Origin of the sequence: Filomicrobium insigne (genome assembly GCF_900104305.1) — a bacterium.
Lineage (GTDB): Bacteria > Pseudomonadota > Alphaproteobacteria > Rhizobiales > Hyphomicrobiaceae > Filomicrobium > Filomicrobium insigne.
This window is the reverse complement of record NZ_FNJC01000003.1, coordinates 631,828-687,874: the sequence shown is the minus strand read 5'-3', so window position 1 is coordinate 687,874 and position 56,047 is coordinate 631,828. Positions and strand designations below refer to the sequence as shown.

Below are 56,047 nucleotides of genomic sequence, written 5' to 3'. Positions count from 1 at the left end.
CAGGCGACTTTGCAGGTCAACATCGCAGTATTGAGATCAGTGAGGGGATCCGTTGCCCTTAACTTGCCATCTAAGCTCAGTAGCAGGTTTAATGTGCTTTTTTTGGCACGCGGGCGTGCCGTCATTTGGGTTCAGATAAGTTTGACGGGGCGGGGTAGGCATGAAGATTGTATTTTGCCAACCATCAATCAGTTATCGCAGGCCAGCGATTGGACTGCCAAAACAAGCGCGTAGCGCCATGGAGATGTTCATGACCATTGCCCGTTTGCGTTCGGGTCACGGTTTCTTACGGACTCGGTTCGGGGTGTTGGTGCTGGCCAGCATCGCAATGGTCAGTTTCGGAATGGGCGCTGCGCGGGCCGAACAGCCAGTTCAGTACATGCAGCGTGTGGCCAATGAGCTTGTCACCGCCGCACGCCAGGGCACGAGCGATGCCTTCATGCAAGTCATGGAACGGCACGCGGACCTGCCCTCTATCGGGCTCTATTCCCTAGGGTCTTATGCCAAAGCTCTGCCGAGCAGCGAGCGCACGTCCTACTATTCAGGGATGATGTCGTTCATCTCACGCTATGCGGCGTCGCAGGCACCTCAATATCCCGTCGTCAAGGCGGTTGCTATCGGTCAGACGGAAGAAACACGGTCTGGCGTTTACGTGGATAGCGTTGTGACAATGCGTGACGGCACCTCATATGAGGTGCGTTGGTGGCTGATCCGCCGTGGTAGCTCCTTTAAGGTTGGCGATGCGGAAGTTATGGGCTTTTGGGCTCGCGAGCAGCTCAAGCGGCTTTTTGAGACTTACATTTCGGAGAATGGCGGAAACCCAAAAACTTTGGTTCTCGCGCTCAACCGTTGACAATCAGCACGGCTTGAAAAATTACGCCGCCCGAAAGGTCTGACCATCGGGCGGCGTTTTCGTTTCTTGCGCTTTGAAGTTCGCGCGATTAGCGCTCGAAGCGCTTGTATTTGATCCGGTGAGGTTCGACTGCGGCGTCGCCAAGGCGACGCTTCTTGTCTTCCTCGTAAGCTTCGAAGTTGCCTTCGAACCATTCCACGTGACTGTCGCCCTCGAAGGCGAGGATGTGCGTAGCGAGACGATCAAGGAAGAAGCGGTCGTGGCTGATGACCACGGCGCAGCCTGGGAAGTCTTCCAAAGCAGCTTCGAGTGCGGAGAGGGTTTCGGTATCAAGGTCGTTGGTCGGCTCGTCGAGGAGGAGCAGGTTGCCGCCCTCTTTCAAAAGCTTGGCAAGGTGGACGCGGTTGCGCTCGCCACCCGAAAGCATATCGACCCTCTTTTGCTGATCGGCCCCCTTGAAGTTAAACCAGCCGCAATAGGCGCGTGAAGGAACTTCCTTCTTGCCGCCGAGCAATATCTGGTCGAGGCCGCCGGAGATTTCTTCCCAAACAGTCTTCTTGGGATCGAGGTGATCGCGCGACTGGTCGACGTAAGACAGCTTCACCGTTTCGCCGAGTTTAAAAGTTCCAGCGTCGGGTGTTTCCTGGCCGGTGATCATCCGGAATAGCGTCGTCTTACCGGCGCCGTTGGGACCGATAACGCCTACAATGCCACCAGGAGGAAGCTTGAAGGACAGGCCGTCGATAAGCAGGCGATCGCCGAAGCCTTTCGTCACGCCGTCGGCTTCGACCACGACGCCGCCAAGGCGTGGACCTTGAGCGATGTGGATGGTGGCGCGGCCAACATCCTCGCGACCAGCTTCCTCGGCCAGCTTTTCATATGCCGTAATACGGGCTTTGGATTTCGCCTGACGTGCCTTGGGGCTTGAACGGATCCATTCCAACTCGCGGCTGAGTGCACGCTGCTTGGCTTCTTCCTGGCCCTTTTCGACTTCGAGGCGCTTCGCTTTCTGTTCCAGCCAGCTCGAATAGTTACCGTGGTAGGGCACGCCCTGGCCACGATCCAATTCGAGGGTCCACTCGGTCAGGTTATCGAGGAAGTAGCGGTCGTGCGTTACGAGAATGACGCAGCCGGCGTATTCCTTGAGGAAGCGTTCGAGCCAGGCGACGCTTTCAGCGTCGAGGTGGTTCGTCGGCTCATCGAGCAGGAGAATGTCGGGCTTCGACAAAAGTAAACGGGTCAACGCGACGCGGCGCTTTTCACCACCTGACAGCTTGGTGACGTCGGCATCGCCCGGCGGGCAGCGCAATGCATCGAGGGCCTGTTCGACCTGTGTGTCCAGATCCCAGAGGTTCTGGGCATCGATCTGGTCCTGGAGAGCCGCCATCTCGTCGGCGGTTTCTTCGGAGTAGTTGGAAGCGATCTCGTTGTAGCGGTCGATGAGTGCCTTCTTTTCGGCGACGCCTTCCATGGCGTTGCCAAGCACATCCTTTTCAGGATCGAGTTCGGGTTCCTGAGGCAGGTAGCCGACCTTGACGCCATCCGCGGCCCAAGCTTCGCCGACGAAGTCGGTCATCTGGCCGGCCATGATCTTCAACAGTGTCGATTTACCGGCGCCGTTGAGACCGACGACGCCGATCTTGGCGCCGGGTAAAAATGATAGGGAAATGTCCTTCAGGACCTGCTTGCCGCCCGGATAGGTCTTGGACAGCTTGTGCATGTGATAGACGTATTGCGGGTTCGCCATTTAATTGGGCGCCTCTCTCGCTGGATTGTTCGGGAGTCTTGATCTGCGCCGGTTCTAGCCGATCGCGCGGCGCGGCGCAAAGGGATGCCTTACTAATCCCATCGAGCGCTTGAACGACTGATGGAGCCGTCAGTCTCGCGGTCAACTGTATCCTGAAAAATCAGGAGCGCTTCGGAAAATCTTCTCACCGCACGCAACGACTGAATTATCACCGAAGCGATAAGTAAGGCCGGCAAATAGAATAGAGCTGTCGCCGCGTAGGTTGCCAATAGCTCCGTTGTTCCGTGGATGCTTTCGCGGCTGGACAAAATACCCCAAGACATCAGTACTACGATCACTGTTGCCTGCAGACGGACTAATTGCGTTCGTCCACTCCTGACCATCAGTGCGAGGGCAAAAGGTACAAGTGAACCAGCGAACAAAAAGCTTCCAATAATCAGCAAATTAAGTGACCAAAATCCGTTTCCAATTGGCATGAGGAAGTCCACGAGGCCGGGTCGGTGGACGCAGGAAATCACTATGGCCGTGCAGGATAAGGCCGCGTGCAGGAGTATAATTGTCAAGGCAGTTGCCCGATCTACCAGGGTGCCCCGAAAAGTTCGATCCGCCCACAGCACCAGCAGGCCAGATAAGAAACCAGAAATTATTGTCTCGGACGACATTGGCGAATTCCGTATTGGTGTGCGTGTGGACTTGCCATTGTTCTCTTTTTGTTCCAGTTGAAATTGGTTAAAATATGGACTCCCGTGTACGAGTGTGAGCGCATAATTGCGCAGCGAGAGGCCTCTCAAAACGCCCATTTGATCATGGAGAAGTTCGAGACGCCGGTGAAGAAGTAGTGGCCGAGGCCGACGGTGAAGACGAGCCAACCCCAAAGGGTGTGTTCCAGCCAGACCGCCCAGAAGGATCGTGTGGCTTCGTAGCGGTAGGCCAGCAAGGTGCCGATGACGGCTGTCCCGGCGATTGCGATCCAATTGCCGAAGAGAAAATGGGCAAAGCCAAAAAGGATGCCGTTGGCGAGAATGAGCGCGCCGCGTTCCTCTCCGAAGAGGGGGCCGTAGCGGTGGAAGAAGAAGGTGCGATAGACGAGTTCCTGCACCGGCACGGACAACATCGGGTACAGGATCATAATCCTTTCCCATGTCTCCGGACGTTGAAGTGGGAAATTGAGGTAACGCGCTGGCATCTCTTGCGCGACATATGCTGCGACCATGCCGCCCGCGATGGCGCAGATCGCGAGCATGGAAAACAGTTCTTTCGGACTCGGCAGACGGATCAGCTCGCGCCGCAGGTAGAACGTCCGGTCCCAAAGCAGAAAAACAATAAAGGCGAGTAGTACGGGCTGCAAAACGACAAACAACGGGACGGATTCGCTGTGTACAGCGTAGTCCAGCGCGATAGGCAGTCCGATGAAGAGCCCCAGCATTTCGATGAGCAGGAGGAGACGTCGCAAAAGCGATGGGACGGCATAGCGCTGTTCGCGCGGCAAAGTTCCGCCGGCGGCGAGGCCGGGCTCTCGGAGCAATAAGCGGTTTGTGCTGGATACTTCCGCCATTCTTCGCCGCACACCTGCCTTGTCAGAGCGGATTTCCGTTAGCTGGCGGCTGTCATCTTTTTGACGGCGGCTGAAAGCGAATGGCGGATCTTGTGCCAGCCCTTGCTGCCTTCGCTGGTCATCCAATTCATTTGCAGCGAGCGCCGCTGGCCTTCGAAGGGATGATGACCATGCCAGGAATTGTCCGAGCGTTTGAAGACTAGGAGAGTGCCGTTGTCCGGAGGAACTTCAGCGACGTAATCGTCCACGTCGGTTCCGTTACGCAGGATGCGCAAGCGCCCGCCGTCCTGGTTCCAGTTCTCATTGAGATAGAGCAGGACCGTGATGATCTTGTCTTTTGAATCCGTATGGATGCGGCCGTCTTTCGCTCGCGTGTAGCCACGCAGGGAGTACATCTTCGGGCGGCCTTCAAGCTCGACTGCAAACTTTTCTTCGATGGCACGCTGGAAGTCAGGGCCGTCCAGCTCCTCGATGACCTCTTTGATGGTCATGTTGGATTCGAGGCTTTCGATCGGGTAGGAGCCACCCTTTTCGATATTCGGATAGGTTTCGGTGATTTGGCGGATACTGTCCGGCGACAGGAACCCAGGTACGATCGTGTGGAGATAAGGCTCGGTCTCGAGGCTGGCGTCCCGGAGAGCGTTAAGGTTCAAGTGCGCCATGCGGATCATCCCTGATGCTTGAAAAAGGGGTTCCTGATCGTCGTCTGTCGTCTTAGCTAGGGCAATGTTCTGCCGGAAATGGGGCCGCGCGCCCAGTTAAAAGACCGCGCGCCTTCTTAACTCATAATACCCGAGAGCATCTGCTTACGCTTTGCGTAGCGGTGATTGATCTCACCGGCAATCCGGGCGGCGGAATCAAGCGGTTCATAAGTCCAGTTTTCGAGGTTTTCAAAGACTGTCGGCAAGGGCCGTGTGGCCCCATGCTCGGCCAATCCCTGGTGAAAGCGCGCGAACTTCGCCGAACCGCCGGACGGCGTGAATATGTAAACGGGCTTTCCAGTGGCGCAGGCTTCACCGCACATGTTTACGCTGTCCGCCGTCACGATAAGAATATCGGCAGCGGCCAGAAAATGTGGATAAGGATTGGCGCCTTCGCCCGTCCAGAGGATGCGAGGGGCATCGCGCGTGGCGTCCTCGGCGGCTGCGATGAGGCGTTGGTGAGTTCGCCGTGATGGCGTGATCAGGAAACTGGCCCCGAGTGCGGATAAGGATCTGAGACTGGCCGCGAAACGTGCGTCATCATCCTCGGTAAATTTGTAGACGCCGTTCTTTCCACCTAGAACAACGGCGACGCGCGGGCTTGGCAGGACTTTGATTTCGTCAGGTAGTTCGTCGGCCAGCTGCTTCAAGCGCGCCGGCGTGAAGCTGTGCGGAGAGGTCAGGGTCGCCAAGACATTGGGGCCGCGGCGCTTATCGTGTTGCGGTACCCAAATCAAATCAGCGGTGCCGGGGCCTGATTTAGGGTCTTGAAGAACGACGGTGTATGTTTGGGGACCCGCAAGTTTCTTGATGGCACGGATATAGGGAATGCTGGCGCGCCCTGTGGCAATGGCGACGGCGGGCCAAGGTGGTGCAAACACGCTGCCGGGCTGCCCCAATTTTGCTGCGGGATCGACTGGTCCCCAAGGCGCCAATATGCGCCAGATCCCCGATGGGTCGACGTCCTTCATCACGTAGTCGAGGCCCAAAGCATCGGCGACGCCCTTGGCCTGGACCACCATGCCAGCTTTGCCATCGGTGATGATCCAGCCCTTTCGTCCAGCCAGAGAACTGGCTGGGGCGGGTGATTGACTGGAAGGTTGTGTCATGTCGGTCATACGGCGGTTTTGACTGTTACTGCGCCTATTGTCGAGTGCGCAAAGGGTCTGAGTGTCTCTTTGCGAGAACTCCCGTTGCCCCATAGGCGGCATACGCTGGTGCGCAATATTATTTCTCTCGTTGATGATAAGGTTGCGCATTATTGCGCCTTGCCCGGCGTTATCCTACCGTCAGGCTGACCGCTGTCCACGCTAGTCCAGGATTGTGATGGGACACACACTCGATACCATTGATTGGAAAATACTGCGGGAGCTCCAGAGCGATGGTCGAATCACGAACGTCACGTTGGCGACCCGCGTTGGACTTTCCGCGCCCGCGTGTTTGCGTCGCGTGCGTGCGCTGGAAGAGTCTGGGTTAATCGCCGGCTACACGGTGCTTCTAGACGAAGTTGCGCTGGGCTTTTCGCTCACGGCTTATGCAATGGTTGGATTACACAATCAGGCCGAAAGCGATCTTCGGGCGTTTGAAAATTTGATCCTGAGCTGGGTATACGTGCGCGACGCTTACATGTTGTCCGGTGAAACGGACTACATGCTGCGCTGCGTCACCCGCGATCTAGCCGAAATGCAGGAGTTCGTTCTCAACGAGCTTACCGCCGCCCCAAACGTAGCGAGCGTGAAGACGTTCTTGACGATCCGTCGCGTCAAACGGGAGCCTGGCATCGCGGTGAAACTGCCGACGGGTTAGCCCTGTCGGCAGCCGCCCAGACTATTTCCAGTCAATGTTGAGAATTTCGAACGAACGGGCCCCTTTAGGCGTCGTCACCTCGGCAGAGTCGCCTTTGGACTTGCCGATGAGTGCACGTGCGATAGGCGAAGAGATCGAGATCTTTCCGTCGCGCAGGTTGGCCTCCAGGTCGCCCACAATCTTGTATGTCACCTCTTCGTCGGTGTCTTCGTCGACGAGTTTGACTGTAGCACCGAACTTCACGGTATCGCCGGACAGCGTCGATACGTCGATGACGTCGGCGCGCGAAAGCTTGTCTTCAAGCTCCGCGACCTTGGCCTCGTTCAAGCCCTGAGCTTCTTTCGCGGCGTGATACTCCGCATTTTCGGAGAGATCGCCGTGCGCCCGCGCTTCCGAGATCGCTTGAATGATGCGCGGGCGTTCTTCCGATTTCAGGCGGTGCAGCTCCTCTTCGAGCCTGCGGAACCCTTCGGTCGTCATGGGCACCCGTTCCATCGCCATAGCTTAACGTCTCCTGCGTGGCCCGGCTGATTGGCCGGGACCAATAGACTTTCTGTCAGTGTACGCGTTTTGAGGTTGCTGCCCAGCATTACGCTCAGGCTGCGAGGGACTAACTTATGCGGCTTGTAAAGCTCTGCAACGGCGCAACTTTGATACCGTCTCCCTTCAGTGCCCTAATTGCGCGGGTGACAGCAACTGCGCCGGCAAGGGTTGTATAGTATGGAATGTGGTGAAGCAAGGCTGTTCGGCGGATATCCTTAGAATCCGCAAGTGCCTTGGCTCCTTCAGTTGTATTGAACACTAGCTGCACCTCGCCATTTTTCATGGCGTCTACGATATGTGGCCGTCCTTCGAGGACTTTATTGACCACTTCGCAAGCAACGCCGTGCTCCTCCAAGTAACGCTTCGTCCCTCTCGTCGCGAGGATTTTGAAGCCCATCGCCGACAATTCTTCCAAGGGCGCAACAATACGAGCCTTGTCGGACTCTTTTACTGAGGCGAAGACTGTTCCGGCGAGGGGTAGCGGTTGGCCGCCACCAATCTGGCTTTTGCAAAAAGCCATGGCAAAGTCCGTGTCAATGCCCATGACCTCACCGGTCGAGCGCATTTCTGGGCCCAGAATTGGGTCAACACCGGGGAAGCGCGCGAATGGGAAGACAGCTTCCTTGACCGCGATGTGATTGAGCTTCGGCGTCTTGAGATTGAAGTCGGCCAGCGGACGACCCGCCATGATCTGTGACGCAATCGCTGCGATGGGGAGACCGATGACCTTCGCGACGAATGGTACCGTGCGCGAAGCCCGCGGATTGACTTCCAGGATGAAGACTTCGCCATCCTTGATTGCGAACTGAATGTTCATCAGGCCGACGACGTTGAGCGCGATTGCCAGGTCCTGCGCCTGACGTTCCATTTCGGCGATGATAGTCGGGTCAAGAGAGTGAGGTGGTAGAGCGCAGGCGGAATCGCCAGAGTGGATCCCGGCTTCCTCAATGTGCTCCATAACACCCGCAATGAACGTGTCCTTGCCATCCGACAGACAATCCACGTCAACCTCGACCGCGTCCGACAGGTAGCGGTCAATGAGTAGCGGGCGGCGGTCGGAGACGATCAGCTCGGAAGGCCGATCCAGGGTAGCGGACAGGCGCGTGATGTACCGATCGATCTCATGGCCGTCATGGACGATTTCCATGGCGCGTCCACCCAACACGTAAGATGGCCGGATGACGACTGGATAGCCGATCCGATCGGCGACGGCGCGTGCTTCGCCGGGTGTTCGTGCAATGCCGCTGGCGGGTTGCTTGAGGCCCAGTTTCTCGATCAGTTCCTTAAAGCGGTCGCGGTCTTCCGCAAGGTCAATGGCATCGGGCGACGTGCCAAGGATCGGGACGCCGGCCTCTTCGAGCGCAGCGGCGAGCTTCAGCGGCGTCTGACCACCGAACTGAACGATGACGCCCTTAAGCTTGCCATTCTTGGATTCGGTACGGACGATTTCAAGCACGTCCTCCGCCGTCAGCGGTTCGAAGTAGAGGCGGTCGGACGTGTCGTAATCGGTTGAAACCGTTTCCGGGTTGCAATTGACCATGATGGTTTCATAGCCCGCATCCGTTAGGGCGAAACAAGCATGGCAGCAGCAGTAGTCGAACTCGATACCCTGGCCGATCCGGTTCGGACCGCCGCCGAGGATAATGATCTTTTCGCGATCGCTGGGCTGGGCTTCGCAAGCGGGTTCATCCACCAAGCCGGACTCGTAAGTGGAGTACATGTAAGCGGTCGGAGATGCGAACTCTGCGGCGCATGTGTCGATGCGCTTGTAAACCGGCGTTACACCGAGCGACACGCGCAGGTTTGTAACGTCAGCTTCTGACATCTTCGCGAGCGTTGCCAACCGTCCGTCTGAGAAACCCATTGCTTTGAGCACCCGCATTTGGCGTGCGGATTTCGGCAGGCCATGGGCTTTGATCCGCGCTTCCATGTCGATGATTTCCTGCAAACGCGCCAGGAACCAAGGATCGATCTTGCAGAACGCGTGGACCTGCTCGTGATCAAGGCCAAGCCGTAGGGCTTGGGCGACCTTCAAGAGGCGGTCAGGTGTTGGTCTGGAGACGGCAGCACGGATGACATTCTTGTCGTCACCCTGGCCAAGTCCCTCAAACTCGATATCGTCGAGTCCCTGCAGGCCTGTCTCCATCGAGCGGAGCGCTTTTTGCAGGCTCTCGGCGAATGTACGACCAATCGCCATGACTTCGCCGACGGACTTCATCGATGTGGTCAGTGTGGAGTCGGCGCCCGCGAATTTTTCGAACGCGAAGCGGGGAATTTTGGTGACGACATAATCGATCGTAGGTTCGAACGAGGCGGGTGTGGCTCCCGCTGTGATGTCGTTTTCCAATTCATCGAGCGTGTATCCAACTGCAAGCTTCGCCGCGATCTTTGCGATCGGGAAGCCTGTTGCTTTGGAAGCCAACGCAGAGGAGCGAGACACGCGTGGGTTCATCTCAATGACGACAAGACGGCCGTCTTGAGGGTTTACGGCGAACTGGACGTTAGACCCGCCGGTTTCAACGCCGATCTCGCGCAGCACCGCGATGGAGGCGTTGCGCATGATCTGATATTCTTTGTCAGTGAGGGTCAGCGCCGGTGCGACCGTAATGGAGTCGCCGGTGTGTACGCCCATCGGGTCGATGTTCTCGATCGAGCAAATGATGATGCAGTTGTCAGCGGTGTCGCGAACAACCTCCATCTCATATTCTTTCCAGCCGAGAACGCTTTCTTCCACGAGCACTTGGCTGGTGGGCGAAGCGTCCAAGCCGCGCTCAATGATCTCGAAGAACTCTTCGCGATTGTATGCTATGCCGCCGCCTGTGCCGCCCAGCGTGAACGAAGGCCGGATAATGGCTGGCAGGCCAACGAATTCCAGTGCGGCTGAGGCTTCGTCGCGATTGTGCGCCAGTTGGGAACGTGGCGTTTCCAAGCCGATTTTCCCCATAGCCTCGCGAAACAGCTGACGGTCCTCGGCCTTGTCTATGGCCTCCGCATTCGCGCCGATCAGCTCAACGTTCAGTGCAGCGAGCCGACCCTGCTTGAAGAGAGTTAGGGCTGTGTTGAGCGCGGTCTGGCCTCCCATTGTCGGGAGGATTGCGTCGGGGCGTTCGATCTCGATGATCTTGGCGACGACATCGGGTGTAATCGGCTCGATGTATGTCGCGTCGGCCAGATCGGGATCGGTCATGATCGTGGCTGGGTTCGAGTTGACCAGGATGATCCGATATCCTTCGGCCTTCAGCGCTTTACAGGCCTGAGTGCCGGAATAGTCGAACTCGCAGGCTTGCCCAATAACAATGGGCCCCGCGCCGATGATGAGGATGGACTTGATGTCTGAGCGTTTCGGCATATCGGGGGCGTCTTCTATTGCAGGGCAAGCTCTTTGGCTATAGGGCGCTTGCGCATGGTTTGTCGCGGTCGGCCGCGAAGCGGGCGATTTTGAGAATGTAGAGTAAAGATTGTGGTCGTCGTTGTTTTCAGGCAGCAACCGGCAGCTGCTGCCTATGTTGTCGTGCGGGAGAGATCCGCGCTCTAATTGCTGGTGGCCGGGGGCTCAATCTTGATCGAGTCCGGATAAGTGTACTTCGCCGTGAAGAATGGGCGCTCGGGTTTGCCGACAGGCGCGACCTCGTTGCGAACCGGGCGACCTGTTTCAGGATCGACGTAAAGCCGGCGTACCGGTAGCCCTTCAGCATGGTTGCCATTCTTCTCAGGTTCGGTGCCTACGTAGAGCTTCATTGGGCGGCCGTCTAGTTCCGCGTCTACACCGCATTTGTAGCTTAGCGGATCCTTAGGCGGCTCAACGACGGTTTGCCTCATTTGCTCGTGGAGTTCCTCTGCAAAATCGTCCGGCATGACCTTCCAGCCTTCTCCGTTATTGGACCAGGCCTGATTGCCGATCAGAATAATTTCGCTCGGCTTTGGGTCCGTGAGCGATTTCGCGGTCTGATGCAGCTTATTGGGCAGAACGTAGTCGACGGTCATTTGCACGAGACCGCGTTCGTTAATCAGGTTCGAAACCATGCGGAACGCGCCAGCTTCGCGTTGTTTGGCAAAAGCCGCATCGACTTCTTCGTTGCATGTGGCGGCATGTGCGGTGGCCAGCGGAAGTGATAGAGCAACAAGCGTGAGGGCGAGCAATCGGCGCATAATATTAACTCCGTTGGGAACCGTCGGGCTGCAATCTTTAAATCCAAGGGCGAGGGAGCAGGCAAGCCTACCGATTTCATCATCCTTTAAACGATCAACTACGGCTTCACATCTGTGGCTCTATTCCGCGCCGGTTCAGATTTCTTTTCAGTTGAAGGGGTTGGAGCACCTTTGCTCATATCTTTTCGCATCTTCTCGCACGGGTCAGGCCTGTCAGTGCGCGGTGTAAAAACGACGTAATCAACCGCAGGTTTCCCTTCAGGCGTACTGTCAACGTATGCTGCGGGGTTCGTTTCGCCAGGGCGGAGCTCCACATGTGCAATACTGACGATTTGCTTCGGGGTGACACCTCGTGCCATGAGGAAAAAAGGAACTCCACGGTCGCGTCGAACATGGCCGTTGCCTGCGATGAGTATGGCTCCCTTGTAGGGGCCGACTGATAGCATGGCGTCCGCCATGGTGGCATCGCGGAAGCGTTGGACGCGGGCCATGGCGGGGAACGCAGCCTCCGGAATCAGCCCACAGTGACTTTTTCCGATTTCCGCTGTGAGTGCATTTTCCAGATCACTTGAGAACGCGATATCGAGGCCCAATCGCTTAATCTCGCCTTGTGAAAGAGCGTTGTCCCAGTCCTTGGAGACCTTGCGGCTCAGCTCCTTCGACGGGCTTGCTGGTACGATCACGAGCTGTTCGTAGAGCGCCTGGGATATAATTGGTTCGTATATCTTGAAATCCGGCCAGCCTGACTTGTCCCATTCAAGAAAACGGGCAAGCGCCTTTGGGGGGCGAGGGCGTGGAACTTCTACATCGCGCCCGTAGAACCTATCGAGAGCCGCATATTGATCGGCACGGATCATTTCCATGGCGATGATGTCGATCTGCGGTTGCCCCTCAACGATGCGGGCGCCGCGCAGTTTAGAGACCGCCCGGATGGCCCAGGCTTGCCACAAATGGTGATCTGGATTGTCGTGAATTTCGCCGAGCAGCACGAAGCGTGCGAGTGCCAGCGCGCGGCCCATATCTTGTGCTGAGACAACGGTGTTCGAGGCTGTCGCGTAGATTTTCCCAACGAGCGGGTGATCACGGTCGAGTGTGGAAACCCAGTCCGTTGGAGGTGAGGGGACATCTCGATTGTCGGCTCGCGGAGCCGATACGTTCACGAGCATCAGTATCAAGATGAGCGCGACGAACGTAGCGACTGGGCGCCGTAGCATCGAGAAAAGTGTCTTCACCGTGCCACCGATCCCGCAGGCATCGAGCGCTTATGCTCCCGGATGAGTTCCATAAACCGCGTGAAAAGGTAGTGGCTATCCTGTGGGCCGGGAGAAGCTTCTGGATGGTATTGTACGGAGAAAACCGGTTTACCTTCCAACGTGATCCCGCAATTGCTGCCGTCGAAGAGCGATCGGTGGGTTTCCTTTACGCCGTCTGGGAGACTCTCGCGATCAACCGTAAACCCATGATTCATGGATGTAATTTCGACTTTTCCCGTCGCGTGGTCCTTGACTGGGTGATTGGCGCCGTGATGCCCCTGGTGCATCTTTCTGGTTTTAGCTCCGAGGGCTAAAGACAGCATCTGATGACCGAGGCAGATGCCGAACATCGGCAACCCCGTATCGATCAACTTCTTGATCTCTGGCACCGCATAAGTGCCTGTGGCGGCCGGATCGCCTGGGCCGTTGGATAGAAAGATGCCGTCGGGCTGGCGTTCAAGAACGTCGGTGGCCGTTGCTGTGGCGGGCAGAACTGTAACACGGCATCCGGCACTGGCCAGGCAACGCAAAATGTTGCGTTTAAGGCCATAATCAATAGCGACCACGTGGAATTCGGGATTCTCCTGCCGCTCGTATCCGACATTCCAGCGCCAGCGCATCTCATCCCACGTATAGGATTGTCCGGTGGTAACGTCCGGCACGAGATCCATGCCATCAAGCCCTGGCCATGCCGCAGCATCGGCGGCCATCTTCTCGATATCGAATTTGCCGGAGGGTTCGTGTGCGATGACGGCATTCGGCATGCCCTGCTTGCGAATGAGCGCGGTCAAAGCCCGGGTATCTATGCCGCCGATCGCAATAATGTTGCGAGCCTTCAACCATTGATCGAGGTGGGCCGTCGCACGGTAGTTGGAGGGATCACTGATTGGTGCGCGCAGTACACAGCCACGGACGGCGGACGTAGCAGCGAGATTGGAGGTTTCGCCGTCTTCGTCATTAACGCCGACGTTGCCAATGTGCGGAAATGTGAATGTGATGATCTGGCCGGCATAGGAGGGATCAGTCAGAATTTCCTGATAGCCGGTCATCGCCGTGTTGAAGCAGACTTCACCGATTGCAGAGCCGGTGGCGCCCAGTCCTTGACCTGAAATGACTGTGCCGTCCGCCAAAACAAGGCGTGCCGTCAAGGGTTCGTCATCCCATGAGGCCGGAGCGTCTTTGAAGGGGGTTGAAGTCAACTCGAACTGTCCCGATGTTGCATTGCCGCGGGCCCGATATAAGGCGTTCGGCGGGCAGATACAGCCCTGCCGCTCGTTCCAGTAACCGGAAATATCATTAAGGTTGTGTGCTTATCGGCTGGTGGCGGGAAGTCAAGAGAGCCTAGCTCAAGTTTCCATACTCCCCGACGTTCTATGCGACTTTTTTCGACAACAGGCTAAATACGTGAAGGGTGCTTGCAGGTATTGGCCTTGCCCTCTAAACCACGCGGGACTTGCCGCCGCGAAAAGCGCGATATCGGCACACAACGGCTCAGGTAGACACTGGCGCCACTTTTGGCCATGGATACAGACAGTTCCGGCACATAGGCGTCCCGCAGCCCAGCTCCCGGCTGTGGAATTTACGTTATGGAGGCGATATGCGCGAACGCATCAACCAAGCGATGAAGGACGCAATGAAATCTGGCGAGAAGGCCAGGGTTTCGACTTTGCGGCTCATAAACGCGGCAATTAAGGACCGCGACATCGCCGCACGTGCCGATGAAAAGGGACAGACGACCGGCAAAGACCGCGCGGACGAGCAAGATATACTCGCATTGCTGCAAAAGATGATTAAGCAGCGCCGCGAAGCGGCCGACACCTACCGTCAGGCAGGCCGGATCGAGTTGGCCGAGAAGGAAGAAGCCGAGATTCCCATCATCGAAGAGTTTCTGCCGCAGCAGATGAACGAGACAGAGATGCGTGCGGCCGTGAAGACCGTTATGGATGAGGTGGGCTGCAGCGGCTTGAAGGACATGGGACGCACCATGGGTGTGCTGAAGGAACGATTTGCCGGTCAAATGGACTTCGGCCGGGCCAGCGCGATGGTCAAAGAGGAACTGAAGTAGCCTCTTTGAACCAAGTTCCTGTGGAAAGCGGGTAGAGAGCATGGCGCTTTGCTTGCTCCAGGCCTACCCCAGGACGAATCGCTCTAATCTCTGTGGATAGCGTCGTTTTTTGTGCGCTCTCATGAAGCGTTCGAGCCTTATCTGCGCGTTGGTGCGGATGACGCGAGCGCTGCAAGCGGGGTTGAAGGCGATGTCGCGCCTCAATCAAGGGGAAAATCGAGATCGCTAAAAAATCTGCAGGCAGGCTCGCCCGGCAGGTTGAGGGCGATACGGTTAGAGAACTGCGATCGAGATACCGCTGATGCGTTTTCCACCTCACATTCTCGATGAGATTCGCTCACGCCTGTCTGTCAGTCAGGTGGTTGGGCGCAAGGTGGCGTTGAAAAAGCAAGGGCGTGAATTCGCAGGCTTGTCCCCCTTTAAGACTGAAAAGACGCCTTCCTTTTTCGTGAATGATCAGAAGGGGTTCTACCATTGCTTCGCTTCGGGTGAGCATGGTGACATCTTCACGTTTCTGATCAAGACGGAAGGTTTGTCGTTTCCTGAGGCCGTCGAGCGTCTGGCGGAAGAAGCGGGTGTTACGCTGCCAAAACCGGCGCCGCGCGATCCCGAATCCCGGGCGCAGGAAGACGAACGGGAACGTCTTTACCGCCTCCTGGAAACGTCGGCGAAGTTCTTCGAAGATCAGTTGCATACGCGCGATGGCCGGGAAGCGAGCGGCTATCTTGTTCGCCGCGGCCTAAGTGAAGCGACGGTCAGCGGGTTTCGCTTGGGATATGCGCCTCATGATCGGACACGGCTGAAAACCTATCTAAGTGCGGCGGGTTTCACCGAACGTGAGATGATCACGTCGGGAATGTTGATCGGCGGGCCGGATATTCCAACCTCGTATGATCGTTTTCGCCATCGCGTGATGTTCCCGATCACCGATCATAAGAGCCGGGTGATCGCATTTGGTGGACGCGCCCTCGATGATGGCCAGCCTGCTAAGTATCTCAATTCGCCCGACACGCCGTTGTTTCATAAGGGTTGGGTTCTTTTCAATCTTGCGGCGGCTAGGCCGGCCGCGCATGAGGCTTCGCGCATCATCGTTGTCGAAGGCTATATGGACGTGATTGCTTTGGCGCAGGCTGGCGTCAAGGAAGCGGTCGCGCCGTTGGGTACCGCATTGACGCAAGAACAGGTGCAGCTGTTGTGGCGGATGGCTCCCGAACCCATCTTATGCTTCGACGGCGACAGCGCTGGGCGCAAAGCGGCGAATCGAGCGCTCGATACTGCTCTTCCGCATCTGAAGCCTGGAGTTAGTTTGTCTTTCGCGTTCATGCCGGATGGGCTCGACCCGGATGATATGTTGCGCCAGTCAGGCCGAGAAGGGTTTGAAGGCGTTATGGTGCGGGCACGGGGCTTTGCCGATGTGCTGTTCTCCCGCGAGTGGGATGCAGGAGATTGGTCAACGCCGGAACGACGGGCGGGCCTGGAGTTGCAGATCCGCAAGTTGACCGCTCAAATTACGGATGACGCGGTGCGTTCTCACTATGAACGCGATATGCGCGATAGGTTGTTTAAGGCCTGGAGGCCGCAACCTGGAGCTGGTGCGCAGCCTGCGCATGCGTCAGGAAGTATGCGGAAACCTGCTTACGGTGCGCCGGCCGCCGCCGGCAAGTGGAGTAGTGGGCCTCCTGGTAAGGCTGCTCGACAAGGAACCCGCGTTGCAGCTAGCAGTAGTTTGAAGCAAAGCCGGCTGGTTGCCGCGGGTGGAGGGTTCCCGCAGAGAGAAGTGCTCCTGATACGGACATTGTTAAATCATCCGTGGCTTGTCGCCGATTACGCCGAGGAAATCGCCGATATTCAGTTCAGTGCAGAAGGATTGGCGAAGATCAGAGATGGGGTTCTATCTGCTCAAGCGACCGAGAAATCACTTGACAGAAACGAGCTTCGTTCTCATTTGACCTGTTTGGGACTTGACAAGTTCGTCGAACTTGTCGAGCGCTCTATTACGCACCGGTGCGATAAGTTTGTCGAACCCGAAGCCGACGCCGCAGAGGTGGAGACTGGCTTTTGCCACTCCCTCGCGCTCCATGAGAGCCAAGTCGGGCTTCAGAGTTCGCTTCGTGCGGCTTGGCACGAAGAAGACAGCAGCGCAGCATTGGCGCAGATCTGCGAGATCAAGCGGCAACCGTCGACGGAGGCGGAGCCTGCTCTTTCCCCAGTCAAGTCGGGGGATAGTGAGGCTTGAGAGTCGTGGGTCAACATTCAGGGCGAAGGGGCCGCCCATGCAAAGACAGGAACCGAACTTGCATGACGAATGATGGCAAGCCTACGAGAAATTCAGGCGGCACTTCGTCAGCGGTACTCGGGGATCGTTTGGCCACTTCCGACCCAAAACGAGGATTCAACACGAGATTCGATCGTACGTGAGCTGGCGGCAACAACGACGAGGCCGGCTGAACGTCGTCGAGGCCCAACACAACTAGGGTAATCGCGACCATGGCGAATGTGAAAGAAGAAGATCAGGCGAACGCGTCGAGTGCAGAGATCGAGCGCGACAGCCCGCTTCTCGATATGTCCGACCAGGCGGTCAAGCGCTTCATCAAAGCGGGTAAGGCACGCGGTTATGTTACATATGAAGAGCTGAATACCGTTCTGCCGTCTGAGGAGGTTTCCTCAGACCAGATCGAAGACCTTTACGCGATGCTCGCGGATATGGGCATCAACGTCGTCGAGTCCGACGATACCGAAGAGCGCGAGGGTGAAGAGCAATCTGAAGGCGAGGACGAAGAGGAAAGCCGCGCGCTGACTACGCAGGCCGTACCGGCGCGGGCTGAGACGAAGTCTGAACCTAGCGAGCGTACAGATGATCCCGTCCGCATGTATCTGCGGGAAATGGGATCGGTCGAACTGCTTTCGCGCGAAGGCGAAATTGCTATCGCGAAACGCATCGAGGCCGGTCGCGAGGCAATGATCGCAGGGCTTTGCGAAAGCCCGCTGACGTTCCAGGCCATCATCATCTGGCATGACGAGTTGAATGACGGGCGCATTCTCCTGCGCGACATCATCGACCTCGAAGCGACGTACGAAGGTCCGGAAGCCAAGGAGGCCGGCGAGGCCGAAAGTGCGAACGGCTCTACCGAAGAAGGTGGAGAAACCGAAGGCGAAGCGAACGCTGAAGGAGCCGAGAGCGAAGAAGACGAGGAGGACTTCGAGAACTCCATGTCTCTCGCGGCGATGGAAGCCGAACTGAAGCCTAAGGTTCTGGAAACCTTCGAGCGTATTGCGTCCAACTACAAAAAGCTTCGTAAACAACAGGATCGGATGCTTGAGCAGCAGGTGGCGGGTGATCAAGCCTCCAGCCAGCAGCAGCGCGCCTACGACAAGCTCCGCGATGAGATCATCACGGACGTCAAAAGCCTTTCGCTCAATAACAACCGTATCGAAAGCCTCGTTGAGCAGCTGTACGCCATCAACAAGCGGCTTGTTGGTTTCGAGGGGCGTCTGATGCGGCTCGCCGATTCCTGCGGTGTTTCACGGCAGGCCTTTATTGGCGAGTACTTCGGTAACGAACTCGACCAGACTTGGCTCGACCGCATGGCGCAGCAGGGCAAGAAGTGGGCGAACTTTATCAATAATGAACGTGCCCAGATCGACGTGATACGCGGTGATATTCACGAGCTGGCGAGTGAAACCGGCCTTGAGATTCCAGAGTTTCGGCGCATCGTAAAGGCGGTGCAGAAGGGCGAACGGGAAGCCCGCCAAGCCAAGAAGGAAATGGTCGAGGCGAACCTCCGGCTCGTGATCTCAATTGCGAAGAAATATACGAACCGTGGCCTGCAGTTCCTCGATCTCATCCAGGAGGGCAACATCGGTTTGATGAAGGCGGTCGATAAGTTTGAATATCGCCGCGGTTACAAATTCTCGACTTACGCGACGTGGTGGATCCGGCAGGCGATCACGCGGTCTATCGCGGACCAAGCTCGTACGATCCGTATTCCGGTGCACATGATCGAGACGATCAACAAGATCGTTCGTACATCGCGTCAGATGTTGCACGAAATCGGTCGGGAACCGACACCGGAAGAGCTGGCTGAGAAGCTCGCGATGCCACTTGAGAAGGTACGTAAGGTTCTCAAGATCGCGAAGGAGCCGATCTCGCTTGAAACGCCAATTGGCGACGAAGAAGATTCGCACCTCGGCGACTTCATCGAAGATCGCAATGCGGTGTTGCCAATCGATGCTGCGATTCAGTCGAACCTACGTGAGACCACAACACGGGTGCTTGCATCACTCACGCCGCGTGAAGAGCGCGTTCTGCGTATGCGCTTTGGTATCGGTATGAACACTGATCACACGCTGGAAGAGGTTGGTCAGCAGTTCTCGGTTACGCGTGAGCGCATTCGGCAGATTGAAGCCAAGGCTCTGCGTAAGCTGAAGCATCCGAGCCGTTCAAGGAAACTGCGTAGCTTCCTCGACAATTGATCGTGCATCACCCAACGATCTCCAAAACAAAAATAGGACCGCGCAATGCGGTCCTATTTCTTTCCGGGGGCAGTGATCTTGGTCGTCAGTATTGAGTAATGGCTTGCTGTTCTGCAGGGCTCAAATCGATGAGCGCGCCGGGCATTTCTTTGTTCAGTTTGAATGTCTGCATCATGCTGCGCTCGGTTGCAGCCTTGACGCCGACTTTCTTTGCCGCCAGAGCCGCCGCGCATTTCGCATAGGCCCCGATACCGTTCGCTGAGGTCGACCGGGGTTTGACGCCCAGACGGCGACGCATCAGGCCATTGGTGTAGTAAACGCCATAGCGGCGCTTGGTCTCCGGCGTGAAGTAATCCGTCGTGATGGAGACGTTGAGCCCTTCGAGATTGTCAACGCGGTGAGGGGCATTGTGCGGCCAGCTCAAGGCGTACCCTGGTTCGAGAACGATACTTTGAGCTGTCTGATCCCATGACTGGTCGTAGGGGATTTCCTCTTCGGTTTCGCGCAACATGATCCCTTCAAGGACTTCGTCGGGAAGGTGCGTCTTGTCGTTGGGGTCGTATAGCCAAACGCGCTTGCGGCCGCGCAAATGCCAGAGGGAAACCATCGGAATATCGGCGTGGTAGAGCACGCGTGCGCCGGGAGACGAGATCAGAAGGCTCGATTTATGTCCGCTGGTCGTGAGACCGGGGTTCATGCTTTCGATCTGGGCGAATGCATCCGCGACGAGGTCATCGTATTCCGGTGCGATCAGGTCGAAGCGACGGAGGCAGAGCCAGAGTCGTCCGTTGCGGATCGCCTCAAGCGCATACTCTCCCGACACCCCGTTGAGGTCGCCGTTGCGCCATTCCGGCTTCTGACTCTGCTGGGTCATCGTGGTTATCATATAGTATTCGCGCGGATAGCGTTCGATCAGGCGCGCGAGACGTTCGTCCGTGAATAGTCCGGACGAAAGGAAGTCATGTTGAAAATGGGACAGTCCCTTGCCGAATTGGGACATGTCGTTGTTCGGAAACGTGACGCTGCGCGGATGCTCGGTGTGTTGAACCACGGTTTTTTGCTCCTGTTGCCGGCCACAGGCGTCATAAAGGGCGCTCGGTGTGCTGAATTGATCTGGTGGCGTTTCAGGAAGCAAAGCTGAGGCCATGATCTGACCATAGGAGGCCTGCCGGGGATCAGATTTCTCCCAGCATTAATAATGTCTTGCGGCGTGTAAAGATACGTGTCGGAAGCGCGAAGCGAGCTATCGGCGTCGCGCGTTCGACGGTGCTGGTTGGAAATGGTTCTGACCGCGAGCTTCTGCGAGATCTATCTGGCGCTGCCGATCCGCTGCGCGATTCAGTCGCTCTGGATCAGCCTCAGTCGCGCACTTTTCACACTCTTTAGTTGCATAACCTCCACCCTGGCCGGTCGGCGACGAAATCGGTTCCCGGCAGACGGAGCACAGTTGGTAGGAGCCAACCTTTAATTCGTGGCGAAGGGAGACGCGTTCGTCGAATACGAAGCACTCACCCTTCCAGAGGCTTTCATCTGCGGGGACATCCTCCAGGTATTTCAGGATGCCGCCTTTGAGATGGTAGACCTCCTCGAAGCCTTGCTGTTTGAGCAAAGCGGTGGCCTTTTCGCAGCGGATCCCGCCGGTGCAAAACATTGCGACCCTGGGCTTTTTACCAGCGTCAAGATTTTCGCGGACCCACTCTGGAAACTCTCGGAATGATTGGGTCATTGGATTGATGGCGCGTGTGAATGTTCCGATCGCGACTTCGTAGTCGTTGCGGGTATCTATCAGGATCGTTTCCGGATCAGATATCAGCTCGTTCCAGTCGGCAGGATCGACATACGTGCCCACCGTCGTGCGTGGGTCGATACCCTCAACGCCCATTGTCACGATCTCGCGCTTGAGGCGCACCTTCATGCGCTTGAAGGGCTGCGTGGCGGCTGGCGACTCTTTCCACTCGACATCGTCGCATCCAGGAACCGCCCGGATCGCAGCAAAGAGGCGGTCTATCGCTTGCCGGGTTCCGGCAACGGTTCCATTGAGGCCTTCCGATGCAAGAAGCAGGGTGCCCCGTATCGCCTCGCGCTCGCACAGGGCGAACAGCTGATCGCGGAGTGCGGAGCAATCTTCGATTGCGGTAAACTTGTATAGGGCGGCGACGGTGATTCCGCTTGCTGGTTGGGCCACGTCGTGATCCCCAGGTTCGATTTCTGTTCTCATGCGTCTGCAGATAGCGCGTGGTGGCACTGTGTGCAAGATCGCCATCTTTACTTCGCCGGATAACTGCGGCGCTTCATGACTTGGCCAGGACGAGCGTGGCTGCTAAGCAGAGTTTCGATTTTCAGCATATCGCATGGGAGAACAATCGCCGATGAGCGACAATGCAGCGCAATCCGCCGCTCGCCAAGAGACGGCTGCTTTGATCCGCCGCTATTATGACGCGTTTAATGCCGGTGATTCTGACACGATGCTTTCGTTCCTGACGGATGACGTCATTCACGACGTTAACCAGGGCGAGCGGCGTCAAGGTAAAGAGAAGTTTGCCGCATTCAACGCGCGTATGGCGCATCACTATCGCGAGCAGCTCGAAGACGTCGCTGTCATGGTCGGACGCGATGGTACCCGGGCCGCGGCTGAATTTAACGTCGTTGGCACCTATCTCAATACTGACCAGGGTCTGCCAGAGGCCAAGGGTCAAACCTACCGGTTGCCGGCGGGGACTTTTTTTGAAGTGCGGGCGGGGAAAATCGCGCGCGTTACGACGTATTACAACCTCACAGATTGGATCGCGCAGGTTGCCGGCTGACGTTCCAGCCAGAGCCTCGCCATCACGGAGCCTGCCTATGCTCGTTACGATGCTGAAATGCAAACTGCATCGCGCCACCGTTACGGAATGCGACCTCAACTACGAAGGATCGATCTCGATCGATCCAGAGTTGATTGCAGCGGCCGGGCTTTTGCTCAACGAGCGCGTGGAGATCTATGACATCGATAACGGCAATCGCTTTGCCACCTACGTCATTGAAGGCGCTCCGGGTTCCGGTGTCATCGGTCTGAACGGTGCGGCCGCGCGCCTCGTTTGTGTGGGCGACAAGCTCATCATCTGTGCTTACGCTCAAATGGAAGAACGTGAAGCCCGCAACTGGCAGCCGACCGTTGTTATATGCGATGCCAACAATAGACCACAGAAGCTGCGGATATGAACCTGACTGTCGATTCTCTGACCGGCGATCAGTTGAAATCAGTACTGCCGGATCTGGCGCGCTTGCGGATCGCCGTATTCCGGGCTTGGCCTTATCTTTACGAGGGCTCAGCGGCCTATGAGGAAGAGTATCTGGCCAAGTTCGCCGCGGGTCGTGGCGCGGTCTGCATTGTTGCCCGTGACGGCGACAAAGTGGTCGGGGCGTCCACGGCCTCGCCCATGGTCGAGACCGATGCTGAGTTCATTGAGCCCTTCGAGTCCGCAGGGTACGATATTTCGAAAGTGTTTTACTGCGGAGAGTCAGTGCTGCTGAAAGAGTACCGCGGGCACGGTCTTGGGCATGCATTTTTCGATGGCCGTGAAGAGCACGCGAGGAAACTTGGTGGCTTCGATATCTCGACGTTTTGCCGTGTCGTGCGTCCCGATAATCATCCGTTGAAAGAGCCTGGGTATGTGCCGCTCGATGCGTTCTGGCGTAAGCGCGGCTATGCCCCGGTAGAAGGGCTCGTAGCGCACTATTCCTGGAAGGATATCGGCGAGGACGAGGAGACCTCAAAGCCGATGCAATTTTGGGTGAAGGCGCTGACATGACATTCCGTAAAACGCTGACCGTCGCCTCGGCGCAATATCCGATTGGCGAGCCCAAGAGCTTGTTCGAATGGCAAGACAAGGTTGCAGAGTGGGTGGCGGATGGCGCCAACAGCGGCGCTGAGTTGTTGTTGTTCCCTGAATATGCGGCGATGGAGCAGGCCGCCATTCACGGGATTGAAGTCGCTAGCGATTTGCGGCGTAGCCTTGCTGCCGTCGCGGAGATGGCCGGCGAGCGAGTTGCCTTCCACGCAGCGCTCGCAAAAGAACATGGCGTTCATATCCTTGTTGGCAGCGGCCCCGTCATAGGCTCAGATGAGCGCTATCTCAATGCCGCTCAGTTGGTGACGCCGGACGGCAATATTGGCGAACAGACGAAGCTCATGATGACGCCGTTCGAACGCGATTGGGGCATCTCTTCGGGTGGTCCCGCTCGTGTGTTTGAGACTTCGTTGGGGCGAGTCGGCATCGTGATTTGTTACGACAGTGAATTTCCGCTCATTGCGCGGTCTATGGCCGCCGCCGGCGCTGAGTTGTTGCTTGTTCCTTCCTGTACGGAATTCGTTTCGGGCTATCATCGGGTCCGTACGGGCGCGCTTGCCCGCGCGTTGGAAAATCAGATTGCCTGTGTGACGAGCCCGACGATTGGTGACGCGCCGTGGTCTCCTGCGGTCGATCGCAACAATGGTGCGGCTGGTATTTTCGTGCCTTCCGAACATGGGGTGTCGGATAGTGGTGCGTTGGCGGAGGGCGGCTTGAATTCTCCGGGTTGGGTGTCTGCGACGATCGACTTTGAAGGTCTTCGCCGGCTACGGTCAGCCGGGGAGATGCGTAATTTCACAGACTGGGCCCTGCAGCCCGGGGTTGAGGACAATGGCAGCTCCGCGGAAGTCATCAGCCTCATTTAAGTTGCGATAGCGATGTCGCGGTCCAATTCAACCCGCAACATCGCTTCGGACCTTCTCAGTTCTTTCAGTCGAGTTCCCACGTCACCGTAACGCGTGCTTCCAGAGTTTCCTGGCCTGGCGCGACAGGAACGGCTGAGGCCATCTTTGCGGCGCGGAACATCGGGCGCGGTCCGCCCTCTTCTGAGGAGACGTCTTCGGAAATGCGGACGACGTCCCCGACTTTGGCTCCGGCGGCCGTGGCATAGAGCTTGGCGCGACGTTGCGCGTTTGCGATAGCCTCGCGACGGGCGTCATCCTTCAACGTCTCTGCGTTGGTGACGATAAAGTTCATCCCCTGCATCTGATTGGCGCCGAGAGAAACCATAAGGTCCAGGATTTCACCGAGCTTAGGCAGGTCACGGACGAGTACGTTGACGGAGTTGTTGACGCTGTAGCCGACAAGTTTGGGAGGCCCACCATCCTTGGGGTTATGCTCGTGACGTGGATGTATGCTGAAGTTGGATGTCTGGATGTCTTTGTCAGTGATGCCAGCAGCCTTCAGCCCGTCAATCAGGTTGCTCATGCTCTTCGTGTTCGTATCGAGCGCCTCCCGGGCGGTGGCAGCTTCGCTGACGACACCGCTCATGATGCTGGCGGCGTCAGGATCGACCTCAACCGAGGCGGAGGCTGAGACAGTGACAGTGCGTTTCATATCGTCGGCCTTGGATGGGGAAATGGCAGTCATGCCGAAGAACAGGACGGCGGCTGCAAAAGTGGCAATTTGGCGCTGTGACAGGGTCATGTTGTCCTCGATTATTGTCGTCGAATGAATAATAACGACGATTGGCACAAAAAGAGGGCTCAAGAGGCATTTAGCGCTACGCGCAAGTCTGCTAAGAACCCGCTTTCGGCGTAATGGAGGGGCCCGTAGCTCAACGGTTAGAGCGGGCGGCTCATAACCGTCTGGTTGCAGGTTCGAATCCTGCCGGGCCCACCACGCGCTGCCTGCCTTTGGGCTTCCCCAACGGCGTTTTCCAAGTCGACCTCGATTGGTGAAGCAAACCGGGGATGCGATGCGCGCGCTCGAAGCCCTGATCTTATCGGATGGCCGGCCGGGCCATTATTCCCTGTCAGAGGGCATCGTGACCGCGATTGCGCAGGTACGCGAGGTCAATCTTCGGCGCATGCAGGTTGAGCGTCCCTGGTGGTTACCTGCGCGTGCGCTCTCCTACCTCGTCAATTATGGCGTATCGCCTGAGCAAATCCTGCGTCGGGTTTATGGCGTTGACGCGCATGCCTTGGGCTCTCCCGACCTTATCGTGTCTGCTGGCGGAGATACATTGGCGGCCAATATCTCCGCTGCACGTGTGACGGGTGCTGCGAATGTTTTCTATGGTTCTCTGCGCCGTTATCGCCCGAGCGACTTCTCGCTCGTGCTTACATCTTACGCGGAGCAGGCGAAGGGCCCCAACCGCCTGATGACTTTGAAGCCCAGTTCGAACAATCCGGACGAAGCGGAAGCAGCAGGGTCAAGGCCCGTTCGAGCGCCAGGGGACTTTCCACGTGTCGCGGGTCTCATCATTGGTGGAGATGCGGGAACGGTGCGCTACACGGATGAAGACTGGCGAGAGCTTCTGGTGTTCATTTCCGAGTGTGCAGAACTCTGGGGGACGCGTTGGATCGTTTCTAATGCGCCGAGAACGCCGGATCTCGTGTCGGGAATGCTTGCCGGGATGACGGGACCGCAAAGGGCGGTGCAGCAGTTCATCGATATCAGGCAGGTGGGACCGGGCACTCTTGGACCCTTGCTGACCGACTCCGAAGTTATCGTCTGTACTGCGGATTCAAGCACGATGCTTTCCGAGTGCGTGTGGATGCGCCGTCCGGTTGTATCGGTCACGCCACGTGGGTGGGCTCTACCGGCAAACGAGGCTTCGTACCGGGAATGGCTTTCAGCCAATGGCTGGGCCAAGCAGCTTCCGATTGCTCAATTGAATCCTGATAGCTTTTTGGACGTCCTTGATGCCATAGAGCCGCTCGACGTCAATCCGCTCGACAAGCTTGCCGAAGAGCTCAAAGAGCGTCTGTCGCTTCTCATTGAGTAGTGGCTTCAGCTATCGGCTTCGATGATCGCAATATGCTCGCCTGCATGTACGCCGCGCAATTGGCGCACGTCGTCCAGAGCCTGGGCCCAGATGTTACATGGGCTAACGAGTCGGATTTCACCCTTACGGGAAATGGGGGTCGGCCCAAAGCCGATTGCGATGGCGACGCCGTCTGGCCAAAAGGCGATCTCACCGGCTTCCACGACGTCCCGTGCGTCAGGCTCGCGGACATTTTCAACTGGGGCTTCAAAGTAGATTTCTTCGCCCCAGGTGCGGGCGTTGGCGTATATCGGCAGGTTTTCCCAGATCCGATTAGCGGTCGGTGTGTCGAGGAGGCGTGCGCGGATCGCCACCTCTCCCGAACGGATGAGAATTTCGCGCATCGAACCCTCCCAAGTACGTCACGCTGATTTCAGCCGTTCGCTGCGGCCTTGATTGTTACCTTCTCACCGGGCGTCACGCTCTGCAATACGGATGTGTCGTCTATGGCCCGCGCCAGAACGTTGCAGGGGGAGGGGAGGCGGATTTCGCCCGAGCGCGAGATGGGGGTTTGGCCGAACGGGATTAGGAGGCGTTCTTCATGGCTCCAGAAGTATATGTAGCCATGTTCTCCGTTTAACCGCGCGTTGCGTTCCCGGCCACTGCGTACGGGAATTTCGAAATGAAGGCTGTCGCCCCAGCGTTCCGCAGTCGAGAATAGCGGCAATGCCGCCCAGATGCGGTCCGCTCCCGGTGTATCGAGCAGTTGGGCGCGGAGTTTGGCTTTACCCGCAGTTATCTCAATGATGCGTGGTGCGCGCGAGGTTGGTTTGGGCTGGGGACGTGGGGGCTTGTCGCGCGAACGCAGGAAGTTCGTCGGCATGACCGGCTATCCCAGAAGTTGTGGCCGAGCAGCTGCCCGGCCACGTTATCTGCGCGTGATCGTCAGGCAGCCGGTGCTGGGCCGAAGACCAGAACCGCGTTCAGGCCGCCGAAGGCGAAGGAGTTCGACATTGTGTATGTGACCTCCATTTCGCGGCCTTTGTTGGGCACGTAATCGAGATCGCAGGCTGGATCTGGATCGGTCAGACCGATCGTCGGCGGGACCCAGTTTTCTTCCATTGCCTTGATGCACGCGACAGCTTCGATGCCACCGCCCGCACCTAGCGGGTGGCCATGCATCGATTTCGTCGACGAGATTGCCAGCTTACGGGCGTGATCGCCGTATACTTGCTTGATGGCGTTCGTCTCGTTTTCGTCGTTGATGGCGGTCGCCGTGCCATGCGCGTTGAGATAGTCGATTTTTTCCGGCTCAAGCTCCGCGTCAAGCAGTGCGAGACGCATGGCTTCGCTCGGGCCTTCGACTCCGGGGTTGACCATATCGCGGGCGTCCGAAGTGCTGCCGTATCCAACGATCTCAGCCAGGATGTTCGCGCCACGCTTGCGGGCGTGCTCCAGCTCTTCAATGACGAGGATACCGGCGCCTTCTCCGAGCACCGTACCGTTGCGCTTCTTGTCGAACGGGAAGCAGCCTTCCGGCGACAGAACGTGAAGGGCCTGCCAGGCTTTCATGGTGCCGTAGTTGATGACGGATTCGGAAGCGCCAGCGATTGCGACGTCGACAACGCCGCGACGGATATATTCAAGCGCCAAGCCGATTGCGTGGGTTGCTGTGGAGCAAGCCGAACACGTCGCAAAGGTCGGGCCCTTGATGCCGTATTCGATACCGACGTGCGCTGCTGCCGACGAACCGATGATCCGCAAAAGTGTCAGTGGATGGGTCGCGCGCTTGTTGTGGATGAAGAGATTTCGATAGGCCTCTTCGTAGGTGGTTAGGCCTCCGGCACCGGAGCCGATGATGCATGCCGTCCGGTACGGGTCAGCGACGGGCATCTCGAGGCCCGATTGCTTGACGGCTTCATCTGCCGCCGCACCCGCGAACCAGGAGTAGCGGTCAGCGTGCATGATGATCTTGTCACGGCTGAAGTGCTTCAGACGGGCCTTATGGTCGAAATTCTTGATCTGGGCCGCGATCAGGATTTTGAGATCTTCTAACGGGAAGCCGCCAAGCTCGCTTACGCCGCACTTGCTTTGCTTCATCGAATCCCAAAACTCTGGGACGGTGGTACCAATCGGAGTCACGACTCCAGTACCGGTCACGACGACGCGGCGCCTGCCGTTCGTTTCAGTCATTGTTTTTCCAATTCTCCGGCGCAGGACCCGTTAAAAAGCGAACCCCGTACAATAGCGCTAACATGGTTTGGCGCGCCGTGGCGCGACGAGTCCGTCAGGGAACTCCGCCTTCACGCGTGAATGCGGAGATCACGGACAGGTCAAGCCTTCGCAGCTGCAGCACCACCGCTGCTGGCTTCGACGAGCGCGCGGACCTTATCGACAACAGAGCCGACTGTCTTAAAGTCTTCGACGTCTTCATTGGCGTTGTAGGGGATCTCAATACCGAAGGTGTCTTCGATATCGAAAACAATCATCGCGAGATCTAATGACTCGATCGACAAGTCCTGAAGTTCTGTCGAGAGTGCGATATCGTCTCTCGGCTCCTTCATATGCTTCTTCAGAATATCGACAATTTTCGATGCGACTTCGTCCATCTCGCTCTCCTCCCCTAAGTCTTTAAACAAGGGGACCCTTAAATTTCGGTTTCTGACAGTTGAAGGCCCAGGACTATGACAGCTGCGGCGTGACATATACGCAATCGCCGAGCAAGTCTAGCCGCGACCGACCTTACCTTCGTGACCGTCATTATGGCGGCCACGATGACGATATCGCAAGATGCGTGCCGGTTCTGTATCGCACGTTACGTCCACGTTCCCGATGCAGGCACGATCAGCTCTGCTGATGGCGTTCGCCGATGGAAACGTATTGTATGAATGCTTAGCTATTCCTTCAGTAGGCCCGTGGCAATATCCTTTACGCCTACTACGGCTTGTTGCAGACCTGAAGGATATTCCGGTCATAGGACTTAGCCGTCTGCGCGGGGAGTGAAAACCAGCAATGACGAGCCATGATGTCGCAGTATCACCTCAATCCAAGGCTGAATGGCCGTGGTTGAAGGGCTATCCAGAGAATGTCGACTGGTACCGAACGTACAAGAGCGCGCCAATTTACGTGCTTTTGGACGAGGCTGCCTCGTCTCATCCTGAGAATATCTGTACCGATTTTTTGGGTCGAAAGCTTACCTACGGTGAAATTAGCAAGCTTGTAGACGAAACCGCGGCGGGCCTGCAGGCTCTTGGCGTCGGGGCTGGGAGCCGAGTTGGTCTCCTGCTTCCGAACTCGCCTACGTATATCGTTTACTATTTTGCCATCCTGAAGGCTGGAGGCGTGGTTGTTAACTATAACCCGCTTTATACGGTCGAAGAGCTCAGTGCGCAGGTGGTCGATAGCGATACCGAGATCATGGTCACCTTGGATCTGCGCATTCTGTTCGACAAAGTCGAGGCGCTGATCAGCAATGGAACACTGAAGCAGGCGGTGGTGGGGTCGTTCCCTGGATTATTGCCTGCGACGAAAGCGGCGCTTTTCAAGCTTTTCAAGTGGCACGATCTGGCCCGTCCAACGGCTTCACCGGTCAGCGATAAGATTCTTCTGGATGCCGACGTCAGGAAACCTGGCGGAAAGCCCGTGCTTCGCGAGATTGATCCCGACAAGGAACTCGCGGTCCTCCAGTACACAGGTGGCACAACCGGCGTACCCAAAGGCGCCATGCTCAGCCATGCCAACATCTACATCAATACACTGCAAGTCAGTGACTGGGGTCCGGTGTTAGCGCACGGTGAGGAACGTTTTCTCGCCGTTTTGCCGTTTTTCCACGTGTTCGCCATGACGGCGGTGATGAACGTGGCGGTGAAGACGGCGGCGTCCATGATCATTATGGCCCGTTTTCGTCTGAACGATACGCTAGCGTTAATTCACTCGAGCAAACCGACGGTCATGCCGGGAGTGCCGACGCTCTTCAATGCTATTATTAACCATCCGAAATTGAGCTCTTACGATCTCAGTTCGCTGAAATATTGCATCTCGGGGGGGGCGGCGTTGCCCTTGGAGGTGCGCACGCGATTTGAAGAGCTGTGCGGTTGTCCTCTCGTTGAGGGCTACGGCTTGTCGGAAACCTCTCCTGTTGTGACGTGCAATCCCATCGATGGGACGGCTCGGAGCAATTCGATTGGGTTACCGGTTCCAGCGACCATTATTTCGCTACGTGATGTCGATGATCCCGAGCGGGAGGTTGCGACAGGCGAGAAGGGCGAGCTGTGCGTCAAGGGCCCCCAAGTCATGATGGGCTATTGGAAGAACCCCGAAGAGACGGAAAAGGTCTTCACCAAGGACGGCTTTCTGAGGACCGGCGATGTTGCGCGAATGGATGAGGATGGCCGCTTTTCCATCGTGGACCGGATGAAAGACCTCATCATCTGCTCGGGTTTCAACGTTTACCCGCGCCGCGTGGAGGATGCGATTTATGCGCATCCCGATGTTGTCGAAGTCACCGTTATCGGCATCGAAGACTCCTATCGGGGTGAAGCGCCTAAGGCCTTCGTCAAACTCAGGGATGCCGCCGAGGTTACCGAAGAAGATCTTATGACGTTCCTTGAGCCCAAGCTCTCAAAGATTGAGATGCCCTCCGTTATCGAGTTCCGCGAGGAATTGCCGAAGACGCTCATCGGTAAACTTTCCAAAAAGGAGCTCAAGGAGGAAGAACGTCAGCGCCGCGCAGCGAACTGAGTAGTCCGAACAGGGGCGTTCTTTATGCCTATCACCGGTAAAGGTCGGCTCGGGTGGGCGGCAGTGCCGGTGGACGCTTCGCCGACTTCGAAGCAAGCGTCTGGTATAATCGCGCCGTTCCCCTGTTAAAGCTGATGGCGCAACCTGCTAAGTACGCGACATAAATACGATATTTCGCTTCGCCGACGATGGCGATCGCCGCGTCTTTTTGGGCGATGAGCCGATCATGCCATAGGGTGCAGGTGCGCGCGTAGTGCAAGCGCCAGGCTTCGACATCTTGAACTTCGAAGCCGGCGCGCTCCATCTGCTGAACAGTGTTGCCGATGTCGTCGAGGGCCCCACCAGGAAAGATGTACTTTGCAAGGGCGCGCTGTTCGGGACGCAAGCGATCCGGCCAAAGGTTGCGGCGTTTCTTTGCGCGCCGGGAGATGGCGTGGTTCAGGAACAATCCGTCTTCGCTTAGCAGTGAACGAATCTTGCGCATGTAAGTCGGAATGTTATCGAGACCGATATGCTCGTACATGCCGACCGATGCGATCTTATCGTACGTGCCAGTCAGATCGATGTAGTCGATGAACTCCAACGTCACCCGGTCCTGAAGCCCGAGGGCGCGTACCTTTTCTTCCGCGTGGCTTAACTGCTCGACGGAAAGCGTAATGCCGTGGGCGGTAACGCCGTAGTTTTTTGCTGCGTGCGCTACGAGCGCGCCCCAGCCGCAGCCGATATCCAGGAACCTGTCGCCGGGCTTTAGACGCAGCTTGCGGCAGATCATGTCCAGCTTGTCATGCTGCGCGGTGGCGAGGTCGTTTGTCCAATCCGTGAAGTACGCGCAGGAATAGACCATCTCCGGATCGAGGAAGAGCTCGTAGAAGGCATTCGTCAGGTCGTAATGGAATTCGATAAATTCCTTGTTTTCGCCAGCAGCGCGGTTTGCTCCGGTGATGTTGCCGCCGAAGGCGCCTTCCTCGGGCGGCGGCTCGCTAGAGGCGAAGAGAAATGGACGCAACTGGGCGATAACCTTGGCGATATCCATGGCCGTTAGTTTGGCTGAGCGATTGCCTTTGTTGAGGTTCGCCCCAAAGTCGATGAGCGAACCGCCCGAATAGTCGATGCCCTTATTGACGTATTGGCGGATGATGGTGTCCAGCGTCGGCCGGCGCAGGATCGAGGTGATCACGCCTGGCGAGGCGATTTTAATTTCGAAATCGCTCGTAACGTTCTGGCCGAGGGGATGGCGTGAACCATCCCACAGTCGCACACTGGCATCCATGTTGAGGCGGTTCGCCAAGCGCTTTACGAGATTGGTCGCCGCGGCGATCTGCTTGGCGTGTTTGTCCTCGCTGCCCGCCATGGTGCCCTCTTCCGTCGTTGTGCTCGTAGATGTCTTCGAGCAGAGGGCTTAGCGCATTATGACGGTCCCGTCTCGCATTGCGGCGTGGCATGCGAAACGGGAGTGTTGAAACGTTATCAGGCTGCTACGTCCATCGTTTTCGCTTTGGGGCTTTCCAGAATCGCCGCCACGCCCATACCTCCGGCTGTGCAAACCGAGATCAATCCGCGGCCGCCATTCTGATCGAGCAGCTTGGCGAGGTTGGCCATGATACGTGCCCCGGTCGCGGCAAAAGGGTGCCCCACGGCGATGGATGAGCCTTTGACGTTGAGCTTGGTGCGATCGATGGACCCTAGAGGCGCATCTTTGCCAAGTACGTTTTTACAATATTCCGGATCTTCCCAGGCTTTGAGTGTGGCGAGAACCTGGGCCGCGAAGGCTTCATGGATCTCGTAGAAGTCGAAGTCCTGAAGCGTGAGGCCGTTACGATCAAGCAGCTTGGACACCGCGATCGTTGGCGCCATGAGAAGACCGTCGCCGGATACGAAGTCATTACCGATGTGTTGCGCGTCGACGAGATAAGCTTGGATTGGCAAGCCGCGTTCAGCCGCCCATTCTTCCGATGCGAGGAGCACAGCTGCTGCTCCATCGGTCAGGGGGGTGGAGTTGGCTGCTGTCAACGTTGCGGTGTCGGATTTGTCGAAAGCGGTTTTCAGAGTCGCGAGCTTATCGAGGCTGATATCTTCTCGAATGTTGTTGTCGCGAAAAACGCCGGCGCAGGGCACGACCAAATCGTCCATATAACCAGACACATAGGCTTCGGCTGCGTGCTTGTGGCTTTCGTAGGCCAGCTCATCCTGCTCGACCCGAGGGATCTCCCACTTCTTGGCCATAAGTTCGCAGTGCTGACCCATTGAAAGGCCCGTCCGTGGCTCGCTGGTTTGCGGCGGCTGCGGTACGAGTTCACCAGGCCGAAAGCCGCTAAACACCTTAAAGCGCTCCATGACCGTCTTCTTGCCGGCCATCTCGGTCATACGGCGCGCAAACTTCTTGCTGAAGACGATAGGCGGATCTGAGGTTGTATCTGATCCCACAGCAATGCCGCTCTCGATCTGACCTGCCGCAATCTTGGCGGCTATCCCCATTGCCGCCTGCAGGCTTGTGCCGCATGCCTGCATCATGGTGATGCCCGGTGTGGATGGCGCGAGGGTCGTGCTCAGCACCGCTTCACGGGCCAGGTTCCAATCCTTGGCATGCGTGACAACGGCCCCGCCGACGACTTCGTCGACATGGGCCCCTTTCAGATTGAATCGATCGACGAGGCCGGAAAGAGCTGCTGTCATCATGTCGAGGTTGGACAGATCAGCGTACAGCGTCCCCGAACGACAGAACGGAATTCTGACGCCGCCGATGATGGCGACTCGGCGTAGCGTTTTGCTCATTGGGGTGGGGCCTCCAAAAGGATCATAACTATGGTCACTCGGCAGCGTCGCGTGCGGCGGCTTCCGCCTGTTCGCTTGCCCTGAAATGTAGCGGGCCGCCTCGGAACGGAGCGAAACCAGTTCCGAAGATCACACCGGCATCGACAAGGTCGGCATTGGCGACGATGTGGTCATCGCGCGCTCGTTCCGCTTCCGCGATCAACGGTTCAACGAGTTCACGGCCGAGCTTCTTGATATCGGCCTTGTCCCAACGTTTGTCGTTGGACTTTTCGGGTTTGCCGTCTTTCCAGACGTAGTAGCCCCGTCCGGTCTTCTTGCCGAGTTTGCCGGATTTGACGAGTTTGGCGGCGCCAGAGACTTCGTCGCCAAGGCCCAGAATTTGGCCAACGCTCGCGCAGACATCGAGCCCGACTGTGTCGGCCAATTCGATGGGGCCCATAGGCATTCCGAAAGCGCGCGCGGCTTCGTCGATTTTTTCCTTATCCTCACCCGCATCGACGCGAGCCATAGCAGCCATCATGTAGGGTGCGAGAACACGGTTGACGAGGAAGCCTGGGACTGACTTCACAACGAGCGGGAACTTGTCGATCGCAGCAACGAAGATCGCACCCTTGTCGACTTCGCCCTGGCGGCTCATTTCACCGCGAACGACTTCGACCAAAGGCATCTGCGCGGCCGGGTTGAAGAAGTGGATACCGACGAGACGGCCCGGGTCGGCCATCGTCGCGGCAATATCCTCGATTTTGAGGGACGATGTATTGGAAGCAAGCAGGGCGTCAGGCTTGACCTTGTCTTCGAGTTCCTTGAACAGCGCTTGTTTGATTTCGAGCTTTTCGATGATGGCTTCGATGATGACATCGGCGCGAGGTACACCGCGCCCGTCGGGATCTGCGATCAAACGAGCCTTTGCAGCGTCTTGCTGCGCTTTGGTCCGGAATTTTCGCTTGAACAGCTTGCTCTGTGCAGCGATGCCCTTTTCGATCTGACTTACCGACAGATCCTGCAGCGTAACCTCCATGCCGCATGCCACGCACCATCCGGCGATATCAGCGCCCATAGTGCCGGCACCGATAACGTGGACGCGCATCGGCCTCCAGGAAGATTGCTTGGGAGCCTGCGCTTTCAATGCTTCGGAAAGAAAGAAGACACGGCGCAAATTGCGCGACGTGTCCGACACCATCAAAGGAGCGAACGCGGGGCTTTCTTCACGCTTCATATCAGCGTAGCTGCCGCCGTAGCGCTCAAACAGATCAATCAATCGGAAGGGAGCAGGGTAGTGGTCTTCCCGAACCTTCTTGGCTGTTTCGGAACGCATTTTGCCAGCTAGGTATCCGCGGGCTGGCCATTTGGCCAACAAGCCGGCGAAGCCTCCTTTGGCCTTCGACTTGCGGTTCTGAAGAACGGCTTTGCGGGCTGCCCAACGCAGAGCTCCGCGACTTTCGACGAGTTGATCGATGAAGCCTTGAGCGCGCGCTGCGCTGGCGCGGATCATCGAGCCCTTCAGCATCGCCTGCATGGCATTGAGCGCGCCGGCTTGTCGGATCGAGCGTGCGGTTCCGTTGAAGCCCGGGAAGATCCCGAGCTTGACCTCGGGGAAGCCTACACGGGTCGCATCGTCGCGCGTGGCGATGCGGTAGTGGCACGCGAGGACCAGCTCCAACCCACCGCCCACACACACACCGTGGATGGCCGCGACGACCGGAACGGACATTGCCTCAATACGATCGAGCAACGTATTGACCGGCTTTAGCGCCTCGATCACCTGCTGTTCGGTTTTGAGGTCGGCGAATTCGCGAATGTCGGCTCCGACAATGAAGCTCTTCTGCTTGCCGGACATGATCACAAGACCGCGGATCGTGCCTTCGCGCGCACCGGATTGGACGCGATCGATGATTTCGCCAAGTTCTTCGAGGGGGCGGCGCCCTAGCGCGTTAGCCGATTCATTCTCGCGGTCGAAGATGGCCCAGGCGATTCCTTCGAAGTCCACTTCGAAGCGCCAGTCCTTAAGTCCAGTCAGATCCGCCGCAGTTGTTTCGGTCGTCATTTGCTGTCGTTCTCCTTGGCCACGCTTACTCGGCCGCTCTGGACGCCAGCCGCGATTCACTGCGGTCAGCTACTTCATAGTTGGGTTTGAGTTCGGCAGGGTCAAAGTGGTCAACCGCAATCGCGCGAGCGACGTGTTGATCCGCATCGCGGAGTTGATCGGCTTCTGCTTGGGTCAGAACGCCTTTGCTGACGGCTTCGGCGTACCAATCCAGTCCGTGATAGCGACGGACCGTTCCGGCGCGGATAGCACGTTCCAGCTTCTTTTCTGCAGGTTCGGCCGCGATGACCTTTGTGAGGGTAACCTCGAGCAATCCGCCTGCATCATCGGCATCATCGCTGACGTAGATGTAGCGCGTCAGGCGATCGCGCGCTTCACCCGGCTCAAGAGCGAGCGGCAGGATGCTTTTCGCGAGACGGTCCGATGCCGGGCGGTAGGGACGGCCGAACGGGAAGACCAGAACGCTCAGAATGAACCGCATCGGCATCATGGGGAAGTTGTCGATCACGCCGATCAAGGCTTCCTGGCAACGGAACAACCCGTTGCGGGCGGCCAGCTCAACGAGAGGTTTGTCGCTCGGCGGGCGGCCATCATCCTCGAAGCGTTTCAGTACGCACGAAACCAAATAAAGTTCAGAGAGCGCATCGGCCATGCGGCCGGTTAGTTTTTGCTGCGTTTTCAACCCGCCGCCGAGAGATATGACCATCATGTCGGCCAACAGGGCGAAGTTTCGGCTCTGGCGGGAGACTTGGCGATACCAGCGTTCGCGCATGCCGACGTTGTCTGGCGTTCCAGCGAACGCGCCGAAGGTGAGGTTGTGGAACAAAGCGCCAGCGATGTTTGAGATCGTGAACGAGATGTGTCCGCAGAAGGCTTTGTCGAAGGCGTTGAGCCCCGCAGCACGATCCGGATTCTGGATCGCCTTGACTTCATCGTAGAGATGCGGGTGCGAGCGCAACGCGCCTTGCGCGAACGTGATCAATGTGCGCGTAAGGATATTAGCCCCCTCAACGGTGATCCCCACGGGGACCATCTGATAGGGTGAGAGCAGATAATTGTGTGGCCCATCGCAGATCGCACGACCACCGTGGATGTCCATCGCATCATTGACGGCGCGACGCATGCGTTCGGTGGTCTGGTATTTCATCAGCGCGGAAATCACGGAGGGTCGTTCACCGCGCGATACCATGGCAGCCGTTACGGCACGTCCGGCTTCGTTGACATAGGCGGACTCGACCAATCGCGCGAGCGGTTCACCGATGCCGTCCATACGGGCTATGGGAACGCCAAACTGTTTGCGAATGCGTGCGTAGGCGCTCGTGAGACGCAACATCGCTTTTGTTCCGGCCGTTGCGGAGGACGGAAGTGAAATAGCGCGGCCCGCGGCAAGGCATTCCATCAACATGCGCCAGCCATTGCCGGCTTGCGCTTGCCCGCCGATTACCCAGGTTATGGGAATGAACACGTCCTTGCCCCAGGTCGGACCGTTGGGGAAAGCCTGACCGCAAGGCAGATGTCGACGGCCGATCTCTACACCTGAGTGTGAGGTAGGGATCAACGCTAGGGTTATGCCGACATCGGTGCCTTTACCGAGCAAGTTGTCTTCGTCGAATAGCCGGAATGCCAGGCCCAGCAGCGTCGCCTTGGGGCCGAGCGTAATGTAGCGCTTGTCCCAGTTGAGCCGGATGCCCAGGACTTCCTGGCCTTTGTAGAGGCCGCGGCAGACGTGGCCGATGTCACGCATCGCGGCCGCATCGGAGCCCGACGTTGGGCCCGTCAGCGCGAAGCAAGGGATCTCCTCACCCTTTGCGAGGCGCGGAAGATAGTGATGTTTCTGTTCGGTGGTCCCGTATTTTTCGATGAGTTCGCCTGGGCCCAGGGAGTTGGGGACCATGACGATTGTGGAGACATCCGGCGAGCGTGATGCGATTTTTCCGAGAATAAGCGACTGGGCCTGGGCGGAGAAGCCAAGCCCGCCATGCTCCTTGGAGATCAGCATCCCGAGGAAGCCGTGTTGGGCTACGAAATCCCAGATTTCCTGGGGAATTTCGCGCTCGGTGAAGCGTATCCGCCAATCATCGATCATCCCACAGAGTTCTTCAGTTGGCCCGTCAAGAAAGGCCTGCTCCTCGTTTGTCAGCACGATTGGAGGAAGGCCACGTAGTTTGTCCCAATCCGGACGGCCGGAGAACAATTCAGCGTCGAAGCCGACGGTGCCGGCTTCAAGCGCCTGCGTTTCTGTGTCCGAGACTTTGGGGAGTGTGCCTTTGAGGAGGCCATAAGCCGGTTTGATCAACACGGCACGGCGCACAGCGGGCAACGTCAGCAGGGCCAGCACGATGGCTGGAATCCAGGCGAGCAGCTGGGTGGCTCCAAACTCCGGTGCGCGGGCAACACCGTCAATCAGGTCGGATTGCGCCAGAAAAGTTGCAATAGCAATTACACCCGCCCAGACCGTCAGAGGGGCGCGTCGGATCGCAAGGACCCACAGCACTGCTACGAGGACGACAACAAACAACATCAGTTGGTTCTCCACCATGCGGAATTATGTGTGCCAGCCGAAGGTGCCTTGTTTTTCAAGCTAAGCGCATATCAGTGGGCCGAATTTCTTGGCCATAATATAGTGCGGCGCGTTAACCTCGGCTTGACAGCCTGGAAAGATATTTTTCGCAGTGAAATTCGACCTTTAGATCGGTCCAATTCCAATACTCATGCTGGCATGGAGGCGACCGTCCGTTTGTGCACGTTATCGCGCTGGACGGTGCATTTGCCACGGGAGCAAGTATAGCCACATATTCACATGGCGTTCGAGTGGCGCCAAAGGCCGCCGTGACCGGCGAACGCGAGCCCCCAATATTAGTTGCAGGTGGCACGGGAGAAGAACGACGTGGTATTGGAAAGTGATGGTTCGGTTGAACCAGAAGCCATGGGAGCCCCGGATGGTGACTTTCTCGATGCGATGCGCGCGGCGGCTTTAGAGGCGGCCAAGCTGCTCAAATCCATCGGTAGCCCGCATCGTTTGATGATTTTGTGCCTGCTTATGGATGGAGAAAAGACTGTCAGCGAGATCTCCGAGGCGATCGGCGCGCAGCAAAGCTTGACGTCTCAACATTTGACGCGGTTGCGTCTGCATGGCCTTGTGGCCGTCGAGCGGCGTGGACAGTTTGCGTATTATTCAATCGCGGACATTGCGGCGCGCGAAATCGTGGAAGTCCTCTATCGTCACTATTGCGCGGGCAAGATGGCCGGCGTCTGAGCTCTGGAAACACCGAGAGGAGTTTTGTCTATGATTGGGCTTACGACCGCCGGGAGTTCTTTATCGTCACTGCGGATGCCAGCTTGGCCAAGCAATTTTTCCAACGCAGACCAGAAGTATTCATTGCCTGGATAACCGATAATCCGGCCAACCTCTTTGCCGTCGCTACGCACCAAAATGAAGGTTGGCGTGTAGACGACGCGTTGGAAGCGCTGCGCGGTTGATGAGTCTATATCAAGCTTGACCAAGGGCGCATACCGGCCCGCGGGTGTCGAGGGATAGTAGCGCCCGACCTCTTTGTCCCAGAGCTTGCAATAGCTGCAGTCGTCCTTTTCGATCATCACCAGACCCAGCTTGCCAGCCTGAGGCGCGGCGAACGTTGCTACGGGATCAATTGCGAGGAGGAAGGCGATCGCCCAAAGCGCGAGAAACGAGGGTGCGCGCGCGCGTTTCACTCTCTTGGCAATTTGCAGCGTAAGACTTTTTGACATAGTTCTGTTCGCCTTGTTCGCTATATGTGAAAGCGGCCTGGGCTTAAGTAATGTGTTTGCCTATATAGAAGCAGATTACTGAAAACCCCTACATCCTCTATTAAATACGTCGTGAGCGGGGGATTATGGCGCCGAACGTGCTTTGAATGAGTGGCTTGGTTTATAGCCGCTGATATCGGGGATGCTCAGACGACGTTGATACATAGTGTTTGCGGGAAGGAGGCCCGGATACATGGTCATGCAATTGCACTTGGAGACGCTCGACCGGCGTCAGTTTGTGGTGGGCGCAGGTGCTGCGGCTGCCATTTTTGCATTGTTCCGCTCAATTCCAGCCTCCGCCGAAAAACCGCAGGATTTCGATGCCACTTTTAAAAGTATTGTTGGCGATGCCGAAACCGGTGATAGCGGCGTAGAAATCACATTGCCTGAAATTGCTGAGAATGGGAATACCGTCCCATTTTCGATCGCGGTTGAGAGCGCAATGTCTAAGGATGATTACGTCAAAGCAGTTCATTTGCTTTCGACCGGAAATCCTCAGCCAATGATCGCAACATTTCATTTCACGCCACTGTCCGGTACCGCGGACGTCTCAGGCCGTATGCGTCTCGCAAAGACCCAGGAGATTGTGGCCGTTGCTGAGCTGAGCAATGGCAAGTTTCTGGTCGGCAAGCAGATGGTCAAGGTGACGATCGGCGGATGCGGCGGTTAGCCGGGAGGAGAACAGAGCAATGTCTAACAATAAACCCCGCGCGAAAATCTCTCCTGCGAACCCGAAGGTCGGTGACGTCATCGAGGTCAAGACGCTGGTCAGCCACGTGATGGAAACCGGGCTGCGCAAGGATAAGAATGGCCAAGTCATTCCGCGCAATATCATCCACTCGTTCAAAGCGACCTTTGAAGGAGAGCCGGTATTCAGCGGTGATCTCTACCCGGGAATCTCGGCAAACCCGTACATCGCCTTCCACATGAAGGTGACCAAGCCTGGGGCGCTCGAACTCACCTGGGTGGACGACGCCGGCGAGACGTTGTCGACGACGGTTTCGGTCACGGTCGGCTGACGGCTATAGTCAGATCGGGATCGAGATCACAAGGCCTGTCCAAACTGGACAGGCCTTTTTTGTGACGTGGGTGGCACTTGGCAATCGTTAGAATAGGATGCCCGTGTCGGTGCGCGGCCTTGTGCTCAATGAGTAGAGCCGCTAATGGCGAAGGCTAGATTTTGAGCACAGGCGGGCCAATGGCCTGACGTCGGGGAGGATGTGACGTGTCGGATGAAAGCGTAGTTGCCCAGAAGGGCCCCTATCAGGTCGAGCTTGTCGGGGGTAAGGCCTACTTTTATTGCCGTTGCGGCCGCTCTCAAAAACAGCCCTTCTGCGATGGCGCACATAGCGCGACCGATATTCAACCGTTACGCTTTGTTCCCGCTGAGTCCGGTACTTACAATTTGTGTGGGTGCAAAACGACGGATGACGAACCCTACTGCGACGGCTCGCACAACTTGCTCTAAGATTGTTACCAACAGTCTATGAAGTCCGACTGCCGCACGGTGTTTGCCGCGTTGAGGTGCATTGTTCTATGGGCTTTCGCCTCACTAGGATGCAACACGCCTGTCCATAATCGCACCTTTGCTCAAAATTGCAGCTTTCCTCTCTATTGCCTAGACACTATGAAAATTAAGGTCGGCGGCGACCGCATAATTTTGCTCAATTCAACCGATGAGACCTTATGGATTATTTCGTTCAACAGCTGCTCAACGGTCTTACTCTCGGGTCGGTCTACGGGCTTATCGCCATCGGATACACGATGGTCTATGGCATCATCGGCATGATCAACTTCGCCCATGGCGATGTGTTCATGGTCTCTGTCTTCATCGGCCTCATTCTATTCCTGCTGATCACATCGCTTTTTGGCGGGCTTGCGATCGCGCTGGCGCTCATTATCGTGCTCGTGGCGGCGATGGCTCTCACGGCTCTATGGAGCTGGACCATCGAACGAGTTGCCTATCGCCCATTGCGCGGTTCGTTTCGACTGGCGCCGCTGATCTCAGCGATTGGCATGTCAATTTTCCTGGTCAATTTTGTGCAGCTCGTGCAAGGGCCTCGCAACAAGTCCATACCTCCCATCATTGATGGAAGCTTTACGTTGCCTATGATCGACGGGAACGTAACCGTGGCCTACAAACAGCTCCTCATCATGGGGACGACGGTCGTATTGCTCACTGCATTTTGGTTCATTGTTCAGAAGACGTCTTTGGGACGCGCTCAGCGGGCGTGTGAGCAGGATCGCAAGATGGCGGCCTTGCTCGGCATCAATGTCGATCGCACTATTTCGCTGACATTTGTCATGGGCGCTGCGCTCGCTGCTGTGGCCGGCGTACTGTATCTTGTTCAATATGGGGTCGTTAGTTTTGCTGATGGCTTCGTGCCAGGCGTGAAGGCCTTTACCGCAGCGGTCCTCGGCGGTATCGGTTCGCTTCCCGGAGCGGTGATCGGGGGCTTGTTGATCGGTTTGATCGAGGTTCTTTGGTCAGCGTATTTCTCGATCGATTACAAAGACGTCGCAGCGTTTTCCATTCTCGCAATCACCTTGATCTTCATGCCTTCGGGTATTCTCGGTAAGCCCGACGTAGAGAAGGTCTGAACCAATGGTGGGGACCGGCAAGCGGCGCGAGCCCGCCGACCTCCAGGCCTCGCCCGGCTTTTTGGGCGCTGTGAAAGACGCCGGCTTTCTGGCTCTGCTTACGTTTGGGCTTTCATTTCCGCTCGTTGCTTTCAACGCTTATCAGCATCTTACAGCCGGGCTCATTCTTGAGCCACGTTGGGGCTTGGTGGCCTGGGCGTGCGGCATCGCGTTTTTTGCGCGGCTCGCATGGAACCTGTTTGGCGGTTACATTTCGCGTGGCGGCAGCGCCGCCATCGGCGCGATGTCGAGCTTGGGGAGCCGCACAGGCCTCAGTGTCAATCATATTCGCTGGATAGGGCTTATCTGGCTGCTTTCCTATCCGTTTCTTGCTGTCGCATTGGCAGGACCGGGTGGCGCGCTCAAGTGGATCGATAACTTCGGTATCCAGATTTTGATCTACGTGATGCTGGGTTGGGGGCTCAACATCGTTGTTGGCCTCGCCGGTCTGCTGGATCTCGGATATGTAGCTTTTTATGCCGTCGGCGCTTACTCGACAGCGCTGCTGTCTACCACCTTCGGTTTTTCATTTTGGCTGTGCTTGCCGCTTGCAGGCATCTTTGCTGCGTTCTGGGGGATCTTGCTCGGATTTCCGGTGCTGCGGCTGCGCGGTGACTATTTGGCGATTGTCACGCTCGCCTTCGGCGAAATCATCCGGCTGGTGTTGATCAACTGGGTGGACGTGACGGGCGGTGCAGCAGGCATTTCCGGTATTCCTCGGCCGACTTTCTTCGGCATTCCCTTCAATGCCTCTGATGAAGGGTTCGCGGCCACGTTCGGGCTGACCTTCACTCCCTTGCACAGGCTCTTCTTTCTTTTCTATTTGATCCTCGCCATGGCTCTGCTGACGAACTGGATCACGGTGCGTCTGCGGAAGTTGCCGATCGGGCGTGCTTGGGAGGCGCTGCGGGAAGACGAGATTGCATGTAGGTCTCTCGGTATCGATACGGTTCTGACGAAGCTTACGGCATTTTCGATCGGCGCAATGTTCGGCGGCTTTGCCGGCGCTTTTTTTGCCGCGCGGCTGGGCTTCATCAGTCCGAAGTCGTTTGAGTTCATGGAAAGCGCGGTAATTCTGTCTATCGTTGTATTGGGTGGGATGGGTAGCCAGATCGGCGTGGCGATCGCGGCCATTGCCATGATTGGCGGCACAGAAATCCTGCGAGAGCTCGGCTTCCTCAAGGCTTTGTTTGGCCCCGCCTTCGACCCTGCTCAGTATCGGATGCTTGTCTTCGGGCTTGCGATGGTCGGCATGATGGTCTGGCGGCCGCGCGGACTTATTTCAAAGCGGGAGCCGTCAATTTTCCTTCGAGAGAAGAAGGCCATTTCCGGGGCCCTGGTGAAGGAGGGGCACGGGTAATGGTGGGCGGTGCTTATGAGCCCTTATTGCTGGTTGAGAATTTGACGATGCGCTTTGGTGGCTTGGTCGCCGTCAAGGATCTATCGTTCACCGTCGGCCGTGGTCAGATCACAGCGCTGATCGGGCCCAATGGCGCAGGTAAGACGACAGTATTCAACTGTCTTACCGGCTTTTATAAACCGACAGGCGGACGTATCGCGCTTGTCGGCGGCGGTGGTGATGTGGATGCCGCTCTAGCCGCCGTTACGGATAGTCCCCGGCGATATCTTCGCTCCCCTGACCGAGAAGTCTATCTGCTCGAGCGGATGGGCGATTCAGAGATCAACGCAAAAGCGAGAGTTGCGCGAACATTCCAGAATATCCGGCTGTTCCAAGGCATGACAGTTCTCGAGAATCTTATTGTCGCGCAACACAACGCACTTAACCGCGCGTCTGGTTATTCCCTTTTGGGGCTTGTGGGAGCGAAGTCATTCCGGGATGCCGAGCGGACTGCGGTTGATCGAGCGGCTTATTGGCTCGACAAAATCGGGCTACTGCATCGCGCGGACGACCCAGCGGGCGATCTTCCCTACGGGGATCAGCGACGTCTCGAGATTATCCGAGCGATGTGCACCGAACCGGCATTGCTCTGTCTCGATGAACCTGCAGCGGGTCTTAATCCGAAAGAAAGCGCTGACCTAAAGGCTTTGATTCTCGAGATTCGGGCTGAGACCGGTACATCTGTGCTCTTGATCGAACATGATATGAGCGTGGTTATGGAGATTTCCGACCACGTCATCGTGCTCGAATACGGGATCAAAATCTCAGATGGCACACCTGCGGAGATCCGCGATGATCCGAAAGTCATCGCGGCGTACTTGGGTGTCGAGGATGAGGAAGTTCTCGCGGTGGAAGCGGAGTTCGAACAATGACGCTTCCTTACGATCCATCATGGGAAAATGCCGGGGATGCCCCAATGCTATGCGTGCGAGGCGTTCGCACCTACTACGGGAGCATTATGGCGCTCCGTGGCGTAGATCTGGATGTCTATGCTGGCGAAATCGTCACAATGATCGGCGCCAACGGGGCTGGCAAATCGACGCTGATGATGACGATTTGCGGAGACCCTGCGGCGCGAACCGGCAGCATTCATTTTGAGGGGCGCGATATCACGCGCATGCCGACGCATGACATTGCGCGCCTTAAGATCGCGCAGTCTCCGGAGGGGCGGCGTATCTTTCCGCGCATGACTGTGCTCGAAAACCTCCAGATGGGCGCAGGGCTCGCGGATCCTCGTCATTTTGACGATGACCTCAACTATGTGACGAGCTTGTTCCCGCGCCTCAGGGAAAGGTTGCATCAGCGCGGCGGCACGCTTTCTGGCGGTGAGCAGCAGATGCTTGCGATCGCGCGTGCCCTGATGAGCCGACCGAAACTCTTGTTGTTGGATGAGCCCTCTCTCGGGCTAGCGCCATTAATTGTGAAGCAGATCTTTGAGGTCATCGCTGAAATCAATCAACGCGATGGCGTCACGATCTTCCTCGTTGAGCAAAATGCTTATCATGCGTTGCGGCTGGCGCATCGCGCCTACGTGATGGTCAACGGCGTGATTACAATGAGCGGCGCAGGGGCAGAATTGCTTCGCAGCCCCGAGGTCCGCGAGGCTTATCTGGAAGGTGGACGGCACTGACGCCCATTGCGGCTCTGCGTCTGCGGTTGCAGCGCTGATCGTGGGAAAAGGGAGGGTTTATGGACACATTTTATCCGGCTGAACCCCACGCGTTCGCCGTATTCCTGTTTGCCACGGTCATACTCGGCGGGGCGGCCTCTTGGGCAACGGGGCGCGCTGTCGCCCTAACCTGGAAGCCGTTATGGCAGCTTGTTTTCTATATGGGTCTCATGACGTTGGCTGTGCGCTTTATCCACTACGCGCTCTTTCATGAGGTCTTTCTCTCTCTTCAGCATGTCGGCGTGGATTTTGTGGTCCTCGCTGCCATTGCGTGGCTCGGATACCGGCAGACACGCTCTACGCAAATGCAGTCCCAGTACCCCTGGCTCTTTAGGCGAACCGGCTTGATAAGCTGGCAACGTCGGAGTTGACCGGATTGGGATGCGTGCGGATTAAAATTGGATGCTGATACCCGACACTTGGTGACAAGCGGGCAAATTTCGGCTCAACATTAGCCATTCACAGCCAAGGGATGATGAGACTTTTCTTTTGGGGCAGCACTTCGTTTGCGGATTTTGTCCGCCATCCAGCAGTTTGAACACATGGAGATCTTGTAAATGCGATTAGGTTGTCTCGTTGGCTTGACCCTTGCCACAGGCCTTGCGCTGGCGGCGTGCGGTGACAGCAACACTCCTGAGGTTGCTAAGGAAGAAGCAATCAAGATCGCGGTCGCCGGACCGCTCACCGGCAAAGACGCGGCTTTTGGTGCCCAGCTCAAGAACGGCGCGGTTCAGGGGGTTGAGGATATCAACGCAGCGGGCGGCATCCTTGGCAAAAAGCTCGAGCTTTCTATCGAAGATGATAACGCCGATCCAAAGCAGGGTGTCTCCATCGCCAACAAGATGGCCGGGGAAGGCGTCAAATTCGTCATCGGCCATTTCAACTCTGGCGTCTCCATTCCGTCTTCGGACGTCTACAACGAGAACGGCATGCTGATGGTGTCGCCGGCATCGACCAACCCGACATTTACGGACCGTGGTTTGTGGAACGTGTTTCGGGTGTGCGGACGTGACGATCAGCAGGGCACAGTCGCCGGGCAGTACATCGCCCACAATTTGGCCGATCAGAAGGTCGCTATCGTTCACGACAAGACGACGTACGGCAAAGGTTTAGCCGATGAAACCAAGAAAGCGCTCAACGAGGCCGGCATCCAAGAAGTTCTCTACGAGGGCATCAATAGTGGTGAGAAGGATTTCTCCGCTCTGATCGCCAAGATGAAGGAAGCTGGCGCGCAGCTCGTGTATTTTGGAGGTGTACACACCGAGGCTGGACTGATCGCACGACAGATGCGCGACCAGGGGCTCAATGCCACGCTGATGTCGGGTGACGGCATCGCCACGGATGAGTTCGCTTCCATCGCCGGCCCGGCTGCCGAAGGGACGTTGATGACGTTTGCCCCCGATCCTCGCAAGCGCGAGGAAGCGGCTGGAGCTCTCAAGAAATTCGAGGAAAAAGGCATCACGCCTGAGGCCTACACGCTTTATTCCTACGCCGTTGCTCAGATCTTCAAGCAGGCTGCGGAAGCTGCCAAGTCCACCGAGCCTAAGAAGGTGGCAGATCAGATGCGATCGGGACAGACGTTCAATACGGTTATTGGTGATATCGCTTTTAACGACAAAGGCGACGTAAACCGGTTGGATTACACGATGTACACTTGGAAGAAGGTGGACGGGGATCGGATCTCGTACGTCGAAAACTGATCTTCGTATTGCTGATAGCTATCGACGCGAGCGCCTCCGAAATTCGGAGGCGCTTTTTTGTTAAGAAACTTTGTGCTGCGCAGCATTTGATACGAGATGGATTGGCCGTGTGATTGGTTTCGCGGGATTTATAGTGTGCTTCTATCTGGCGATAGCGCACACGCGCATGAAGCGCCGGCCCACACTCGGCCGATTTGGGCCGGCCAGGTAAAAGATGTGCTCGTAGATTGTCTGATGGAATAGATAATAGGTTGGGGCATTCGTGAGATAAATCCCACCTAATGGCGCGTTGTTTTTCGCGCGCTTTCTTTAAATCGTTGTTTTTCAAATAGCGGTCATTCGCATTCCGAACCAATGTGTTCGATTTCTGCCATCAGCTATTTTTGAAAATATCTAGCAGAGAACGCGCAGATCGCGTTTCGGCTCTCTTATGTGGGCCAAACCAAATTCTGCGTATTCTTCATCGGCGTGCTCTAAATTAGCGAAACCGATATGTGTATAATTGCTATCTCTATTTCATGTGGCATACCGGCTTAAGAATGAGCACGTAAGCCACCTTGGTGCGTTAGACGGACCTCTCTCGTAAAACACGTCGCTCCCACGCTCTTGGCATAAGTCAGCGCCCTTGCGACTGAGCCAAACAATCTCTCAATAGCGCTGCTTCGAGACGGCGCAGATCGTCAGGGATTGTCTGACCAGCTTCGCGGCGGCGGCGGATGCATTCTTTGACCATCGCATAGCCTTCGCGTGGATCTTCCAACGCGTCGATCCGACCGTTTAAGTCGGCGACTTCTTGTTGAACCTCATTTAGCATTCCATTCTCCCTTAGTTCTGAAATCCTGAACAACTAAAACTCTGGCCTTCTATTGGTTTTTACGTCCAGCGATTCATTTGTTCAGCCTAGTAGACAGATAACGTTTAAAGGCAGCAATTTCAGTTGCTGTCCTTAAAAGTGTTGAGCTCCCGTTGCGATTTGAACACTTCTGGCTCGTCCTCCTGCGAGGTATTTCCCGGCGGCCACGCGATAGGGCCCGAAATTGTGCTCAGATCTTGACCCACTCACAGAAATCAAAGGTTCCTTTCTCAAAGTGTTGCAGGCGTGGCGCAACCATGATTGCGTCAGGCTCCTGCATGTTCGTTTTGCGGCACCCTCGTGCGAAAGCCCCGTCAATTCACATAGGTCCGAATTTTCGGATCACAACTCGAATGAAACAATGAGCGCTCTCCGCAATCACATCTGTGATGTTAGACAAATCCAAGTTGGCTCCGCGCACGATGCGTCAATTTGTTCCGGCGTGACGGTTGTACTTCCGACGCGCCCTTGCATTGCCGCCGTGGATGTCCGTGGGGGCGGGACAGGCACCCGTGAGATCGAGGCCTTGGGATTGGCTGGTACGGTCGATGAGGTGCATGGGATCGTTCTGGCGGGTGGCTCGGCTTTCGGATTGGCGGCGGCTACCGGGGTTCAAGCTTGGTTGGCCGAACGCCGGATCGGCTTGAATGTCGCCGGCGCGCGCGTTCCGATCGTGGCGCAGGCGATCTTGTTCGACCTTCTAAACGGGGGAAACAAAAGCTGGGGGGAACGCAACCCTTATGAGCGTCTGGCGCGGACTGCCTGCGACGAAGCGTCTGGGGAGGCTGCCGAGATCGGGAGCGTTGGCGCCGGCTTCGGTGCAACGACCGCGAACTTGCGCGGTGGATTAGGGAGCGCTTCGGCAGATGTTGGTGATGGTGTGGTGGTGGGTGCGCTGGTGGCCGTCAACGCCGTTGGGTGCGTTACGATGGGTGATAGCCCTCATTTCTGGGCATGGCCGTTCGAACAGGATGAGGAGTTTGGCGGGCGCGGGCCTCCGGTTTCTTATCAAAACAAAGGCGCGCCACCCCTTCTCAAGGGTGGGCCGGGGCAAAATACTACGATAGCGGTGGTCGCGACGAACGCACGGCTCGATAAGCGTCAAACTCACCGGTTGGCCGTAATGGCACAAAGCGGTCTCGCGCGCGCTATCCACCCTGTGCATTCTCCGCTTGATGGAGATCTGGTTTTCGCGATGGCGACAGGCGAAGTCGAACTGAAAGATCCCATCATCGGCTTGACCACCCTCGGCTGCGCTGCAGGCGACGCGCTGGCGCGTGCTGTCGCGCGGGGTGTTTATTTTGCTGCACCTGCGCAAGCCGGTTGGCAGGGGCCCCAGAGCTATCGTCAAAGATTTGGTGCAAGACCAGCAAACAAATAGAGGAAGCGGCCGGGTCCTCAATTGAAGCCGGGTAGCTGCTCTGCTACAGGCTCAGTGGATATTTGGAACCCGTAGAAAGACGCCAATGATCCCTCGTTACTCCCGGCCGGAGATGGCCGCTATCTGGGCCCCTGAGTCCCGTTTTCGTATCTGGTTCGAGATCGAGGCGCATGCTGCCTCTGCGATGGCCGAGATGGGTACGATCCCGAAAGAAGCGGCCGAGACTATTTGGGCTAAGGGACGCAACGCGACATTCGACATCTCTCGGATCGATGAAATCGAAGCGGTCACGAAGCATGACGTGATCGCGTTTCTGACGCATCTGGCGGAAATCGTCGGGCCAGACGCCCGATTCGTTCATCAGGGCATGACGTCCTCCGACGTTCTCGACACCTGCTTCAACGTCCAGTTGGTGCGTGCTGCCGACATTCTCATTGCGGATGTCGATCGATTGCTGACCGCTTTGAAGGCGCGCGCCTTCGAGCACAAGAACACCATCACGATCGGGCGCAGCCACGGTATCCACGCGGAACCCACAACCTTCGGCGTGAAGCTTGCCTACGCGCATGCTGAGTTTGAGCGTGCGCGCGACCGTTTGCTGGCTGCGCGCGATGAGGTCGCGACCTGCGCACTGTCCGGTGCGGTAGGCACATTCGCGAATATCGATCCTCAAGTCGAAATCTACGTGGCGGAAAAGCTCGGGCTTAAGCCGGAACCGGTGTCGACGCAGGTCATTCCGCGCGACCGACATGCGATGTACTTCGCGACCTTGGCGGTTGTTGCCTCGTCGATCGAGCGGCTTAGCGTTGAAGTCCGCCATCTTCAACGGACCGAAGTTCTCGAAGCCGAAGAGTTCTTTTCGCCAGGGCAAAAGGGTTCTTCAGCCATGCCTCACAAGCGTAACCCTGTGTTGACGGAAAACCTCACGGGGCTTGCACGTATGGTTCGCGCCTATGCACTGCCGGCGATGGAAAACGTGGCGTTGTGGCACGAGCGCGATATTTCGCATTCATCTGTCGAGCGGATGATCGGACCAGATGCGACAGTTACACTGGACTTTGCGTTGGGCCGTCTCGCGGGCGTGATCGAGAAGCTTGTGGTTTATCCGGGCACCATGCAGCGTAACCTCGACAAGCTCTCGGGCTTGCATAACTCCCAACGCGTTCTGTTGGCGCTTACGCAAAAAGGCGTCAGCCGGGAAGACGCCTATCGCCTGGTGCAGCGCAATGCCATGAAAACGTGGGAAGAGGGGCGCGATTTCCTCAGTGAACTCAAGGGAGATAGCGAAGTTAGCGCGCATTTGTCGGCTGCAGAACTCGATGCGATGTTCGACAATGCATATCATCTCAAGCACGTGGACACGATTTTTGCGCGGGTCTTCGGAGAAGCCTGACGGACCTGCCATCACATGATTAGGTCATACGAAGCCGTTTTGGAGCGATCAAACCTCTCATGCGCACTTCAGACGTGGAAATTCTGATTGTGCCGGGTTGGTCTGGCTCAGGGCCCGATCATTGGCAATCTCGGTGGGAACGCAGCCTCAAGACGGCACGACGTGTCGAGCAAGAGGACTGGTTGAAGCCGCAGAGCGAGCAGTGGTCGGCTCGGATCGCCAGCGCGGTGGCAGCGTCGGAAAAGCCCGTTGTGCTGGTGGCTCACAGTTTGGGTGTGATTTCGGTGGCCCACGCTGCACCGCGTCTCGATCTGACGAAGGTGGCCGGAGCATATCTGGTCGCACCGGCTGATATTGAAAACGCGAAGGACTGGCCGGTTACCGAAGGGCATTCGTTTGAACAGGATGTGCGGGACTTCGGCACGATGCCCCGCGAACCGCTCCCATTTCCTTCGACGCTCATTGCTTCGCACACCGATCCCTATTGCTGCTTCGAACGGGCGAAGGAGATTGCAGCGATGTGGGGTTCGAAGTTGCTTGAAGCGGGCGACGCAGGCCACGTCAATGTTGCGTCTGGTCATGGCCCCTGGCCGGAGGGGCTTTTGCAGTTCGGCCTGTTCTTGAAGGATTTGCAGGAGCCCGCTGCAGGGACGAAATGACGATCATCCCTGCAGCCTTCTCCAAGGACTGCCGTGCACAAACTTCTCGGACAGCGATCCGTTAGCTCGCGCTGCCTTCGATCTGATTGATCGCTTGCGCGAGCATTTCGACCATCTGCTGCTGGATCTCTTCGTCGCTGACCGAAATTCCCTTCGCCTCGAAGTCTGCGCGAAGCTTTCGGATCACGTCGTCATCGCCCTTTTCCTCAAGGTCCGCACGCCGGACTTCCTTCTGATATTCGGCAACGGCGTCTCCCGTGAGGCCGAGCTTTTCGGCGGCCCAGGCGCCAATCAGATTATTGCGACGTGCTTCCGCTTTGAATTTAAGTTCTTGATCATGCGCGAATTTTTTCTCAAAGCCCTTTTGACGCTCATCGAATGTGGTCATGCTGTTTCTACCTGTGATTGCTGTTAACGAAAACTACTCGCGCTTTAATCGCTACCGCGATGTCGCACCCCTTGGCGGCGGACTTGGCCTGAATAACGTTCGAGTGTTGGCAAATCAATGACTTGCCTGTTGTCGATAACCGTTCCGCAAATCGCCTATTGTAAAGATTGTTTATGGGGGGGCATTCAGCTAGTGTCAGCCACCTGGACCAGACCGATCTGGACTCGCTGATGTTGCAGCGCCACATAGAGTGGCACGCAGCAAAATCCCGACATCAGACCGGTCTAGCGTTGCGGTCCCATTACAAAGAACACACTGAGACATGAGCTCCATCATACTTAAAGGACCAGGCATGAACAGGCGCCGTCGTATCTACGAAGGTAAGGCGAAGGTTCTGTACGAAGGACCCGAACCGGGAACGCTCATCCAGCATTTCAAGGATGACGCTACGGCCTTCAACAACAAAAAGCATGCCTTAATCGAGGGCAAAGGCGTCCTCAACAATCGTATCTCGGAAATGGTCTTTCAGAGGCTGGGCGAGATCGGAGTTCCGACGCATTTTATCCGCCGTCTCAACATGCGCGAGCAATTGATCCGCGAAGTCGAGATCATTCCGCTCGAAGTCGTTGTCCGCAACGTTGCGGCCGGCTCGCTGGCGACACGGCTGGGACTTGAGGAAGGCGCGCAACTTCCACGTTCCATTATCGAATTCTACTACAAGGCTGATTCCCTGAACGACCCGATGGTTTCGGAAGAACACATCACGGCGTTTGGATGGGCAGCGCCGCAGGAGATCGATGAGATCATGCAGCTCGCACTGCGGATCAACGACTTCCTGGTCGGTCTGTTCCTCGGAATCGGCATCCGTCTCGTAGACTTCAAAGTGGAATTCGGCCGTCTTTGGGAGAATGATCAGATGCGCATCGTTCTGGCTGACGAGATCAGCCCGGACTGCTGCCGTCTGTGGGACATCCAGACGTCGGACAAGCTCGACAAGGACCGTTTCCGTCGCGACCTCGGCGGTGTGCTTGAGGCGTATCAGGAAGTTGCCCGGAGGCTGGGCGTTCTCAATGAGAATCGGCCATCCGTGGGCGCAACGCCTGTGCTCGTTGCGTCCAACCCGACGGGCAAGCCGCATTAGGGTCTTTTGCTTTTCGTTGAAAGGCGGAAAGTCCCTAACTGTTCGTTTTGGCGTGCGTCGTGTCGGAAAATCGGTTTCCACTCTTCCGGAAGCACGCTACCAGTTGAGAGATCCCGAGGCGCCCAATATACGTTGGGCGCCTCGCCGCTTCATTTCGGCGCAGCCCCATTTTGTCGGCTCGCGGCTAAAGAGACGTCATGAAAGCACGCATCAAGATTACACTCAAAAACGGCGTTCTCGATCCGCAAGGCAAGGCGATTGAGCATGCATTGTCGTCCCTTGGATTTTCCGGCGTCAACGAAGTGCGTCAGGGAAAATATATCGAGGTCGATCTGGCGGATGGTGATGCGGCGAACGCGCGCGAGACCGTCGAGAAGATGTGCAAAGACCTGCTCGCCAATACGGTGATCGAAAACTACGACATCGAGATTGCCAGCTGAGGTGATTGCGGGGCGTTGTGTGCTTGCGCCTATAGGGCGAGAGTTTGCCGCTGGCGCTGATTTGCGGTCTAGGGAGACATAATCAAATGATCCGCTCCGCTGTTATCGTGTTCCCCGGTTCGAACTGCGATCGCGACGTGAAGGTCGCTCTTGAGGCGATCACGGGTTTTCCGGCGCGGATGGTGTGGCACGGCGAATCAGAAATTCCTGCTTGTGATCTGATTGTTCTGCCTGGCGGATTTTCCTATGGCGACTATCTGCGCTGCGGTGCGATGGCTGCGCATTCGCCGATCATGCGCGATGTCGTGGCCAAAGCTAAGGCCGGAACCCCATTGCTTGGCATTTGTAACGGGTTTCAAATTCTGCTTGAGACCGGTCTGCTGCCGGGTGCGCTGATGCGGAATGCCTCGCTGCGTTTCATCTGCCGCGACGCCTTTTTGCGCTGTGAAACGAAGGATACGTTCTTCACCCGTTGCAACCGTGTGGGTGAGGTTCTGCGGATGCCGGTCGCGCACCATGACGGGAACTATTTCGCGGATGAAGATACGTTGGACCGTCTTGAGGAGGATGGTCGCGTGGTCTTCCGCTATTGCGATGCTGATGGAGCGGTTACGGAGGCTGCGAATCCCAATGGCTCACAACGTAACATCGCCGGCATAACAGACAGTACGGGACGAATTCTCGGGCTGATGCCGCACCCTGAACGCTTGTTCGAGCCCCAGCTTGGCGGAACCGACGGACGTCGGATTTTTGAAAGCGCTGTGGTCAGTATCGCTGAAGCAATGGTCGGCTGACGCCACGTTGCTGCGTTTCGATCGTTTAACTCTGAGACATAAAGCAAGAGAGGGCTGAAGCCCTCTCTCGGCCGCATCCCAACCCCTGCGTGTTTTTCGGCTGGGTTCTGCGGAACTGGTTAGATGCGCGGTGCGACGGCGACGTGGTCAAGCGGCGTTACCGTCATCTTCGCGGCGTTCGCGGTGCAATCGAAGCCGAGCGATTTACCGTTAGATGTATCGACACGGGCGGGACGGCCCGGGGCGACGGCGACAATCATGCGTGTTGCTGCGCCAGGAACGGTGTCTTCTGTGTAAGCCTCGGTAAGCATAAGGGTGAGGTGGCAAACACCATCACGATCCAGAAAATAGCTTACGGCGCGTTTGTTTCCCAAGTCGAAGCTCTGGCCGTGACCGGGCGTCAGCTCAATTGGGCGTACACCCTGGCCAGCCATGACCGTCGTCGCGGTAATGACGCAGACTGCAACAGTACTCAGTATGGTTTTAAACGGGGTCATCAGAGTGCTCCTCGCAAAGATCATCTCATCGTCAGCTCATGCGGCTAGCGTCGATGCCGGGCTTGCAAGACTTTGTGCCCAGTCGTTAGTGGCCAGCGTGGAGAAACACTTAGCGCCCTTCTCATTGGTGAGGCATGCTAATTTGTGCATTGCAGCAATACGCATGCTGCAGCGCGGTTCGGCCGCGCGGCAGAGCGCTTCACCCGCTCGGTGAAAAGGCACTACCCGAGTGGGTGAGGTCTCCACCGGATATTGTGCCGCATTAGGCGTTGAGGCTCTGGGATGTCGCGAGTTTGGCGTCTATAAGCGGGCCAGGCTACACCGGCGCTTGCCGTCCCCCGTCGCGAGAAGAAAACAGCAATGAATGATGCCACCGAAAGCACGGTTCCGTTCGAAGTGACTGATGAGCTTATTGCCGAGCACGGTTTAAAGCCGGATGAGTACACACGGCTGCTCGAGATCATGGGGCGCCAACCGTCGCTAACGGAGCTCGGCATTTTCTCCGTGATGTGGTCAGAGCACTGCTCCTATAAGTCTTCGCGGTTCTGGCTGAAGACGTTACCGACGTCGGGTGCCTGCGTGATTCAGGGGCCAGGCGAAAATGCCGGCATTGTCGATCTTGGCGAAGGCTGGGCGGCCGTCTTCAAGATGGAAAGCCACAATCACCCTTCGTACATCGAGCCTTATCAGGGTGCTGCGACAGGGGTCGGCGGTATTATGCGCGACGTGTTCACGATGGGTGCGCGCCCGGTTGCCAATCTTAATGCGCTCCGCTTTGGCGATCCCTCCCACCCCAAAACGCGCCACCTTGTTTCAGGCGTCGTGTCAGGCATCGGCGGATATGGCAATTGCGTGGGCGTGCCGACTGTCGGCGGTGAGGTGAACTTCGACGCGGGCTACAACAACAACATTCTCGTCAACGCCATGTGTGTCGGCTTAGCACGCACCGACAAGATCTTTTATTCGGCCGCCAAGGGCGTTGGGTTGCCTGTCGTATACGTCGGTTCCAAAACGGGCCGTGACGGCATTCACGGCGCGACGATGGCTTCGGCGGAGTTTGACGACAAGTCGGACGAAAAGCGCCCAACTGTACAGGTTGGCGATCCCTTCACAGAAAAGCTGCTCATCGAGGCTTGCCTCGAGCTGATGGCATCGGATGCCATCATCGCCATTCAGGATATGGGCGCTGCAGGTCTGACGTCGTCCACCGCGGAGATGGCGGACAAAGGCGGGGTCGGGATCGAACTCAATCTGGACCAGGTTCCGCAACGCGAAACCGGCATGACGGCCTACGAGATGATGCTGTCGGAGAGCCAAGAGCGGATGCTGATGATTCTGCGCCCGGGCTCCGAAGCCGCAGCGGAAGCCGTGTTTCGCAAATGGGATCTGGACTTTGCGGTGATCGGGCGCACGACCGACACAGGCCGGATGATCGTGACACACAAGGGGAAAGTAGAAGCCGATATCCCCGTTGCGACGCTCGCCAATTCGGCGCCGCTCTATGAGCGCCCTTGGGTGCCGCACGAGCCGGCAAAAGTTATCCTTCCACAATGGGTGCCACCGCCTGACGCTGGTATTTTGCCGTGCCTCAAGACGCTTATGGGTACCCCGGCGCTAGCCTCGCGTCGCTGGGTCTGGGAGCAGTACGATCACATGGTGATGGGCGACACTGTTCAGCGCCCGGGTGGTGACGCTGCGGTGGTGCGTGTGCACGGGACACAAAAGGGGATTGCGGCCTGTTGCGATGTTACGCCTCGATATGTGGCTGCGGACCCAGAGATGGGTGGCAAACAAGCGGTCGTAGAGACGTGGCGGAACCTGACAGCCGTCGGTGCGGATCCACTCGC

General features: G+C 57.1%; 54 protein-coding genes and 1 tRNA gene (2 of these 55 running past the window's edge). 30 read left to right on the top strand and 25 right to left on the bottom strand.

Annotated features, from left to right (window positions below; genetic code table 11):
- Window positions 1-62, top strand: partial view of a hypothetical protein gene (locus BLS30_RS13305; protein ID WP_090229312.1) — the end only. Its footprint begins 601 nt before the window's first position; only the last 62 of its 663 coding nucleotides appear in the window; the start codon falls outside the window, past its left edge; its stop codon occupies window positions 60-62.
- A 188-nt stretch (window positions 63-250) separates the two neighbouring features.
- Entirely contained in the window at window positions 251-853 is a 603-nt protein-coding gene (locus BLS30_RS13300) for an ABC transporter substrate-binding protein (RefSeq protein ID WP_046478624.1), read from the top strand.
- 88 nt (window positions 854-941) lie between these two features.
- On the opposite strand, the gene ettA is transcribed toward BLS30_RS13300, so the two are convergent.
- The 5 genes from ettA to BLS30_RS13275 all read right to left on the bottom strand — a co-directional run bounded on the left by ettA (window position 942) and on the right by BLS30_RS13275 (window position 5,974).
- The gene (gene ettA, locus BLS30_RS13295; RefSeq protein WP_046478625.1) at window positions 942-2,600 is read right to left on the bottom strand and encodes an energy-dependent translational throttle protein EttA; all 1,659 of its coding nucleotides are present in this window, start codon (window positions 2,598-2,600) and stop codon (window positions 942-944) included.
- Window positions 2,601-2,692: 92 nt separating this feature from the next.
- Window positions 2,693-3,262, bottom strand: coding sequence for a hypothetical protein (locus BLS30_RS13290; protein ID WP_090229309.1), 570 nt, complete (start codon window positions 3,260-3,262; stop codon window positions 2,693-2,695).
- A gap of 125 nt (window positions 3,263-3,387) precedes the next feature.
- The gene (locus BLS30_RS13285) at window positions 3,388-4,155 is read right to left on the bottom strand and encodes a CPBP family intramembrane glutamic endopeptidase (protein ID WP_052743949.1); all 768 of its coding nucleotides are present in this window, start codon (window positions 4,153-4,155) and stop codon (window positions 3,388-3,390) included.
- Window positions 4,156-4,193: 38 nt separating this feature from the next.
- The gene (locus BLS30_RS13280; RefSeq protein WP_046480450.1) at window positions 4,194-4,817 is read right to left on the bottom strand and encodes a 2OG-Fe(II) oxygenase; all 624 of its coding nucleotides are present in this window, start codon (window positions 4,815-4,817) and stop codon (window positions 4,194-4,196) included.
- A gap of 116 nt (window positions 4,818-4,933) precedes the next feature.
- Entirely contained in the window at window positions 4,934-5,974 is a 1,041-nt protein-coding gene (locus tag BLS30_RS13275; RefSeq protein WP_244512432.1) for a mitochondrial fission ELM1 family protein, read from the bottom strand.
- 208 nt (window positions 5,975-6,182) lie between these two features.
- On the opposite strand from BLS30_RS13275, the gene BLS30_RS13270 reads away from it, so the two are divergent.
- Window positions 6,183-6,662 (top strand): Lrp/AsnC family transcriptional regulator, encoded by a 480-nt coding sequence (locus BLS30_RS13270; protein WP_046478627.1) that lies wholly within the window; start codon window positions 6,183-6,185, stop codon window positions 6,660-6,662.
- A gap of 21 nt (window positions 6,663-6,683) precedes the next feature.
- Here BLS30_RS13270 and greA read toward each other — a convergent pair whose 3' ends face one another.
- From greA to carA, 5 genes are all read right to left on the bottom strand, one after another.
- On the bottom strand, window positions 6,684-7,157 hold the full coding sequence (gene greA / locus BLS30_RS13265; protein ID WP_046480454.1) for a transcription elongation factor GreA: 474 nt from the start codon (window positions 7,155-7,157) through the stop codon (window positions 6,684-6,686).
- Window positions 7,158-7,272: 115 nt separating this feature from the next.
- Window positions 7,273-10,554 (bottom strand): carbamoyl-phosphate synthase large subunit, encoded by a 3,282-nt coding sequence (gene carB, locus BLS30_RS13260; protein ID WP_090229307.1) that lies wholly within the window; start codon window positions 10,552-10,554, stop codon window positions 7,273-7,275.
- Window positions 10,555-10,736: 182 nt separating this feature from the next.
- On the bottom strand, window positions 10,737-11,354 hold the full coding sequence (locus BLS30_RS13255; protein WP_090229304.1) for a hypothetical protein: 618 nt from the start codon (window positions 11,352-11,354) through the stop codon (window positions 10,737-10,739).
- 98 nt (window positions 11,355-11,452) lie between these two features.
- A complete protein-coding gene (locus BLS30_RS13250) occupies window positions 11,453-12,586 on the bottom strand; it encodes a ChaN family lipoprotein (protein WP_090229302.1) in 1,134 nt (377 codons plus the stop codon).
- Window positions 12,583-13,755 carry a glutamine-hydrolyzing carbamoyl-phosphate synthase small subunit gene (carA, locus tag BLS30_RS13245; RefSeq protein WP_342027546.1) on the bottom strand — a complete coding sequence of 391 codons (1,173 nt, stop codon included), beginning with the start codon at window positions 13,753-13,755 and terminating at the stop codon, window positions 12,583-12,585. The genes BLS30_RS13250 and carA overlap by 4 nt, the downstream gene beginning before the upstream one ends.
- Window positions 13,756-14,204: 449 nt before the next feature.
- Between carA and BLS30_RS13240 the strand changes: the two genes are divergently transcribed.
- The 3 genes from BLS30_RS13240 to rpoD all read left to right on the top strand — a co-directional run bounded on the left by BLS30_RS13240 (window position 14,205) and on the right by rpoD (window position 19,145).
- Window positions 14,205-14,672: a GatB/YqeY domain-containing protein gene (locus tag BLS30_RS13240; protein WP_046478632.1), complete on the top strand. Its 468-nt coding sequence runs from the start codon at window positions 14,205-14,207 to the stop codon at window positions 14,670-14,672.
- A gap of 301 nt (window positions 14,673-14,973) precedes the next feature.
- A complete protein-coding gene (gene dnaG, locus BLS30_RS13235; protein WP_090229299.1) occupies window positions 14,974-16,908 on the top strand; it encodes a DNA primase in 1,935 nt (644 codons plus the stop codon).
- A 251-nt stretch (window positions 16,909-17,159) separates the two neighbouring features.
- A complete protein-coding gene (rpoD, locus tag BLS30_RS13230; RefSeq protein WP_046478634.1) occupies window positions 17,160-19,145 on the top strand; it encodes an RNA polymerase sigma factor RpoD in 1,986 nt (661 codons plus the stop codon).
- 85 nt (window positions 19,146-19,230) lie between these two features.
- On the opposite strand, the gene BLS30_RS13225 is transcribed toward rpoD, so the two are convergent.
- Both BLS30_RS13225 and trhO read right to left on the bottom strand, forming a co-directional pair.
- Complete coding sequence (locus BLS30_RS13225) at window positions 19,231-20,196, bottom strand: cupin-like domain-containing protein (protein ID WP_139165348.1); 966 nt, start codon at window positions 20,194-20,196, stop codon at window positions 19,231-19,233.
- Window positions 20,197-20,388: 192 nt separating this feature from the next.
- Entirely contained in the window at window positions 20,389-21,363 is a 975-nt protein-coding gene (gene trhO, locus BLS30_RS13220; protein WP_046478635.1) for an oxygen-dependent tRNA uridine(34) hydroxylase TrhO, read from the bottom strand.
- A 151-nt stretch (window positions 21,364-21,514) separates the two neighbouring features.
- Between trhO and BLS30_RS13215 the strand changes: the two genes are divergently transcribed.
- Genes BLS30_RS13215 through BLS30_RS13200 form a run of 4 tightly spaced genes read left to right on the top strand, consistent with a single transcriptional unit; the run spans window position 21,515 to window position 23,841 of the window.
- Complete coding sequence (locus BLS30_RS13215) at window positions 21,515-21,949, top strand: ketosteroid isomerase-related protein (protein WP_046478636.1); 435 nt, start codon at window positions 21,515-21,517, stop codon at window positions 21,947-21,949.
- A 37-nt stretch (window positions 21,950-21,986) separates the two neighbouring features.
- Window positions 21,987-22,346: an aspartate 1-decarboxylase gene (gene panD / locus BLS30_RS13210; protein ID WP_046478637.1), complete on the top strand. Its 360-nt coding sequence runs from the start codon at window positions 21,987-21,989 to the stop codon at window positions 22,344-22,346.
- The gene (locus tag BLS30_RS13205; protein WP_046478638.1) at window positions 22,343-22,936 is read left to right on the top strand and encodes a GNAT family N-acetyltransferase; all 594 of its coding nucleotides are present in this window, start codon (window positions 22,343-22,345) and stop codon (window positions 22,934-22,936) included. Before panD ends, BLS30_RS13205 begins: the two co-directional genes overlap by 4 nt.
- Window positions 22,933-23,841, top strand: coding sequence for a carbon-nitrogen hydrolase family protein (locus BLS30_RS13200; RefSeq protein ID WP_090229294.1), 909 nt, complete (start codon window positions 22,933-22,935; stop codon window positions 23,839-23,841). The genes BLS30_RS13205 and BLS30_RS13200 overlap by 4 nt, the downstream gene beginning before the upstream one ends.
- A 64-nt stretch (window positions 23,842-23,905) precedes the next feature.
- Here BLS30_RS13200 and BLS30_RS13195 read toward each other — a convergent pair whose 3' ends face one another.
- Window positions 23,906-24,622, bottom strand: a complete 717-nt coding sequence (locus BLS30_RS13195; protein ID WP_052744131.1) for an SIMPL domain-containing protein — start codon at window positions 24,620-24,622, stop codon at window positions 23,906-23,908.
- A 119-nt stretch (window positions 24,623-24,741) separates the two neighbouring features.
- On the opposite strand from BLS30_RS13195, the gene BLS30_RS13190 reads away from it, so the two are divergent.
- Window positions 24,742-24,817, top strand: a tRNA-Ile gene (locus BLS30_RS13190).
- Window positions 24,818-24,872: 55 nt separating this feature from the next.
- Window positions 24,873-25,925, top strand: a complete 1,053-nt coding sequence (locus BLS30_RS13185) for a mitochondrial fission ELM1 family protein (RefSeq protein WP_139165347.1) — start codon at window positions 24,873-24,875, stop codon at window positions 25,923-25,925.
- A gap of 5 nt (window positions 25,926-25,930) precedes the next feature.
- On the opposite strand, the gene BLS30_RS13180 is transcribed toward BLS30_RS13185, so the two are convergent.
- From BLS30_RS13180 to BLS30_RS13165, 4 genes are all read right to left on the bottom strand, one after another.
- A complete protein-coding gene (locus tag BLS30_RS13180) occupies window positions 25,931-26,308 on the bottom strand; it encodes a cyclophilin-like family protein (RefSeq protein ID WP_046478641.1) in 378 nt (125 codons plus the stop codon).
- Window positions 26,309-26,337: 29 nt separating this feature from the next.
- Window positions 26,338-26,787, bottom strand: a complete 450-nt coding sequence (locus BLS30_RS13175; protein WP_052743946.1) for a cyclophilin-like family protein — start codon at window positions 26,785-26,787, stop codon at window positions 26,338-26,340.
- Window positions 26,788-26,849: 62 nt separating this feature from the next.
- Window positions 26,850-28,097: a beta-ketoacyl-[acyl-carrier-protein] synthase family protein gene (locus BLS30_RS13170; RefSeq protein WP_046478642.1), complete on the bottom strand. Its 1,248-nt coding sequence runs from the start codon at window positions 28,095-28,097 to the stop codon at window positions 26,850-26,852.
- A 140-nt stretch (window positions 28,098-28,237) separates the two neighbouring features.
- Entirely contained in the window at window positions 28,238-28,513 is a 276-nt protein-coding gene (locus BLS30_RS13165) for an acyl carrier protein (protein ID WP_046478643.1), read from the bottom strand.
- Between the two features lie 403 nt (window positions 28,514-28,916).
- Between BLS30_RS13165 and BLS30_RS13160 the strand changes: the two genes are divergently transcribed.
- On the top strand, window positions 28,917-30,644 hold the full coding sequence (locus BLS30_RS13160; protein WP_090229290.1) for a long-chain-fatty-acid--CoA ligase: 1,728 nt from the start codon (window positions 28,917-28,919) through the stop codon (window positions 30,642-30,644).
- Between the two features lie 31 nt (window positions 30,645-30,675).
- Here the strand turns inward: BLS30_RS13160 and BLS30_RS13155 are convergent, their stop codons facing one another.
- From BLS30_RS13155 to BLS30_RS13140, 4 genes are all read right to left on the bottom strand, one after another.
- Window positions 30,676-31,995, bottom strand: coding sequence for an SAM-dependent methyltransferase (locus BLS30_RS13155; RefSeq protein ID WP_052743945.1), 1,320 nt, complete (start codon window positions 31,993-31,995; stop codon window positions 30,676-30,678).
- Between the two features lie 116 nt (window positions 31,996-32,111).
- Window positions 32,112-33,416: an acetyl-CoA C-acetyltransferase gene (locus tag BLS30_RS13150; protein ID WP_090229288.1), complete on the bottom strand. Its 1,305-nt coding sequence runs from the start codon at window positions 33,414-33,416 to the stop codon at window positions 32,112-32,114.
- Window positions 33,417-33,450: 34 nt separating this feature from the next.
- Window positions 33,451-35,460, bottom strand: coding sequence for a 3-hydroxyacyl-CoA dehydrogenase NAD-binding domain-containing protein (locus BLS30_RS13145; protein ID WP_090229286.1), 2,010 nt, complete (start codon window positions 35,458-35,460; stop codon window positions 33,451-33,453).
- Window positions 35,461-35,485: 25 nt separating this feature from the next.
- Window positions 35,486-37,981 (bottom strand): acyl-CoA dehydrogenase, encoded by a 2,496-nt coding sequence (locus tag BLS30_RS13140; RefSeq protein ID WP_090229284.1) that lies wholly within the window; start codon window positions 37,979-37,981, stop codon window positions 35,486-35,488.
- Between the two features lie 366 nt (window positions 37,982-38,347).
- Here BLS30_RS13140 and BLS30_RS13135 point away from each other — a divergent pair, with 366 nt between their 5' ends.
- Window positions 38,348-38,716: an ArsR/SmtB family transcription factor gene (locus BLS30_RS13135; RefSeq protein WP_244512431.1), complete on the top strand. Its 369-nt coding sequence runs from the start codon at window positions 38,348-38,350 to the stop codon at window positions 38,714-38,716.
- On the opposite strand, the gene BLS30_RS18225 is transcribed toward BLS30_RS13135, so the two are convergent.
- Window positions 38,686-39,207 (bottom strand): thioredoxin domain-containing protein, encoded by a 522-nt coding sequence (locus BLS30_RS18225; protein WP_210184034.1) that lies wholly within the window; start codon window positions 39,205-39,207, stop codon window positions 38,686-38,688. The genes BLS30_RS13135 and BLS30_RS18225 overlap by 31 nt on opposite strands.
- A 232-nt stretch (window positions 39,208-39,439) precedes the next feature.
- On the opposite strand from BLS30_RS18225, the gene soxY reads away from it, so the two are divergent.
- From soxY to BLS30_RS13085, 9 genes are all read left to right on the top strand, one after another.
- Complete coding sequence (gene soxY / locus BLS30_RS13125; RefSeq protein ID WP_244512430.1) at window positions 39,440-39,916, top strand: thiosulfate oxidation carrier protein SoxY; 477 nt, start codon at window positions 39,440-39,442, stop codon at window positions 39,914-39,916.
- Window positions 39,917-39,935: 19 nt separating this feature from the next.
- Entirely contained in the window at window positions 39,936-40,265 is a 330-nt protein-coding gene (soxZ, locus tag BLS30_RS13120; protein WP_046478649.1) for a thiosulfate oxidation carrier complex protein SoxZ, read from the top strand.
- 206 nt (window positions 40,266-40,471) lie between these two features.
- Window positions 40,472-40,714: a CDGSH iron-sulfur domain-containing protein gene (locus BLS30_RS13115; RefSeq protein ID WP_076605334.1), complete on the top strand. Its 243-nt coding sequence runs from the start codon at window positions 40,472-40,474 to the stop codon at window positions 40,712-40,714.
- Window positions 40,715-40,932: 218 nt separating this feature from the next.
- On the top strand, window positions 40,933-41,847 hold the full coding sequence (locus BLS30_RS13110) for a branched-chain amino acid ABC transporter permease (RefSeq protein ID WP_046478650.1): 915 nt from the start codon (window positions 40,933-40,935) through the stop codon (window positions 41,845-41,847).
- Between the two features lie 4 nt (window positions 41,848-41,851).
- A complete protein-coding gene (livM, locus tag BLS30_RS13105; RefSeq protein ID WP_046478651.1) occupies window positions 41,852-43,246 on the top strand; it encodes a high-affinity branched-chain amino acid ABC transporter permease LivM in 1,395 nt (464 codons plus the stop codon).
- Entirely contained in the window at window positions 43,246-44,157 is a 912-nt protein-coding gene (locus tag BLS30_RS13100; protein WP_046478652.1) for an ABC transporter ATP-binding protein, read from the top strand. Before livM ends, BLS30_RS13100 begins: the two co-directional genes overlap by 1 nt.
- On the top strand, window positions 44,154-44,915 hold the full coding sequence (locus BLS30_RS13095; RefSeq protein ID WP_244512429.1) for an ABC transporter ATP-binding protein: 762 nt from the start codon (window positions 44,154-44,156) through the stop codon (window positions 44,913-44,915). Before BLS30_RS13100 ends, BLS30_RS13095 begins: the two co-directional genes overlap by 4 nt.
- Window positions 44,916-44,974: 59 nt before the next feature.
- On the top strand, window positions 44,975-45,325 hold the full coding sequence (locus BLS30_RS13090) for a DUF6867 family protein (protein WP_090229282.1): 351 nt from the start codon (window positions 44,975-44,977) through the stop codon (window positions 45,323-45,325).
- A gap of 186 nt (window positions 45,326-45,511) precedes the next feature.
- Window positions 45,512-46,654 (top strand): branched-chain amino acid ABC transporter substrate-binding protein, encoded by a 1,143-nt coding sequence (locus BLS30_RS13085; protein WP_082101146.1) that lies wholly within the window; start codon window positions 45,512-45,514, stop codon window positions 46,652-46,654.
- A gap of 616 nt (window positions 46,655-47,270) precedes the next feature.
- Here the strand turns inward: BLS30_RS13085 and BLS30_RS13080 are convergent.
- Complete coding sequence (locus BLS30_RS13080) at window positions 47,271-47,468, bottom strand: hypothetical protein (RefSeq protein WP_046478655.1); 198 nt, start codon at window positions 47,466-47,468, stop codon at window positions 47,271-47,273.
- Between the two features lie 400 nt (window positions 47,469-47,868).
- Here BLS30_RS13080 and BLS30_RS13075 point away from each other — a divergent pair, with 400 nt between their 5' ends.
- The 3 genes from BLS30_RS13075 (at window position 47,869) to BLS30_RS13065 (ending at window position 50,940) form a co-directional block, all read left to right on the top strand.
- Window positions 47,869-48,888, top strand: coding sequence for a P1 family peptidase (locus tag BLS30_RS13075; RefSeq protein WP_046478656.1), 1,020 nt, complete (start codon window positions 47,869-47,871; stop codon window positions 48,886-48,888).
- A gap of 85 nt (window positions 48,889-48,973) precedes the next feature.
- Entirely contained in the window at window positions 48,974-50,281 is a 1,308-nt protein-coding gene (purB, locus tag BLS30_RS13070) for an adenylosuccinate lyase (protein WP_046478657.1), read from the top strand.
- A 59-nt stretch (window positions 50,282-50,340) separates the two neighbouring features.
- On the top strand, window positions 50,341-50,940 hold the full coding sequence (locus tag BLS30_RS13065; protein WP_090229280.1) for an RBBP9/YdeN family alpha/beta hydrolase: 600 nt from the start codon (window positions 50,341-50,343) through the stop codon (window positions 50,938-50,940).
- A 61-nt stretch (window positions 50,941-51,001) separates the two neighbouring features.
- On the opposite strand, the gene BLS30_RS13060 is transcribed toward BLS30_RS13065, so the two are convergent.
- On the bottom strand, window positions 51,002-51,328 hold the full coding sequence (locus tag BLS30_RS13060) for a DUF1476 domain-containing protein (protein ID WP_046478660.1): 327 nt from the start codon (window positions 51,326-51,328) through the stop codon (window positions 51,002-51,004).
- Between the two features lie 352 nt (window positions 51,329-51,680).
- Here BLS30_RS13060 and purC point away from each other — a divergent pair, with 352 nt between their 5' ends.
- The 3 genes from purC to purQ all read left to right on the top strand — a co-directional run bounded on the left by purC (window position 51,681) and on the right by purQ (window position 53,703).
- Complete coding sequence (gene purC / locus BLS30_RS13055) at window positions 51,681-52,469, top strand: phosphoribosylaminoimidazolesuccinocarboxamide synthase (RefSeq protein WP_046478663.1); 789 nt, start codon at window positions 51,681-51,683, stop codon at window positions 52,467-52,469.
- A 197-nt stretch (window positions 52,470-52,666) separates the two neighbouring features.
- Window positions 52,667-52,909 (top strand): phosphoribosylformylglycinamidine synthase subunit PurS, encoded by a 243-nt coding sequence (purS, locus tag BLS30_RS13050; protein WP_046478666.1) that lies wholly within the window; start codon window positions 52,667-52,669, stop codon window positions 52,907-52,909.
- 86 nt (window positions 52,910-52,995) lie between these two features.
- The gene (gene purQ / locus BLS30_RS13045) at window positions 52,996-53,703 is read left to right on the top strand and encodes a phosphoribosylformylglycinamidine synthase subunit PurQ (protein ID WP_090229277.1); all 708 of its coding nucleotides are present in this window, start codon (window positions 52,996-52,998) and stop codon (window positions 53,701-53,703) included.
- A 119-nt stretch (window positions 53,704-53,822) separates the two neighbouring features.
- Here the strand turns inward: purQ and BLS30_RS13040 are convergent, their stop codons facing one another.
- Window positions 53,823-54,200, bottom strand: coding sequence for a hypothetical protein (locus tag BLS30_RS13040; RefSeq protein WP_090229274.1), 378 nt, complete (start codon window positions 54,198-54,200; stop codon window positions 53,823-53,825).
- Window positions 54,201-54,560: 360 nt separating this feature from the next.
- Here BLS30_RS13040 and purL point away from each other — a divergent pair, with 360 nt between their 5' ends.
- A protein-coding gene (gene purL, locus BLS30_RS13035) for a phosphoribosylformylglycinamidine synthase subunit PurL (RefSeq protein ID WP_090229272.1) crosses the window boundary here: on the top strand, window positions 54,561-56,047 show its 5' portion. The gene runs 739 nt beyond the window's last position; the window shows 1,487 of its 2,226 coding nt (coding positions 1-1,487); it begins with the start codon at window positions 54,561-54,563; its stop codon lies off the right edge, out of view.

Coding starts and splice junctions, on each gene's coding strand:
- BLS30_RS13090 (WP_090229282.1), top strand. CDS start 44,975: ATGGACACATTTTATCCGGCTGAACCCCACGCGTTCGCCGTATTCCTG.
- BLS30_RS13180 (WP_046478641.1), bottom strand. CDS start 26,308: ATGCGCGAAATTCTCATCCGTTCGGGAGAGGTGGCGATCCGCGCACGC.
- BLS30_RS13040 (WP_090229274.1), bottom strand. CDS start 54,200: ATGACCCCGTTTAAAACCATACTGAGTACTGTTGCAGTCTGCGTCATT.
- BLS30_RS13255 (WP_090229304.1), bottom strand. CDS start 11,354: ATGCGCCGATTGCTCGCCCTCACGCTTGTTGCTCTATCACTTCCGCTG.
- BLS30_RS13145 (WP_090229286.1), bottom strand. CDS start 35,460: ATGACGACCGAAACAACTGCGGCGGATCTGACTGGACTTAAGGACTGG.
- BLS30_RS13175 (WP_052743946.1), bottom strand. CDS start 26,787: ATGCCGACGAACTTCCTGCGTTCGCGCGACAAGCCCCCACGTCCCCAG.
- BLS30_RS13205 (WP_046478638.1), top strand. CDS start 22,343: ATGAACCTGACTGTCGATTCTCTGACCGGCGATCAGTTGAAATCAGTA.
- BLS30_RS13110 (WP_046478650.1), top strand. CDS start 40,933: ATGGATTATTTCGTTCAACAGCTGCTCAACGGTCTTACTCTCGGGTCG.
- purB (WP_046478657.1), top strand. CDS start 48,974: ATGATCCCTCGTTACTCCCGGCCGGAGATGGCCGCTATCTGGGCCCCT.
- BLS30_RS13280 (WP_046480450.1), bottom strand. CDS start 4,817: ATGGCGCACTTGAACCTTAACGCTCTCCGGGACGCCAGCCTCGAGACC.
- BLS30_RS13075 (WP_046478656.1), top strand. CDS start 47,869: ATGAGCGCTCTCCGCAATCACATCTGTGATGTTAGACAAATCCAAGTT.
- BLS30_RS13060 (WP_046478660.1), bottom strand. CDS start 51,328: ATGACCACATTCGATGAGCGTCAAAAGGGCTTTGAGAAAAAATTCGCG.
- BLS30_RS13140 (WP_090229284.1), bottom strand. CDS start 37,981: ATGTTGTTTGTTGTCGTCCTCGTAGCAGTGCTGTGGGTCCTTGCGATC.
- BLS30_RS13215 (WP_046478636.1), top strand. CDS start 21,515: ATGAGCGACAATGCAGCGCAATCCGCCGCTCGCCAAGAGACGGCTGCT.
- livM (WP_046478651.1), top strand. CDS start 41,852: ATGGTGGGGACCGGCAAGCGGCGCGAGCCCGCCGACCTCCAGGCCTCG.
- BLS30_RS13080 (WP_046478655.1), bottom strand. CDS start 47,468: ATGCTAAATGAGGTTCAACAAGAAGTCGCCGACTTAAACGGTCGGATC.
- BLS30_RS13290 (WP_090229309.1), bottom strand. CDS start 3,262: ATGTCGTCCGAGACAATAATTTCTGGTTTCTTATCTGGCCTGCTGGTG.
- greA (WP_046480454.1), bottom strand. CDS start 7,157: ATGGAACGGGTGCCCATGACGACCGAAGGGTTCCGCAGGCTCGAAGAG.
- BLS30_RS13270 (WP_046478627.1), top strand. CDS start 6,183: ATGGGACACACACTCGATACCATTGATTGGAAAATACTGCGGGAGCTC.
- BLS30_RS13165 (WP_046478643.1), bottom strand. CDS start 28,513: ATGGACGAAGTCGCATCGAAAATTGTCGATATTCTGAAGAAGCATATG.
- ettA (WP_046478625.1), bottom strand. CDS start 2,600: ATGGCGAACCCGCAATACGTCTATCACATGCACAAGCTGTCCAAGACC.
- BLS30_RS13275 (WP_244512432.1), bottom strand. CDS start 5,974: ATGACCGACATGACACAACCTTCCAGTCAATCACCCGCCCCAGCCAGT.
- purC (WP_046478663.1), top strand. CDS start 51,681: ATGAACAGGCGCCGTCGTATCTACGAAGGTAAGGCGAAGGTTCTGTAC.
- panD (WP_046478637.1), top strand. CDS start 21,987: ATGCTCGTTACGATGCTGAAATGCAAACTGCATCGCGCCACCGTTACG.
- BLS30_RS13065 (WP_090229280.1), top strand. CDS start 50,341: ATGCGCACTTCAGACGTGGAAATTCTGATTGTGCCGGGTTGGTCTGGC.
- soxZ (WP_046478649.1), top strand. CDS start 39,936: ATGTCTAACAATAAACCCCGCGCGAAAATCTCTCCTGCGAACCCGAAG.
- dnaG (WP_090229299.1), top strand. CDS start 14,974: ATGCGTTTTCCACCTCACATTCTCGATGAGATTCGCTCACGCCTGTCT.
- BLS30_RS13095 (WP_244512429.1), top strand. CDS start 44,154: ATGACGCTTCCTTACGATCCATCATGGGAAAATGCCGGGGATGCCCCA.
- BLS30_RS13150 (WP_090229288.1), bottom strand. CDS start 33,416: ATGAGCAAAACGCTACGCCGAGTCGCCATCATCGGCGGCGTCAGAATT.
- trhO (WP_046478635.1), bottom strand. CDS start 21,363: ATGAGAACAGAAATCGAACCTGGGGATCACGACGTGGCCCAACCAGCA.
- BLS30_RS13170 (WP_046478642.1), bottom strand. CDS start 28,097: ATGACTGAAACGAACGGCAGGCGCCGCGTCGTCGTGACCGGTACTGGA.
- BLS30_RS13200 (WP_090229294.1), top strand. CDS start 22,933: ATGACATTCCGTAAAACGCTGACCGTCGCCTCGGCGCAATATCCGATT.
- BLS30_RS13100 (WP_046478652.1), top strand. CDS start 43,246: ATGGTGGGCGGTGCTTATGAGCCCTTATTGCTGGTTGAGAATTTGACG.
- BLS30_RS13300 (WP_046478624.1), top strand. CDS start 251: ATGACCATTGCCCGTTTGCGTTCGGGTCACGGTTTCTTACGGACTCGG.
- BLS30_RS13155 (WP_052743945.1), bottom strand. CDS start 31,995: ATGGCGGGCAGCGAGGACAAACACGCCAAGCAGATCGCCGCGGCGACC.
- soxY (WP_244512430.1), top strand. CDS start 39,440: ATGGTCATGCAATTGCACTTGGAGACGCTCGACCGGCGTCAGTTTGTG.
- BLS30_RS13285 (WP_052743949.1), bottom strand. CDS start 4,155: ATGGCGGAAGTATCCAGCACAAACCGCTTATTGCTCCGAGAGCCCGGC.
- rpoD (WP_046478634.1), top strand. CDS start 17,160: ATGGCGAATGTGAAAGAAGAAGATCAGGCGAACGCGTCGAGTGCAGAG.
- carB (WP_090229307.1), bottom strand. CDS start 10,554: ATGCCGAAACGCTCAGACATCAAGTCCATCCTCATCATCGGCGCGGGG.
- purQ (WP_090229277.1), top strand. CDS start 52,996: ATGATCCGCTCCGCTGTTATCGTGTTCCCCGGTTCGAACTGCGATCGC.
- BLS30_RS18225 (WP_210184034.1), bottom strand. CDS start 39,207: ATGTCAAAAAGTCTTACGCTGCAAATTGCCAAGAGAGTGAAACGCGCG.
- BLS30_RS13195 (WP_052744131.1), bottom strand. CDS start 24,622: ATGACCCTGTCACAGCGCCAAATTGCCACTTTTGCAGCCGCCGTCCTG.
- BLS30_RS13240 (WP_046478632.1), top strand. CDS start 14,205: ATGCGCGAACGCATCAACCAAGCGATGAAGGACGCAATGAAATCTGGC.
- BLS30_RS13085 (WP_082101146.1), top strand. CDS start 45,512: ATGCGATTAGGTTGTCTCGTTGGCTTGACCCTTGCCACAGGCCTTGCG.
- purS (WP_046478666.1), top strand. CDS start 52,667: ATGAAAGCACGCATCAAGATTACACTCAAAAACGGCGTTCTCGATCCG.
- BLS30_RS13160 (WP_090229290.1), top strand. CDS start 28,917: ATGACGAGCCATGATGTCGCAGTATCACCTCAATCCAAGGCTGAATGG.